Origin of the sequence: Polynucleobacter sp. (genome assembly GCF_040400325.1) — a bacterium.
Taxonomy (GTDB): domain Bacteria; phylum Pseudomonadota; class Gammaproteobacteria; order Burkholderiales; family Burkholderiaceae; genus Polynucleobacter.
In genome coordinates, this window is record NZ_JBBAQK010000015.1 from 1 (window position 1) to 41,429 (window position 41,429).

Sequence of the window (41,429 nt, forward strand, 5' to 3'; positions counted from 1 at the left end):
TGCGCTCTGCATCGAAAGCTCTTCCGCGTTTTCCCTAGGCATAAATTTTTTCTTTTTTAATTGATGTGCTGACAAATCATGACATGATCTTCCAATGTAATTGATCGCTTAAATATACAGATAATTTTGCCCTTATTATTATTCAGCCTAAGGCTCAAACCCTAATGATATTGCTAAAGGAGCAATGAACTACTGATAAATTACTGGGATTAACGTTTTGCGCAGGATTCAATGATATTAAGGGCTTGATCAAGCCTACTTCTTTGCGTTCCAAAGTTCAGTCTGACAAATTGCTCTCGATTGAATTGGCTGCCAGGAGAGGTGGCAAGACCATGATCTAAGAATAGTTGATAGGGATTTTGATGATGAAGGTTTGTGCAATCAATCCATGCTAGATAGCTACCCTCCATTTTGCATACGCTTAAGCCCTTAATACTGTTAATTTTTTCCTGAATTAAATCTCGATTACCCCTTAAGTATTGAATTAACTCTTGCCTCCACGGTTCCCCATCTTTGATTGCTGCCATTGTTGTGGTGTATGCAAGTAAAGATGGGGGCGCAATGGTTTGGTGAAGTCCAACCTGAATGGCTTTCCTTAGGATAGGGTTTTCTGCTACAGCCCACGCAAGGCCAATTCCAGGAAAGTTAAAAGTCTTATTTAAAGACATTAATGTGATGGTCTTCTCAGAAATATCTTTACTGATGCTGGCCAATGGAATATGTTTTTTATTTTCGTCGAGCACAAGTCCTGCATGGATTTCATCAGAGCAAATCCATAAATGATTCTCAAGGCAAAAATTTCCAAACTCTTTGAGCTCTTCTCGAGTGAAAACAGTAGAGCCAGGATTTTGAGGGTTACAGAACAGAGCTAATCTTGTTTTATTAGTGATCAGGTTTGTTAATTGATTAACTGGCAGTACCCAACGACCATCTTGGAGTTCAAGAGGCATCTCCTGAATTTGTCTATTGGCGCTAGAGCAAGCAAGACGTAAGTGATGGTAGATTGGATTAGGAACCAGAACACTTTCATCTTTATTAGTGAGCTGCTGGACGGCTGAATACAGTCCAGAGACAACGCTGGGCAGAATGACAATCCAATCTGGATCTACTTGCCATTGGTATTGCTCTTGCAGGTAGTCCGCGATCATCGCGTTCATTTGATGGGGGCTATGGGTATAGCCATAAATTCCCTGCTGTACTCTATTACTCACGGCCTCAATAACACATGGCGGAGATTGAAAGTCCATATCAGCTAGCCATAAAGGCAGCACCTCTTTACTATTAAAGCTATCCCAGCGAATAGAATCCGTTGCTAGTCTATTTGTGGGGGTATCAAAATCAAATGCCATCTTTAGCAAGCCTTCAATGAGATTGATTAAAAAAGTTCGTCAATTTTATGACGAGGGTTTAAGTCTGATTAGGGCTTATTGATGCTAATTGGCGGTTCTCAATTTATCCATGGTAGTTTGATCTACCAAGAGGCGAACCCCAAGCGAGCCAGTACCTTGGGAAACTGGCGACTTTCTCAGGCTAATTTCAAGGGATTCAATTTCGGGATATTTTGCACAAGCCTGAACTATTCGTGTCATTAATCGTTCTTGGGTTTCATAATGACCATCGCCAGCTAGCCTTTCAATCTCAATCACTAGAGGATCGTAGTCAAATACATTCTCCATGAGATCTTCTGAAATGAAGACCAGTTTTGGGTCAATCCAAAGGGTTAAATCTAAAAGATGTTGCTTAGGTATGACAGCCCCGGGCCCATAGGTTCCTATTTGCGTCTGAAGCTGAAGATCTTTTAAGTCAATACAAGCATTGGTTTTCATCATATTCATAGGAATACAGTTTACTGGTAGTCATTTTTAATTTGGAGAGCTAATTTATAGCCACTTAACCACGCGCCCTCTACTCTACCGCCATGAAGCCAATCCCCACAAAGTCCCAGTTTTAAGTGTTGATAGGTTCTAAATCCAGGATTGGCATCTATGGATCCACTGGCATAGCGCCAGCGATGTACAGAGATTTGAGCATTCTGACAATCTAAACCTAGTCTTTTTGCGCACTCTAAGATACGCTTTTCAGCCTCTTCTTTTTCCAGCTCAATCCATTGTTGGCTCCACTGTGGATTAGCATGTATTGTCCAAGTTTCTAGACCTTGCCGAGCCGGTTTCGAATTATTTCTAGAAATCCACCCAATGATTTCACCATTAATGAAGGCAGCATCAAAAGGGATATTTAATTTTTCTGCAAAGGAAGCTATCACCGTCCAGCAGCCCATCATCTCAATTTGAGCATCCGCCTCTTTAATAGACTTATCTACTAAATTGGAGAGGGTAAAAGTTTGTGCTGCAGGTAGCGCTAATACTAGCCAATCAAACTGTTGCTTAATATTGCCGGATTCCACGCTATGAATAAGCCATTTACCATTTTGAAGATCAATCTGATCAATGGTTTGATTAAAGTGCATCGATAAGTTCTTGGCCAAATACTTTCCGGGAGAATTCATGGCGGGGATACCTACATAACGCTTCTCAGTTGAAGCGCTCTCATGCCATTGGCCATTCTCAAAGACTTTAATATGTGGATGCCATGCTGCTGATATGCCAGCATTGATCCAGTGATTGAGCTCTTCAATAAATAGAGGATCTCTTGCGGTAAAGTATTGAGCACCATGATCAGCTGTCCAGTCCTTGCCATTGCGAGTACTCATTCGACCACTAGGTCCACGACTCTTTTCAAACACTTGAACTTTAAAGCCCTGTGCTTGTAATTTGGTGGCACAACTAAGACCTGCTAAGCCCGCACCAATAATGGCTATAGTCTTTTGAGGGCCGGAATGACTCATTTTTTTAAAGTGATTTTTCTAAAAGTCAAGTTAATACGAGGATTGCTTACTGTTTTTGTTTTCAGTAGAGTATGTTGCCAAAACTGTTGAGTAGGACTATGCATTATTAAGACGCTACCACTTTCTAAATAAAGAGGAATAGTAGTTTTATCTACTTTATGGCGAAAGGCAAACTTACGCTGCGCACCAAGACTAAGTGATGCAATTGGGGAGTTGGCATCGAGCTCTTTTTCATCATCGCTATGCCAACCCATGCCATCACTCCCATCATGATAGAAGTTCAGTAGACAGGAATTAAATTCAGATTGAGTGAGTTCCTCTAGTTGGGTCTTTATTGACAGAAGTTCTGGTGTCCATGCTTGTGGACTCTTTTTGACTCCAGAATAGGTATAGGCGCATTCTGGATCTCCAGCCCAAGCTACTTTGCGACGAGTTGTCACTAACTTTCCAAACATCATGACTTGGTCTGCTTCCCATCGAAGTGACTTCTGAAGCTGGTCGAATAAGCTAACACTCTCTTCTGCATTCATAAATGCTGGAAGGTATTGAGCTAATCCATCCACAGGCAATAGGTTTAACTTGTATTGACTTAGATTGATTCCAAATAAGGAGCTTTGATTCATCGGGGGGTAGGGTGTCAGCGCTAAATAAATGAAAACTCTAGAATAGCTTGAATCGATATTTATTTTGTAGCAGGATTATGCTTTGGACTTCAAAATGCTACGGGAGGTTCATTTCCCCCTACCGTTTCCCGAATCGTATTGCGAATGAGCTCATCAAGCATGGTTTTAATGCATCATAGGATTTCTTAAATCATCATCTTCAATAATTTCCGTAATCAAATCAAGCCTGATTCTGGGATTGGTTTGTGCTAGCAAATGATTCTTTTGGGCTAATGAGATTGGTAAAAGCTCTGCAAGGCGGTTAGAGACCCAACCACAATCATCGACCTTGTATGGTTTTTTAAACGGAGCATCACCTAAAAGATTTTCACTTTGTATCACCGAGATAATTTCATCTAGTAATTTGGCTACCTTGTGATGCTCTTGAGAAATTGAGGTGAGAGGGTCATTATCTAAAAGCGTCACTTCACCAATCCAAAGTCCACTGGCTTCTTGTTTGCAATTCAATAGCTTGAAGCGCTGCGTGCCAAATGACTTAGTCATGTAAAGAGCGGGCTGGATAGGGTCAAAGTCCTCAATTTGGGCCAGAGTACCAATTTTAGAAAAGGATAGGGATACATCCTCTTCACTGACATCTTGGTTTTTGATGATGCTCACAACGCCGAATTCTGTCATTTCTCGTAGACATTGCTTAATCATATCGAGATAGCGAGCCTCAAAAATCTTGAGAGCAATCACCCCATCTGGAAAGAGTACGGTGCCCAGAGGAAATAAAGGTATTTTGCGGAAGGTGGAGGTGGAATCAGTCATCTGATTAATGTAATGGATTTATCCCATCTTTGCTGATGCCCAATAAGAGCTAAATGCCCCCACTGTTTTTTGAACTCAGCACCAAAGCACGTTTACGTTTACATTGGATGATCAATACTAGGAGATACAAATGATTCAAAAACTACGCATTAAGCTCGCCCGCTGGATTCTGGGTAAGCATTGCCCATGCTATCAAATGGGTTATCTCAATATGGTCGATTTCCAACAAAGAAGTGCTGACCAGTTGGTAAAAGCCCAAGAGCGCAATAAGACTCAATAACTCCTCAGTTTTTCTGGGCGTTCAACATAGGTATGAGCCATTGGAAAGAGGGGGAAGATCGCGCTTTCATACCAAAGTAATAATGGCACTAGCTATCAAGCGGACGAGTAAGCGCAGCAAGCGAAAGATCTAAAGATATTGAGCTCTGAGGGCTTCAACCATGGGGTAAAAAGGGTTAATTAATGCGCTGCAGCACAAATTTTAAATCAGTTTCATACTAGTTCTAATTTAACTTTTATATCAAAAACACCATGGAAGTAACTAAAGCAGTCAAGGTAGGACTGGACACTCTGGTTGATATTGCAAGTCATTCAACGAATGGTCAGTTTGTACCCGTTCCAGAAATAGCCCAAAGGCTAGATATGTCGATTAGTCGCATTGAACTCTTATTGCGGCCTTTGCGGGAATCAGGACTAGTCATCGGGATTAAAGGGCGAAATGGCGGCTATCAACTATCAAAAGATCCTCGCATCATTACGATTAAAGACATTGTTTTGGCGATGAATAGAATTAAAAAGAGAAAAGTAGAAGTATCAGATATTGCAAAAGATCTCTATCAGTCACTAGAGGCTTATATGATGAATTGCATTTCGAATGTTACTTTGGCTTCTGCTATCAAAGATTACATTCCGCGCTTTAGTGAAGTACAAATTGCGCCTGAAAGAAAGCCATATTTTGTAACAGAGCCTAAAGTTAAAACTGCGCAAGAAAAAAAACCTAAAGTAGAAAGCCAAAAAGTGGCCAATACCCCATTTAAAAAGGTTGAAGAATTCCCTCGCGGTCCAAACTCTATTTTTAGCTTTGCTGAATATCTCAATAAAAACTCACCAGCAAGCTAATTTTTAAAGACACTTGGCGTGGATATCAAGCAGGCCGCTTACCCTGATCTAGCCTTTGTTGATATTGAGACTACTGGGTCACATTTTGATCGCGACCGGATTACTGAGATTGGTATTAAGACGTTTGCTAATGGTGAAGTGAGTTTATGGGAGAGGTTAATCAACCCACAAACCTTTATTCCTCAAAACATCCAAAGACTGACTGGCATATCGCCAGAGATGGTTGAGAATCAGCCAAGCTTTGATGAAGTGGCGAGAGAACTAAAACAAGTGCTCGATGGAAAAATATTCATTGCCCACAATGCTAGATTTGACTATGGCTTTATCAAGGCTTCTTTTAGAAGAATCGGCATTGACTTTAAGCCAAAAGTTTTATGTACGGTAAAGCTTTCAAGATTACTCTTTCCCAATCAGCCCCGCCATAATCTAGACACCATTATTAACGCCCATCATCTGAAGGTTAGCGCCCGTCATCGCGCACTAGGCGATGCAGATTTATTGCTGCAGTTTTGGCAAGTGTGTGAATTGAAGTTCGGGAAAGAAAAGCTCAATGAGGTGATCAATCAACTCGTTGGCAATCCTAGTCTACCGCCAAATATAGACAAGAAGTTAATAGACTCAATTCCTGATGGCCCTGGCTGCTATATCTTTTATGGAGAGAACAAGGCTCCACTGTATATCGGTAAAAGCATTTCTTTACGCAGTAGGGTCATGGGACACTTTCAAGGCGCCTTAACAAAGCGCAAAGAAATGAAGCTTTCTTTGCAAATTCGCGATATTGATTGGATCGAAACTAGCGGAGAGCTTGGCGCCCTAATACTGGAGTCTAAATTAATTAAAGAGCGTATGCCTAGTATGAATATTAAGCTGCGTCGATCGAAAGATCTTTGCGGCTGGAGTTTGGTTGAAAATGATGTTGGAGTGCTTACTCCGGTGCTAGTAACACACCGCCAATTGGCACCTGGCTTACAAGATAACTTATATGGTTTGTTTTATAGTAAACGAGAGGCACACTCTTACTTAAAAGCGATAGCTAAAAAACATCATCTTTGTGAGGCACTACTTGGTTTAGAAAAGAGGGTTGAAGGTAAATCTTGCTTTGGATATCAAGTAAAGCAATGTGGTGGCGCATGTCTGAATCTCACCCCGATTGCCTTGCATAACTTACAACTGAAAACAGTATTAGACCTTTTTAAGGTTAAGGTATGGCCTTATAGTGGGCCTATCGCAATAAAAGAGGGTGGCGAGATGATCGTGATTGATAGATGGTGCTATCTTGGCACCGCCATCAATGAGGACGAACTATACGAATTGGCGGAAGCTGGAGAGGCTGAATTTGATCTCGATATTTATAAAATACTGAAAAAGTCACTATCAGGACCTTATAAAAAACAGGTGATCGAGCTCCCGGTTTGCTCACTCTAAACTTACAGAATTCTTAGAAAAATTAGCATCAAGTACGAGTTTAGTAAATAAGTCATAAACTGACATAGTGCCAAGATTCTCATTAAATACACTTTCCGAATCGGATATATCCCGCCTGATTGAAATGGCCTGGGAAGATCGCACTCCATTTGACGCAATTGAAAAATCATTTGGTCTAACTGAGGCTGAAGTAATCAAGTTAATGCGCCACGAGCTCAAGCGAGGCTCATTTGAGTTATGGCGAAAGCGGGTTACTGGGAGGGCAACTAAGCATGTTGCTCTTCGAAGCAAGTTAGTTGATCGTGCCTATTGTCCAACCCAGTATAAAAATAAATGAATACTCCTAAAAGCTTGGTGCTGATTCTTGGGGATCAGTTGGATTTAAATGGGGCCGCCCTCAGAGCTTTTAATGTAAAGACTGATGAGATAGTGATGATTGAGTCAATTCCAGAGGCTCAATATGTTTGGTCTCATAAAGCAAAGATTGCCCTATTTTTATCGGCAATGCGGCACTTTGCGATTAAGCTAAAGGAACTCAGTTACCCACTGACTTACATTCAAAATTCACCGCTATCAATAGTGGAGACCTTAAAAGAAAAAATAATCCAAGAGCAGATTACTAATCTAATCTGTGTTGAGCCAGGCGAATGGCGTTTAAAGCAGCAGATAGAAGAATTAGCAAGAGAATTATCGATCACATTAGAGATGCGTGAAGACGATCATTTCTATTGCTCACATCAAGAGTTTATTGCTTGGAGCGCTGGTAAAAAAGAGTTGAGACTGGAATACTTTTATCGCCTAATGCGTAAGACCCATAACATCTTAGTTGATAGAGAGGGAAACCCAGAAGGAGGTCAATGGAACTTTGATAAAGATAATCGAAAGCCGTATTCTAAAAAGGGTCCTGGCATCATTGAGGCCCCCATCTTATTTGAACCAGATAAGCTTACCAAAGAGGTTCTTAAATTTGTTAGTAAGACTTATTCAAGTCATCCAGGAGCGCTAGAAGATTTTCGTTGGCCAGTCACTCGTGAACAAGCTCTAGAAGCTCTAGATTACTTTGTAGAATTTCGTTTAAGAAATTTTGGGATATATGAGGATGCGATGTGGACTGATACTCCGTTTGGCTGGCATTCGATTTTATCAAGCTCACTGAATCTGAAATTACTCAATCCACGAGAAGTCATTGCCGCTGTGTTACAGGCCTGGAAAAAATACTCTTTAGATCTTTCTACAGTTGAAGGATTTATTCGGCAAATTTTAGGTTGGCGAGAATTTGTACGAGGCATGTATTACTTGGATATGCCCAAGATGGCTCAAGATAATTATTATGGTCATCAAAGCCCTCTACCCAAATGGTATTGGACGGGTCAAACTAATATGGCCTGTATGAAAGATGCAATCGGACAGACACTTCAGTATGGCTATGCCCACCATATTCAACGCCTCATGGTCACCGGCAACTTTGCCCTGCTAGCGGAAATCTTACCCTCAGAGGTATGTGACTGGTATTTGGCAATCTATGTTGATGCAATTGAGTGGGTAGAGCTTCCAAATACTGCGGGCATGGCTTTATTTGCAAATGGCGGGCGCTTTACTAGTAAGCCCTATATTGCAAGTGGTGCCTATATCAAGCGTATGAGTAATTATTGTGGCTCTTGTCAGTACAAGCCAGAAGTTCGCTTTGGAGAGAATGCTTGTCCCGTCACTACCTTATATTGGCATTTCTTAATTAAACATCGGAATCAATTTGAATCCAGTCCGCGAACAAGATTGATGACGGCAAACCTGAAGAGAATTAGCGATGAAGATCAGATGTCGATCCAAAAGCATGCGGGCTATCTATTAAATCATTTGGATGATCTCTAGAGCTTGATATGGTTACCTCTTTTAAAGGTAATAAAAGTTATCTGCCTAGCAAAACCTGTGTCGTCTGCAAAAAAGAAATGACTTGGAGAAAGTCATGGGCAAAAAATTGGGAAACTGTTAAATATTGCTCAGACGCTTGTAGGAAAAAGACACCTAAGGCATAGATCTAAATCGTTTTTTAGCTCTTACCAGGGCAATTTTTCTCCTGAGTAAGAAATAAAACTTCCTGAATCCTCTTTCTTTAGATTTGCAATGGCTCGTAACATATCTACTGCTGCATCGTTCGCAGGTCTTCCAATTTGCTCGCCACGAAATGGTTTTGAGAGTTTTGAGTTGACGGTACCTGGATGCATTGCGATTAAGACAGTGTTCGGTTTTGTACGAGCCCATTCTATGGATGCTGTTTTGATCAGCATATTGAGTGCAGCCTTAGAGGCACGATAGCTGTACCAGCCACCAAGGCGGTTATCTTCAATGCTACCGACCTTGGCAGAGAGGCTAACCATGACGCTACTTTGTGGATCCAGTAATTTAGAGAAGTGGCGTAGGGTGAGGGCTGGACCAATAGCGTTGATCTTGATGAGCTCTGTCAGTTGTTCAGCATTAATATCATCAAGTTTCTTTTCAGGCATCCAGTCGTTTGTGTGTAAAACCCCGATCGTATTAATGATGAGTTGAAAAGGCGCAGTTAGTGCAAGTGCATCAGCACAGGACTCAATAGAATCTAGATGATGGTAGTCAATTGGAAATTCTGAATGTCGATGAATTCCTACAACATCTGAACATAAGGGATTCTTTTGAAGGAGCTCCATAAACGCAGTACCAATAGTTCCAGAGGAACCAATGACTAGTGCGCGAAAGGGATTTGAAAGTAATTGCATGTAAGTTTTTCTGAAGACTGTGAATACTGATTGCTATATTAATGAAGTTTAAGCTCTGATCATTCTTTGCTCCTAGGCTCAAGTCTGAGTGGATACGCCAATGAAATGAGAGACTTAGGGAGAAACTACGCAGTTATTTCCCTTTTCCCCTCTGGATCTGTGATTAGCCTCTATAGGCCTTTAATTGCGCAAAGCGATGATTGGGGGGCTAGTTAGGGTCATAAGCCGTCTCTAGCGAATATTTGAAAATAAGCCTCATTAATGGTGCAAGGGGTAACCCTAGGTTGTGATCAAAACAACTTACAAAGTATTTGACCTCAGCCTAATTCATTGGCATTCTGTTCGCAACAAGACTCTTTTTAGCCTGATTGCCATTTTGCGTCTTGCCTGAGAATTAGACTGCATAAAAAAAGATATGCTTCCTTAAATAACTAACAGGTTAGGACTATGAAAATATCAAAAGTTATAATTATTGTAGTTGTCTTGGCAATTGCTTCCTATTTTTTAGTGAACGGCATGAAAAGTGGTTCATCACCAGATAAGGCCAAACCAGGTTGGCTTTCCAAACTAGACGGTAATCGAGATGGAAAACTGTCTGCAGAAGAGCTGAAAGCAATCGATACCGACGGTGATGGAAAAATATCTCGCGATGAGGCAAAAGCCTACGGTATTCCTGAGGGCGACTTCAAAACAATTGATAAAAATGGAGACGGTTTCATTACTCAAGAAGAAATGAAAACATATGGTGGTTAAGTCTTCTTAACTGCCCTGCTACTCTGGTAGTAGCAAAGTCTCCTCATTACCCTTAATAAACCCTTAGCATTCTAACTTTAGCTGCTAAGGGTTTTTTGTCTAAGGGTATGTTCATGCAGATTATTAACATTCAAATCTGATTTAAAAGACTTATTCTGGTAGCTCAATTCCGCAGTAGGCGTAAACACCATCTACTCGCAGAATCATTACTACTAAACGGACTATTTGCAGGCCCAACTAAGGAGTAGGATAGTTAACTCCTAGAGCCACCTACTGCACTGACCCTTAAAAATTGGTCAGTTTTGCTTATTAAGCATTAATTTCATTCCATTGTTATTCTTATACATAATAACAAATCAATATAAAGATTTATTCAATGGATATTCATTCTGACTACAGCAAGCGCGTGGTTCTTGATCATCATGATCTACCGTGGATTTTAAGTCCTTCATTAGGAGTTGAGAGGCGCATGCTTGACCGTAAGGGCGATGAACTTGCTAAGGCCACTTCGATTGTTCGTTATCAAGCAGGAGCACGATTTCCATTTCATGTTCATGAATTTGGCGAAGAGATTTTAGTTTTAGACGGAGTATTGAGTGATGAGACGGGGAGCTATCCTGCTGGTTCATACATCATGAATCCTCCTGGGTCATCCCATGCACCCTTTAGTGAAGAAGGTTGTACTCTTTTTGTAAAGTTAAGGCATCTTGGATCCGAGCAAATTGAGCGAGAGATTGTAGATACTCACTCCGCTCCATGGTTTCAAGGAATGGTCCCTGGATTAACAGTCATGCCTTTGATGCGACAAGGTATGGGCTCTACTTTAGTGAGGTGGGCACCCCAGACTTACTTTAATCCGCATAAGCATTATGGCGGCGAAGAAATTTTTGTAGTGGATGGCGTATTTGAAGATGAACATGGTCGTTATCCGACTGGCTCATGGATTAGGAGTCCTCATCTCAGTATGCATAAACCTTTTAGCAAAGAGGGCTGTACGATTTTTGTGAAGACCGGACATCTGTTAGATAGTTAAGTTGTTGACTGGATAGCGACTCTCAAGAATAAAAACAAACAAGCTTTAGGTTGCCAAGTTGGTATTTTTAACTGCTGAGAGGAAATACTTTATTTTGGCTGAAAATCATCTGGTGCACCTGGTGGAATAGGCGGATGTTCTTTTAGCGAGTTCTGAAAATTGATTACCATTTTACGAATTGGACCCCTAACCCAGCCTTGGGTTGAATTCACATCCGATTCTTCTTTTGGATCTTGCACAATATTAAATAAATAAGGTGTTTCAAGATGATTGGCCCCGGCATTTGGTTCTACCTCCCAAACAAAGTGCATTTTCCAATCACGCCATTTTGCAGCTCTTAATTCTGTTTTGATGAAATAAACAAAACCTTCTCTATTTGATTTCTCTTGCTTCCCTACAAGAAATTGACTTTGATCCAGTCCATCAATCATTCGATCTTTGGGCATCTCTAAGTTAGCAAGTTGAGCAAGAGTTGGAAATAAATCAACCACATGAATCATCTCATTTGTAACTTTCCCAGCCAGTATTTTGTTAGGCCAGCGAATAATCAGTGGCACTCTTAAAGCACCTTCCATAGCGGTATGGTAGGTGCCTGTCCACATTCCAGCGCTTCCCCTCCAAGGCCTTCGATATTCTGGACCATTGTCACTAGCAAATATGAATATAGTATTTTCAGTTAGATTATTTTGATCAACAGCATCTATTATTTGTCCTACTCTTGCATCCATCTCGATTAGAGAGTCTGCAAAGTCTCCATGTTTAGAAACTCCCTCAAATTCACGATGTGGAAGTGTTGGAAAATGTAATTGCGTTAACGGAACATATAGAAAAAATGGTTTTTTATTGCCATTACGTTTGATAAATTCACAGCTACGTTCTGTTAGTACAGCATCAATCTTGCGACGCATCTCCAAATCGTATAACTCTTTTTTTTCTGCCGGCTTTCCTTTGGTGCCTTCCATGACGTATGGGGGCTCAACAATAGACTCGTCATACCCGATTGAATCAAAAAACATGCTTTCATTAGTGGTCCTTGGAATGCCATACCATTCATCAAACCCTTTATCTTTTGGATATCTACCTTCTTTATCACCAAGATGCCATTTTCCATACATAGCAGTTGCATATTCTGCATCTGAAAATAATTCTGCAATGGTTTTTTCCCAAGGAATAATTCCTTGGGGTAATCCAGCGGGGACAGACTGAATAGCGCCAGTTCTAATTGGGTGTCTTCCAGTCATCAGTGCGGATCGAGTAGGTACGCAATCACTTTCTACATTAAAGTTTAGAAAACGCGTACCTTCCAGAGCAAGAGCATCAATTCTAGGCGTTGGCGCTCCACGAAGTGCGCCACCACCGTAGCAGCCTAATTCGCCCCAGCCAAGGTTATCTGCCAGAATTAAAACAACATTGGGCTGGGTATTCATTGGTGTATTCATAATGTCATTTAGTCTATAAATAAATCAGTTTTAATCTATTGGAATTTGAAGGGCCTTATTCAACTCTGACCAACGTTGTATTGAGGCTTTTAGAAATATTTCAAATTCACTTGCAGACATAGACTTTGCAGTCAAGCCGATGTCTAGTAATTTAGCTTTAATTTCTGGCTTTTCTAAAATCAACCCTATTTCTTTGGACATCTTATTCAAAATGGGTGGAGGTAAATTTTTTGGTGAAACTATGCCAACCCATTGATTAATGACAATGTCTTTAAAGCCAAGCTCGCTAAGTGTTGGCACAGTTGGTGCAGAGACGTTTCTTTGCGCGCTGGTAATCGCCAAAATTCTGATACCACCCTTTTTTTGTTGAGAAAGTAGGGGGGCAAAGCCAAGGACTGCGGCCGGGGTTGTCCCACCAGTTAAGTCAATAATTGCCTGACCACCACCTTTATAGGGCACGTGAAGCCATTTGAAGTTACCAGACTTGGCCAGCCATTCGCCAATGTAATGCTGATTTGTTCCCTGTCCTGAAGTTCCATAAGAAAGTGAATCTGGCTTATTTTTTGCAGCATTGATGAGGTCTTGCAAGGTTTGGTAAGGTGTTTGACTGGATACTGCTATACCAATTGGTTGATCACCTAGCAAAGAAACGCCAATCAAATCTCTACCTAATCTCCAGGGTAAGGATTCTTTGGTTGCGCTCATGATGGCAATGCTGTCAGAAGCCACTGCAAAGGTATATCCATCGGGAGTCGATGATGCGGCAACTTGCATTCCAATGGCACCAGATGCGCCAGGCCTATTTTCAACAATAATGGATTGGCCTAATGATTTGCTAAGCTCTAAGGCAATTAATCTAGTGACGATATCATTTGTGCCGCCTGCAGCCTGAGGAACAATGATTTTAATGGGGCGTTCTTTGGGCCATTCTTGAGCCCAAGAGTAATTAGAAGATATAAGGCAGATTAGCGAGATACACCATATAGCTAAGTATTTTTTCATCTGGTACCTGATCGTTAGTTTTTTAACTCTTTTGAATGAGTTGCTCAAAAGCTTCTACAAATGACTCAGAAGGCTGAGCTCCCTGCAAAAGGTATTGATCATTAATAATGATAGTAGGAACTGAACTAATACCCGCTTTTGTATAAGCAGCTTTTTCTTCTAGCACCTCATTGGTAAATTCACTACCACTCAGAATTTCCTGTGCCCTTTGTTGGTCTAGTCCAGCACGGGTGACTGCCTCTAATATATTTTGATGGTCATCAAAATTGACTGCCAGGCAAAAGTAAGTATTCAGAAATTCCTTTTTCAGGGCGGCTTGTTTCTGTAGGTCATATTCTTTTGCGGCCCAATATAAAAGACGATGAGCATCAAAGGTGTTGTAAACCCGTTTACGACCCTCGGGATGAAACTCAAATCCTGCCTCTAGTGCCTTTGATCGTATATTGGCTTGATTGGCCTTAACCCGCTCTGCAGTTAAGCCATACTTTTCGGTGAGATGTTCGATAGCATCTTGACCACCCTTTGGCATATTGGGGTTGAGTTCGAAAGGTCGGAAATGCACCTCAAAGTGAGCTTGATCACTTAACTGGGTTATCGCCTGATTAAGATTGCCTAATCCTACTGCACACCAAGGGCAAGCTACATCAGATACATAGTCAATTTTGATAGTTGGTTTCATAGATCTCATTCTATAGGAGCTTATATTTAAGTTGATCTTCTATTTCTTTATTCTCTACTTGGAGCTGCAGAATAGCGGTTTTCAATGGGTGTATCTGCGAAATAATAGTAATTATTCAATCAATTCTTAATGTCATAATGAGCATCACATTTTTAATTACAAATAAGAAAGTACTTTATTAATTTGAATTTCTTTCGTAAACCTCCTTTTTTGCAAGGAGTCAAGGTGATGGTTGAGTCATCGCCAGGAATTGTGGCTTGGTCACTTGTGACTAGCATCAGTTTGCTGAGCGCTGGATTAAGTCCGGTAGATACATTCTGGTTCAATATTATGGTCTACGCTGGTTCATCGCAATTGGCCGTCATGCCATTAATTAATGGCGATTATCCTTTTTGGACGATATGGCTGACCGGTCTGATTGTGATGTCTCGTTTTATTATTTTTAGTGCAACTATTCAACCGCACTTCAAACAGTATTCTTTCTTGCAAAGATTGGGTATCGGAACCATCAATACCGATATGAGTTTTGCGAAATTTATAGAAAAGTTTCCATCGCCAAATAACTCTGATGGCTCTCATACTCAAATTCTTTATTTTTTAGGAATGATCTTAGCCCATTGGATTTTTTGGCAAATAGGCGCATTAATTGCTATTTTTTTTGGGTCAGACATACCCAGTTCTTGGGGTTTGGGATTTGCAGGGCCCTTAGCATTACTCGCTTTGATTATTCCTGCTATCAAGCATAAAACTGCAGTAGTCTCAGCTTTGGTTGCAGCAATTACTTGCGAGCTAACTGTTAACTTGCCATATCGATTGACGATTGTCTGCTCCGTGATTGCTGCTGTGTTTGCTGCAATATTGATGGATAAAAAATTTCCGCAGAGGCAGGCATGAGTACGATTGATTTATGGATAGCATTCTTTGGCTTGATGTTAGTGAGTATCTTCACCAGAACTTCCTTGTTATTACTAGGCTCTAAATTCCCCATTCCAGAAACAGTTCATGAGTTTTTACGCTATGCGCCAACTGCTGCATTAATTGCAATCGTTCTTCCTGAAGTATTGTTTATGAAGGATCCTGTAACTCAGTTATTTGAATTAAATCTCTACTCCCCTCAAATTTTTGGGGCGATCGGCGGAGTCGTTGGCTTTTTATTCACTAGAAGTATTTTGGCGACGATCTTTGTCGGGATGCTCTTTTTTACTCTAGCAAGACTGGTGATGTAGTTTGAAAGTTCTTTAGTTACCAGAAAGATCATGATCTTCTCATTCTGGCTTAAGTCCTGCCTCACTATCTTTATATAAAATCTCAAAAATAGTGCGTTAGTATTTGGCATCTAGGGATTCAGTCAACTTTATAGCGGCTCCTAAAAAAGTTGAATTTATTAATTTCTTTATAGATGGTACGATATCTTTTAGAGGATTTAAACCTAAAATTTTTAGAGAAAAATTTCATGCCAGTACCGAATATTATTTTTATCGTTGCTGATGATCTGGGTTATGCGGATCTTGGTTGCTATGGCTCAAAAGCAAACTCTACCCCTGCCTTGGATGCATTAGCTAAAAACGGTATTCGTTTTACTCAGGGTTACTCTAATGCGCCGGTATGCTCTCCAACGAGATTTGCTTTAATGACAGGGCGATATCAATATCGATTAAGAGGTGCCTTAGAAGAGCCTTTGAATTTCAAAAGTCGAGGTAATTTGCTTTTAGGCTTACCTCCAGAAATTCCGACCCTGCCATCAATGTTAAAAGATGTGGGATATGACACCGCATTATTTGGTAAGTGGCATCTTGGTTTTCCACCAAAATTCAGCCCACTTTTCTCAGGCTACGACGAATTTTTTGGCCCACTCGCGGGAGGGGTTGATTATTTTTCACACTGTGACTCTAGTGGCATTCATGATTTATGGATAAATCAAGAGGAGTGTCATGAGATTGGATATTTGACAGACCTTATTTCAAAAAAAGCTCTCGCCTATATCGATGGAAAAACTTGTAATCCCAACGATAAAGAAAACCCTTTTTTCATCAGTTTGCACTATACGGCGCCTCATTGGCCCTGGGAGACGAGAGAAGATTCTCATCTTGCAGCTGAAGTAAAAGAAAACTTATTTCATCTGCATGGTGGCAATATTCACACTTATCAAAAGATGATTAATCATATGGATGAGGGGATTGGGAGCATTGTTTCTCTACTAAAAAAGAATCACGCTCTTGATAACACTTTGATTATTTTTACAAGTGATAATGGGGGCGAGCGGTTTTCAGATAACTGGCCACTTGTTGGAGGCAAGATGGATCTAACAGAAGGGGGTATTAGGGTTCCTTGGATAGCCCACTGGCCAGAATATATTAAGCCTAATCAAACGAGTAGCCAACAATGTATTACGATGGATTGGACAGCAACCATTTTAGAAATTGCAAATGCTATTCCCAGCAAAAATTATCAACTTGACGGTATATCAATGCTTCAAGTATTGAATAACTCTGTAATTGAATTTGAGCGCCCTTTATATTGGCGTATGCATTATCGTAGTCAGAGAGCTGCCCGTATTGGAGAGTGGAAATATTTAAAAGTAGATGACTACGAATACTTATTTAATCTTTCTCAAGATGAACGTGAAAGGGCTAATTTAGGTGAACGAATGCCTGAGCTCTTAAGAAAAATGCGACATCAGTGGGAATCCTGGGATACAGAAATGCTCAATATTCCATCTGATGCAAATGTGACAGTTGGTTATTCATTAAAAAATATGCCTCTTAGATAGGAATTCTGATGAAATTTTCATTAAAGCGAATCATTTTTATTGCCATCTGCTTAGTATCTACATTTACTCATGCACAAACCTATCCAAATAAGCCTGTAAAGCTTATTGTGCCGTTAACCCCAGGTTCCGGAGTAGATATCGTTGCCCGCATTCTTGCAAAGAATCTGAGTGAAACCTGGAAACAGCCCGTAATTGTTGAGAATCGTCCAGGAGCTGGGGGATTAATTGGTACTGGTGCGGTAGTCAATTCTGATCCTGATGGGTATACCTTGTTAGTTCAATCTGCCTCATATGCCGCTAATCCAGCTATTTACAAGAAGCTACCATATGATCCAACAAAATCTTTGATAGATGTGAGTTTACTCGGGATCACCCCTTATTTAATGTCAACATCACCAGCTGGTCCGTATGCAACCCTTAAGGATTTGGTGATTGCTGCTAAAGAAAAACCTGGAGAAATTCCTTTCGCCTCGGCGGGGATTGGAAGTTCTACGCATTTAGTTGCCGAATACTTCAATCAAGTTGCCGGAATTAAGATGATCCATGTGCCATATAAAGGCGGCCCTGATGCAATGCAAGATTTGATTGGTAATCGCGTCGCTTATTTTATGATCGCATTTGATACCGCAATTAATCAAGTTAATGCTGGAAAGTTAAGGGGATTAGGTGTTACAACTTCAGCTCGGTCTGATGCGGCCAATAATATTCCCAGTATTGCAGAACAGGGCTATCCTGGCTTTGATATGAGCTTATGGTTTGGACTTTGGGCCCCTAGTGGAACCCCAACTGCAATTATTCGCAAAATAAACAATGATGTGAACCTTGCACTACAGGATCGCGAAGTCATGACTGCTTATGCTAAGGCTGGTATTCAATCTAAGCAGATGAGTCCTGAAGAGTTTCGTAAGTTTGTTCTTGCTGAAATCACGCAATATCAAAAAATTGTTGTTAGTGCAAAAATTGAGCAACAATAGAGTATGCAATGAAGTAAATGCTCCAATAAGAATAATATCAACTAATTTTTAATACATTGAGGTAAGACTATGGAGAGAAGAAGTTTTCTTAAATCTGCAGGCGCTGCTGCCTTTATTGTTAATGCACCTAGTGATTTAGTTGCTGCTGCCAGTGCTAAACCTCAAGCAAATGGTGAATGGGACCAGGGTTTAGTGAGGCATCTATTGCCTACAGTTAGCGATACAGAGATGTTAATCAAAGTATCCTTGATCGAGCCACAATTATATCCACCAGTATTAAGAGTTGACAGCACTGTAGTCGCTGGAAAAATGACTGATACACAGGGAGAGTTTTGGCAATTCTTTGTTAAAAATCTCAAGCCTGGGCGTACTTATAAGCTTAATTTAAAAAACTATAAGGGAGCTTTGCTCTGTCAACCATGGGAGTTCTCAACTTTTCCTGATCGAAACTCAAGCCCTAGTCAATTTAGGGCGCTATTTATATCTTGCGTTGGCGGACATGAGGCAATGGGCTTCTTGCCCCCCGCTGTGCGTAATCGCCTATTAAAAAGAGCGCTGAGCTTTAAACCCCAGGCTACGATCGTCAATGGTGACCATGTGTATTGGGATTTACTTTCTCCTGTTACCTCTAAGCGTGACTACGGTGGCTCTACGGAAAAAGCAATAAAAATTGCTGGTCAGTTTGATCGCGCAGGAATAGTCCTTGGTGGTGACAATGAGGCTGTTCTAAAAAAAGCAGTAGGCCCACAACTGACGCCAATTTATGGCGCAGATTTTCGATCAACTCCAGTATTTTTTCTGCAAGATGATCATGACTATTTTGATAATGATGATGCGACCGATGAAATAGTAACGTTCCCACCCTCATATTTTATGATGCAGCTTGCGCGAACTACGCAATCGATGTATTACCCTGAGTTTTTAGCTGAGGCTTCAAGACCAAAGGGTCTTCCCTTTTCTTATGCTAGTGATCGGCCAGTTGGTGTTTCAGAAAGCTTTGGCACAATTCGCTATGGAAATTTAGCTGAAATCATGCTTTACGATGTTAGAAGAACGGCCACTCTTGCTGGACCATCGGCAGTATATGTTGATGCTAATGTTGAAAAATGGTTAGTAGATCGCACTCAAAGTCGTGAGGTTCACAACCTTATTCATTGCCCATCTAATCCTCCTGGTTGGTCTCTTGGCAAGTGGGGAGAGTGGTATCCGGATGTTTTACTAGCAGAAGAAAAAAGATTAACCACGGCAGTTCAGAAACCATATTGGCAGTCTGGATGGTTAAAGCAACATGATCGTCTCATGGGTGAATTGTCCAAAAATAAATCAAGGACTCCTTTAGTCATTAGCGGTGATATGCATTCAATTGCCCTGGGTTCAATGACGCGAAGTGGGACCCATGACTTTTCAAATAATCCAGTAAATGTAGCTTTATCTGGTACGGGTGGAACTTATCAAGGTGGTTGGCCATCTAGTGGCAGACGTAAAACTCCAGCTATGACATCTCAGGTTTTAGACTTTAAAGAGGAAATCAAACCAATTGAGCAGCATGGTTTTACTATTGTAGACTTCACTAAAGATAAGATGGTACTCAGTTTTTTTAAATGGGATGTCAATACTCAGTCGATTGAAGATATAGATACACTAGTGCCTTTTTATATAAAAGAATTACCAAGGGCCTAGTAAAAGTTTCTAATATTTTGATTTATATTAACTTCTACTTTTTTGTTAAGAAAAATATCTAATGTCAAGTGCATCTAAGGGCACTCTGAAGCTCATCAATAAGGATACCCTTTGGGATAAAGCCTATCTCTCTTTGAGGAGCGCCTTATTGGCAGGTAAATTCGTTCCGGGTGAGCGAATTATTTTGCGTAAAGTTGCGCAGGATCTTGGCATTAGTCTGACACCCGTTCGTGATGCGATTAATCGCTTGGCCGCAGAAAATGTTCTTGAGAGAGGTGGCGTTGGGCAGGGTGGAGGGGCCTCAGTACCTTTACTGACGTCCAATGAGTTCGGTCAATTGATGGCAATACGCAGTAGCTTAGAGCCATTAGCAGCAGAGGCGGCGGCTAAAAATGCTACTAAAGCAGAAATCAATGAAATTTCTAAGCTTTTGAATCATATGAGAAATTTAGCTGAAACCGGAAACCTTGCATCCTATTTAGATGCTCACTATCAGTTCCATTTTGGAATATATAAGTTGGCTAACCAGTCTATTCTGCTTCAGGCAATTGAAGGGGCTTGGCTACGCTGTGGTCCTACATTAAATCTGGCTTTACCAGAGTACAAGCCAGGGCAAAAAAGGCATAAACATCATTTGGCTGCCCTAAATGCCTTAAAAAAGGGGGATGGTATTGGTGTTGCCCGAGCTATTCGTGCTGATATTGATAGCGCCCGCCTAGACATCTGTAACTTATTGGATTAAACCTATGAAGGAAGTGAGGGTTAATAAGCTATTTCCTAAATGAATGTTGTTTGTTATAACATTAAAATGTTTCTTAGCTAAAGGGGGTAAATATGAACACTTTTAAAAAAGCCGTTACCGTAATGGCGACTTCTGTATTGGGGGCCTTTGTGGCTTTTAGTTCTGCTATGGCTGCTGATTTCCCAACTAGGGAGATAAAGCTGGTGGTGCCTTGGAATGTAGGTGGATCAAATGATATTTCAGCTCGATTGATCTCTAAAATTCTGGCTGATGAGGGGATTACAGTCGTTGTCGATAACGTTGCTGGAGCAACAGGAACGATTGGCATGACAAAGGTAGCGAATGCAGAGCCCGATGGCTACACCATTGGAATGGGCACTAGCTCCACTATGGCGATGATTGCTCAGGGTTTAACACCCCTTAAAAATGAGCAGTTTGCTCCAATAGCGAGAGTGACAACGGATCAATTATTGCTTCTTGTCCCGAAAGATGGACCCGCAAAAGATTTGGATGGTTTTGAGGCAATGATCAAAAAGAGCCCAGGCAAAGTTTCTATTGGAACTCCTGGCAGTAATAATTTGAATCATATTTTTGCTGTGATGACGGGTAATGTTGTGAATTCATCCATCATTACCGTTCCATATACCGGCGGCTCCAAGGTGATTGTCGACCTTGCAGGTAAACAAATTGATGGTGCGGTATTAAAGCCATCTGAAAGTAAGGCGCAGATTGACTCCAATATGGTGATACCACTAGGGGTATTTGCGAATGAGCGAATTAAAACAATGCCCAATGTTCCCACATTTAAGGAAAAAGGGTACAACGTTTTTCCATATGGACCACTTGTGCAGATGGCATATCTAGCTGCTCCCGCAAAAACTCCTCCTGAAATTCAAGAAAGATTAATCACTATCTTTAATAAAGCGATTCAGGATCCACGTTTTAGATCTGCCTCTGAAGAAGGTGGCTCAAGAGTCGATAGTCTGACTGGTAAAGCTTTAGCGGCTGAAGTTGTCGCTGTAACGAATACTTTGGCGGTAGTTGGTAAAAAAGTATTTACTGAGCCAAAAAAATAAATATTAGAAATTGAAAGAGTATTGATGAGTCAAATCAAAAAAGTTACCTGTCACGTTGTTTCTGCACCTGTAGAAAAGCCGTTTACCTCCTCAAGAGGTTGGATTTATAAAACCAGAGGCTCTTGCATTGTTGAGATAGAGACAAACGATGGCATCGTAGGCTGGGGAGAGTGCTATGGACCATCAGCAGTATCAAAGGCATTTATTGATACCCAATTTGGTCCTCGTATTATTGGTAGAGATCCATTTGATGTGGAAGTTATTTGGGAAGATCTGTATAACCGCATCAAGGACTACGGCACTACCGGTATGGCAATTTCTGCTATTAGTGGAATTGATATTGCCCTGTGGGATATTATTGGTAAGTCTTGCGGTCAGCCAATCCATAAATTAATTGGCGGCTCCTATCGAGATGAGGTCACTCCTTACGCAACAGGTCTATATTTTATTGATATGAATCGCTTGATTGAAGAGGCGGTGGAAGAGGCCATTGAATTTAAGGAGAATGGTTTTACTGCTATCAAGATGAAAATTGGTTTAGGCGATTTAAAGCTAGACATCAGACGAGTAGAAGCAGTCCGAAAGGCAGTGGGAGATGATATGCGATTGATGGTTGACGCTAATCACTGCTTTACTGTGCCCCAAGCTATCAAGATTGGTCGTGAGCTTGAAAAGTTAAATATTGAATGGTTTGAAGAGCCTATATCTCCAGAGGATTTAGATGGCTATGTTGAGGTGACTCGTGCTCTTGATATGGCTGTAGCGGGTGGCGAGAATGAATTTACCCGTTGGGGCTTTAGAGACATTGTGGTCCGCAAGGCTATGGATATTGTGCAGCCTGACGTTTGTGCTGCGGGCGGTATCAGCGAATGCCGTAAGATTGCGACCCTTGCTAGTGCGCACGGGGTAGAGTGCGTACCGCATGCCTGGGGATCTGTGATTGGTGTCGCTGCAACCTTGCATTTCTTAGCAGCACTTCCAGATCAGCCACCAAGCTTTAAGGGCAATCCCCCGCTATTTGAGTTTGAACAATGTGAAAATCCATTCCGCGATTTACTGTCTGTTGAACCCATTGTTCAGCGTAACGGTAAGGTGAGCGTACCTAAGGGTCCAGGTCTTGGCATTGAGATAAATCGACATATTCTTGATCAATATCGAGTCGCATAGATTGTCGTTATGCGCTATTTGACATTTATAAAGGGCGAGCAAACGCCTGCAGTAGGAGTATTACTGAGCGATTCTTTGCACGTATTAGATCTCTCGCATGTCAGTTGTAGTGACATGATTGGTGGCACGGGCTCAAATTTGCTTGAGATGGTGATGGCAGGTTTACCTTCTATTACCAAGAAAATCACCAGCAAAATTGAGAGCGGTTATTATGATCAGGCTGCTGTAGTAAGTCTCGATAGCATTTCAATATGCTCACCAATTCTCAATCCAGGAAAGATTGTTGGGGCAGCTTATAACTTTACAGATGCATTGGATGAGCGCTCAATGGCATATCCAAAAGAGCCTGTTATTTTCGTTAGGTCAGCTTGTACTGTGATTGGCCCATACGATCCCATATTGATACCACCCGATGTTGGCAATGTAGGATATGAGGCTGAGCTAGCAGTTGTGATGGGTAAACGGGCATTACATGTTGAGCCTGAAGCGGCTATGAGTTTAATTGCGGGCTACACGGTTCATAATGACATTAGTGGTAGTGGCATGATTAAAGTGGATGGGGGAAACTTTGTACGAGGTAAGAATATGCTCGCATCTGCTCCATTTGGCCCCTTTTTGATTACACCCGATGAAGTGCCTGATCCGTATGTAATTGGTATTCAGCTGAGTGTTGATGGTAGAGCTTTGCAAGACGGATCTACATCCACAATGCTATTTAAGATTGCCGAGCTGATCTCCTATATTTCTAAGCAAATGCCATTGGAACCAGGAGATATTATTGCAACAGGAACCCCAGCTGGTTTGGCGATGGTCCATACACCAACTGCATGGCTTGAGCCAGGACAAACTGTTCGGGTAGAGCTTGAGGGTTTAGGAATTTTAAATAACCCGGTTAAACAGGGAGTGCCATTTTTTGAGTAAAAGATTTAAGGTATTGTTAACTAATCCTATTCATCCCTTGTATCACGAGGAGTTATTGAAAGAATGCGATGTAGTTGTGGCTCCCGACACAAAGCCTGAGACACTCAAAGCCCTGATTTCAGATTGTGATGGTTTGATGGTTCGCTGTCAGCTTCCTCAAGATATTTTTGAAGATGCCCCTCTCATGAAGGCCGTTGTGCGGCATGGTGTGGGCTTGGATTTTATTCCGGTAGATGCCGCTACCAAGAGAGGCATTCCAGTGGCCAACTTGCCGGGCTCAAATACTAATGCTGTGGTTGAGTATTGCATGGCTGTTATTTTTTATTTTCGCAGGCGCCTTGATTCAATAGACTCAACACTTCGGAGTCAAGGCTGGTCCAAGGCGCGTCCAATGGCAGACACATCTACAGAAATATCTATAACTACATTGGGTATTGTTGGTATGGGGGCCATTGGTAGCAACTTAGCAAAAGCGGCTGCCGGCATGCAAATGAATGTGATCGCACTTACAAGACGACCTGAGACCTTACCATCCAGCGTTAAAGCTGCCACTAAAGAGGAATTATTTTCTCAATCTGATGTCATCGCACTTTGCTGTCCATTAAATGACCAGACGCGCGGTTTAGTCGATCGCGCTTCAATTGCTATGATGAAATTGAATGCCATACTAATTAATATTTCTAGGGGTCCAGTGGTCGACACCAAAGCCATTCTTGATGCTTTAGTAGAAGGAAGAATAGCTGGAGCTGCTATGGATGTTCATGATCAACACCCTCTTGCTGGAGATGAGGCAGTTTTTGATTGCCCTAATTTATTACTCACACCCCATATAGCATCCATTACCGCTAGCAGTATGCGCGGCATGAGTAAAGGATCGGTAGAAACGATTCTCGCCATACTCAATGGTAAAAATGTAAAAAATATTGTTAACCCAGAAGTTTTTTCAAATAAAGCTGAATAACTATGAATAATCCAATGCGTATAGTGAAGTTAGAGGCAGTTCCTATTTCCTTTCCTGTTCCTGAAAATAAGTCTGTTCGACTGGGTATTGGTAAATGTGTAAAACGTGATTCAGTGCTTGTGCGTATCGAAACTGAAGATGGTCATATTGGCTGGGGTGAGGCACATCATGGACGAGCTCCGGGTGCGATTGCAAAATTAATCGATACAACCATGCGTGAGCTGGTATTAAATCAAGATGCAATGGACATTAATGGTATTTGGGCTCGTGTTTATAAGATGCAGATTTCGAGTCATGGTACGGGCGCAGCAGCTGTTTTAGCATTGAGCGGTATTGATATTGCTTTGTGGGATATTCGCTCTCAAATCATGCAACAACCCCTATATCGGATGTTAGGCGGCGCCTCTAAAAAGATTAAAGCCTACGCAGGTGGTATTGCTTTAGGATGGCAAGAGCCGGCATCCTTGGCAAAGGAGGCGCAAGAGCATGTAGCCACTGGCTATAGAGCTCTAAAGTTACGCGTAGGAGATACCGCAGAGAAGGATATCACCAGAGTACATGCAGTGCGTAAAGCAGTGGGTGAGCATATTGATATTTTGGTTGACGCTAATACCAATTACACATTGGCAGATGTCCGTAAGGTAATGCCTGCTTTTGATGATGCTGGGGTGAGTTGGCTAGAGGAGCCATTTCCGCCACAGGATCGAAAGGCATATCGCATGGCACGTAGCTTGGGAAGAGTGCCATTTGCGGCTGGCGAAAATCACTACACACGTTATGACTTCTCAACTCTATTAGATGATGGGGATGTTCAATTTATTCAGCCTGACCTGTCAAAGACTGGCGGCGTGACTGAGTCTATGAAAATTGCTGCTATGGCAAGTGCTAATAAGCTAACCATCAATCCACATACTTCGGCTACAGCAATCAATATGGGAACAACTATTCACTTTCTCTCTGCCATTGATAATCCTGGTTATTTTGAAGGGGACGTTACATCACTGAACCCCTTTAGGGATGAGATGATGGATAAAGCTGCTTATGAGCTTGATTCAGAAGGTTGTGTGAAGCCCTATGAAGGCGTGGGCATTGGCATGAAAATTAACCTAGATTTTATTAAGGATCACCCCTTAATAGATGGTCCTTGCTACGTTTAATGCCCAGCCTTAGCTTGGTGTTAGAGTCTAAATAACTCAGTAAAGATGAAAAACCAACTTGAGGGTTGGTTTTTTTGATACTCGACATTATTCTAGGCACGGTATCTGAGGTCTAAATCGCCTTCAAATGTAGTGGTAAAAACAATTGATTCTGGAGAAATGATGTGTACAAGCTTCTTATTAAAAGCCAGCGACAATGGATGCGTTTATGGACGTACTATGGAATTTGGTATACCCCTTAAATCAATGTTGATGGTTAGCCCTAGAAATTATTCATATCAGGGCATTGGTATTGATGGCAAACCAGGTACAGGCTTAAATTGGACTGGTAAGTATGCTGCGGTAGGAATGAATGCTCTAGGCGTATCGATCTACGCAGACGGAATGAATGAAAAAGGATTGATGGGTGGGATGCTCAATGCCCCCTTTACTGCTCAATATCAAGATGTTTCTACTGCAGACTCTGCAAAAAGTATTTCATCGATTCAGGTTCTGCAATATGCTTTAACCAATTTTGCAACAGTAGATGAAGTAAAAGCGGGTTTTGCGAAGATTTTTGTTAATTGCTCAACCGTACCTGAATACAATAATTGCACTTTTCCATTGCGCTATTGCTTACACGATGCTCATGGTAAAAGCATCGTCATTGAGTACCTTAAAGGTGAATTAGTGATCACCGACAATCCAATTGGTGTGATGACAAATGATCCTGCATTTAGTGAGCAGCTTAATAATATTGGGCAGTTTGCAAACTTGACTAATGTTGAGCAGCCATCCCCAGTGATTGATGGCGTTACTTATCGGTCCCCTAGTTCAGGTAACGGCTTACATGGTATGCCAGGCGACTTCTTAAGCCCTAGTCGCTTTATTCGGGCGCTATTTCTTTCTAAATCAGTCCCTACTAGTTATACCGCCATTGAGCAGACTAATGCTGCATGGCACATCCTAGGAAGTTTTGATATTCCTTCAGGGGCGATCACCTTGCCAGCATCTAATCCTTATGGTGGAGGTGCCGGTGGCATTGAGATTACCGAATGGAGTGTTGTAGCAGATAATAAAAATATGATTTACAACGTCAAGATGTTTGAGACGACTAATATCTATACTTTTGATCTGAAAAAAATAGATGTAAATGCTAAAGATTTTCAATATTACAAGTTAGATAAACCGCAGACGCCCATTTATGTAAATTGAGTATTGGCTAAATAACTTCATCTTTTAGCCAATACCACCGATACAGAATAGCTTGACCTAGGCGGCGGAAGGGCGCGAGTAGCTCCGATTTAATCTTGCCAAAAAAGTTTGGGTACTCCAGTTCTGAGGAATAAATCGGTAGCTTAAAAACGGGATTCGATTGATCTTTGCCCGCAATTCTTTCTGCCAATCTTTTGCCTGCCCAAGTTGAGAATGAGACTCCATTACCACCATAACCTACGGAATACCAGACATTTTTATCTGCCTTTGGTTTGAAAATGCGGGGCATCATATCGTGGCTGACATCAACCCATCCCCACCATGAATAGTCAACCTGAATGCCAGACAAAGGTGGGAACTTGCGAGTTAAACCATTGAAAAGTAATTCGTAATGCTTTGGATTGTTAGCGTCATCCCCTTTGATGGCACTACGACTTCCGATCTGAAGGCGATTATCTTTTAATAGGCGGTAGTAAAAGCGTAACTTACGCGTATCCGTAAGAAATACATGAGAGCGAAATTGCGTTGCCGAGAGTTCAGATTCCGTTAAAGGTCTTGTCACTAGTGAATTTGAAAGCACAGGAAGAATTTTATTTTTGAGCGAGGCATTTACATTTTGGCCTGTGTATCCTCCAGTACAAAATGCAACACGCTTGGCTTTTACTACACCATGAGGTGTATATAAGTGTTCAATTCCATCGATTGTCTTGGACTCCAGTACAGGACTACCAGTATAAATTTTGACACCTAAGGCCTGAGCCTTTCTGAGCATTCCAAAGTTAAATTTCAGGGGATGAATTCCGATACCTTCTTCTTCAAGCAGGGCGCCATGCGCATCATGATCATCACAATATCGCTCTTGAATTTCTGCCTTGGAGAGTAATTGAGGTTTATATCCAAAAATACGCTGTTTAACATCAGCCTCAGTGCGCAGATAATCCAATTTATCAGGTCTATGAGCAACATATAAATGTCCTCCAGGAGTTGCTTCACATTCAAACTCAGTTGTTAATTGAGAAAAATTCTCAAAGCCCATCCGAATTTCTGCGTCTAGCTTTTTTGCAGTATCTAAACCCCAGCGCTCAATCCATTGAGAGCGACTCAGACGGCCGCTTGCATTTTGTCCTTGACCACCGTTTCTGCTGGAACACCCCCAGGCAGTCTGGTTGGCCTCAAGGATAACTGCCTGTATTCCATGTTCTTGGGCTAAATAAAGAGCAGTTGCAATACCGGTTGCTCCAGACCCAACAATCACTACATCAGCCTCGATATCACCAGGAACGGGACCATCATTAGGCGGTGCTAAGCCGGCACTAGCCACCCAATAGGTTGGCGCGTATTCTTGATTTGTGCCTGGTATAGAATCTACCAAAGGGTCGTGCAAAGGGTTATATGTCTGCATGCCATCAATATAAAGTAAGTTTCTTTAGATAGAAAGTGAAAGATGAAAAGATCCCTGCAAGTGCTGATTTTTGGAATGAGCATGATTGGAAGTGTTGCTACCACTTCTGTGGCAATAGCCCAACCCTATCCAAATAAGCCGATTCGAATTGTGATTCCAAATGCTCCGGGTGGTGGAACGGATGTTGTGGCACGGATGATTTCTGAAAGTCTACAGGCAGATTTGGGTCAATCCATTCTGATTGAGAATAAACCTGGGGCGGGAGGTGCAGTGGCTGCAGCTGATGTTGCAAAGTCACCTGCAGACGGGTATACCTTGTTAATGGCAGCAGCTGGATTTGTGATCGCACCTGCAGTCCTCCCTAAAGCTGGCTACGATCCAGTAAAAGATTTTGTAGGCGTTCGGCAGCTCGCAATTGTTCCACTCATCATCGTTACACGCAGTGATAGTAAGTTAGAAAACATCAATGATTTATTAGAGCTCGCAAGAAAAGATGGGGATAAAGTTACTTTTGCCTCATTTGGTAACGCAACCCCGGCCCATCTTGCTGGGGAGGCAATTAATCGTCTAGGTAAGGTCAAGATGACCCATATTCCCTATACAGGCGGTATGAAGGCACTACCGGATATTCTCGCGGGCAATGTAACCATCGGTATTCTGGATGCTGTTTCAACATTACCCTTGGTTCAGCAAGGAAAGTTGAGGGCTTTGGCGGTAACGGGCCCAAAGCGTTTGCCAGTATTGCCTAATATGCCTACCTTGGTTGAGTCAGGAATTGCCTTTGATGCTGTTGGCTGGCATGCGGTGTTTGTTCCAGCGGGAACGCCAACACCAATCGTTAACCGACTGAACGCTGCTTTTACTAAGGCAATGGATCAACCCAAAGTCATAGAGCGCATTATTAATGGCGGATCGATTCCGATTGAAAAAGGTGGCACTCCAAGTCAATGGACTGCACAGTATGAAAAGGAAACTAAGCAATGGGCAGAAATTGCAAAGGCAGTAAATGCAAAGCTGGAATAAACAAAATCCAGAAGACGCCATTGGTTCTTTAGAAGATTTATATGGAGGGAAATTAGATCTTGAGCAGCGGATCGAAACGATTCGTCATCTAGATCGCTTCTTCCCTTGTAGCGAAATCACTCCAGCGCCTCAGACAAGTTCAATTACAGAGCGCCTCATTGATTTATCTGACTTAAGATTTAAGTCTCACGATCAAAATTTATCGTTTCAGAACTATCTAGATATCAATTGCGTAACGGGGCTATACATTCTGAAAGATGGCATTAAAGTCTATGAAAATTACTTCCATGGAAACCAAAGCAATACACCTTGGTGTGCTTTTTCAGTAACAAAATCAGTGACTTCAACCTTGGTAGGCGCTGCCATTGCCGATGGGTCTATATATAGTGTGAATGATTTAGTGAGTGATTACCTGCCTCAGCTTAGCGTAGGTGCTTACTCAGGGGTTAGGCTTGAAGATGTCCTTCGTATGAGTTCAGGAGTCTTATGGGATGAGACTTATGGAGATCCACAATCTGAGCGTCGAAAAATGCTTGAAGTGAAACATCAACAACAAGCGGGCGCAATATTAGATTTTTTGAAAAACTTAGATCGTGCCAGTGAGCCCGGGTATCAGTGGAAGTACAACACTGGCTATACCTTTGTTGTTGGGGCTTTATTGAAAGCTGCCGTTCAAAGATCGTTAGCAATATATTTACAGGAAAAGATTTGGCATCCCCTCGGTATGGAATTTTCTGCTAGATGGTGGTTAGATTCGCCTATGGGGCAAGAGTTTGGCGGCGGCGGTATCCAACTTCGGTTAAGGGATTTGGCACGTTTTGGCGAATTTTTATTGAAGGGCGGTCTTATCGAAGGTCGACAGATATTACCATCTGATTGGATTAAAAATGCCTCTTCCAGTTTTAAGGTGCAGGGTAGTTCAATTGATTATGGATATTTATTCTGGTTGGTGCCACCCGATAAAGGACCTTTACATCAAGGCGCATTTAAAGCGCGTGGAATTTATGGGCAGTACCTCTATATGAATCCTAATGAAAATCTAGTAGTAGCTGCTTTTGGTGCCAGACCAAAAGCTAGGGCTGCTGATAGTCCCATTGATGATGACGACTTTTTAACTAGTTTGGTTCAGTACCTCAGCTAGGTAATTTTGGATCACGCTGTTTTCTATAGACATCTTTCAAGCAGATTTTTCCATCCTTGAAGAAAAATAAATCAACTCCGTCTACTTCAAAAAATGCACCATCTGATTTACGCGTAGCGATAAATGTCCATTCGGAAAAGCCGCGCTCCCCAAACACTTCATTATGATTTCTGGGAACCCATTTAGCATCTGGAAACATCGCAAAGGTACTGATAAAAGCCTCTTTAATAGCTTGTTTTCCTTTAATAGACGCGCCAAAGCTGTTATCTCCCATGGCGGGCCTGAACTCACAATCATCCGTAATCATCGATACAATGGCTTCAGGGTCATGTTGATTAAAGGCTTCGCAAAAGGCGCCTAATAGCGCTACTAATTTTTGATTTTCATTTGAGTCTGACATACCAATTTCCTATTCAATAAGCGATGTGAATTCATTATGATCCAAAACACTATTAACTATATAGACAAGCAATTTCAGGTACAAATTACTTCTAATGAGGTTTATACGACTGCAGGTATTCATTTTTCAACGCAGCCTGCTGAACGTAATTTACTGATTGACATATACCAACCTATTGGCCTTCCTCCGGGCACTAGATTACCTGCCTTAATTATGGCATTTGGTGGGGCGTTTCATCGTGGAACTAAAGATGATGATGCCTTTGAGGTAGAGGGCTCAAGCAATACTGCGATTGCCGAATATTGTCTTGAATTTGCTAAGCGCGGCTACGTCTGCTTTTCAATAGACTACCGTTTGATTCAAGAGGATCCCGACCCGGGAAAAACCATTGCTATTTCTAGTCAAGATCTAGTGCCTCGTTCACGCGTCGATGAAGTTCGAAAAATGATGAATTTGCCGCCCGCTGATAACCTAACTCTATGGAGGGGTATAGAAGGGGCAATAGATGATGGTGTTTCAGCAATTCAGTGGGTTAAAAAGAATAGCGATCGATTTCAGATTGATTCCCAAAGGATCGCTATTGGTGGATGGTCTGCGGGTGGCCGCATTGCCTTACACGCTGCTTTTGCTGAAAAGGAGGAGGTCGCCGCTGTATTTTCTATATCGGGATATATGCATCCAGTTGATATGAAGAGATACATGCATGGTGATGCTGGCGTTCCACCAGTATTTATTTCCTGGGGAACGAAAGATCTCGATTATGTTTTAAGCCAGGGCCCCATCTTTCAGGATCACTTTACCCAGATGGGTATGGAACACATTGCATGCGAAATTCAGAATGCATCACACTTTTATCCTAGGTCAGTTTTAGTAAACGACTCTAGTGGATTTAGTGGTTCTTTCGAAGAATCCTTGGCTAGATTTTTGCAGACAGCACTGAAGATCAATTAAGGTTTATTACGCTTATTAATCTTGTCTATTTCATATTGGTGAAGGGCATCAATAATCTCTATCAATCTTTTGCGGTCTACTTCATCTACAGGAAGCTTAGGGTTCTCTGATTGTATAAGCAGATTCTTTTCTTCAAGCTCTCGAACAAGGTCCCCTATTTGAATATCCCGCTGCCCAGTCAGTTGGAATATTTTGAAATAGAGGACTGCAATATTCACATTCTCATATTCTGAGCTTACAGGCCCTAAACTTTTAGTAATAGGGGTTAAAGCAAATTGTGCTTGGCCAACAGTTTTAGCCCTGAGTAATAAAAACTTCATACCATTGAGTCGATTGGCAATTTCAAATTCACAGGTGATGATTGCTTTATCTCGAATGAGTTTGGCATCGTAGTGATGCTGGGTAATTTGGTATAGAGCAGCACCCCCAGTGATAAATACTGAGGATAAGAACCATAGGCCAAAATTGCTGTTGAATACTTCGATTACTTTATCCCAAAAACTTTTCCCTAGTTTTTGTGCATCCTCTTCTACTGCCCCTAGATCGGCACGAAGCTTCTTTGCAATCTCGTGGCGATAGTGCTCTTCAGCCTCAATAATCGATTTTCTGTCTTCATTCAGCATCTAGATACCTTATGGGTTAATGAGCGACCTTAGTGGGGGGATAAAACATTTAGGCATTTATAAGCTATTTTCAATATTACTTCATCCGTATAACTTTCTGGGTGGCTCGTGGTTTCGATTTCACCTGTTTAGGCCCTAATTCCATAGATAGCCTATTATTTTTAGAAGAGGTTGATTCCATCTGTTTTTTTTATATATTATGTATTGAAATATTCAAATTCCTGAAAATACTAAACACCTATGCAAACTACATCTCAACCTCTTCGTGTTGCCATCGCCGGATTGGGTGCCATTGGAAAATCTTTGGCAACTCGCATAACTAACGGTGATATTCCCGGAGTAGTATTGACTGCCGTTTCGGCTAAAAATCAAGATAAAGCAAATGATTTTGTAAAAACCTTGGCATATCCTGTGAAACTTCTTCCAATTGCTGTATTAGAGCCCGAGGCCGATGTCGTTGTTGAATGCGCCCCTGCTGAGTTATTGGGCGACATCATTGCACCATTCTTACGTGCCAAGAAAAAAGCGATTGTTTTATCAGTGGGCGCTATTTTATTTAAGCCCGAATTAATTGAACTTGCAAAAACTACCGGTGGAACCATTATGGTTCCGACAGGGGCACTGATAGGTCTAGACGCAATGGTTGCTGCAGCAGAAGGTGAAATATTTTCAGTCAAGATGGTGACCAATAAACCACCATTGGGATTGAAAGGCGCGCCTCATTTAATAGAGAACAATATTTCAGTAGAGGGCTTGACTGAACCGCTAAAAGTCTTTTCAGGCAATGCAAGAGAAGCAGCAAAAGGTTTTCCTGCAAACCTTAATGTAGTTGTAGCGCTTGCATTAGCAGGTGTTGGTCCTGAAAAAACCCATTTGGAAATTTGGGCTGATCCAACCGTTGTGAGAAATACACATACGATTACCGTAGAGTCTGACTCCGCTATCTTCTCCATGAAGATGGAAAATATTCCTTCAGAAAATCCAAAAACAGGTCGCATTGTTGCGCAAAGTGTCGTTGCCATGTTACGCAAGATGATGGCTACATTTCAAGTTGGAACCTAAAAGAGAGTATAGGTAAATCAATGACTTTTACGGCAGCTAAAAAAGAAGAAATTCGCCTTCGTTATTTAGAGGTGGATAGCTCTAATGTGGCAGATGTTTTAGATAATATGAATCTTCTGCAGCAGGGTCTTTCATCCGAATTTGCACCTTATCCCGAGACTACTAAGAGAATGGCTGGCTGGGCATATACGATTCGTGGGCAAATGACGCCTTATCCACAGGGTGGTGATGCCGATAAGATGGCTGCTTGCCAGGGCATCTCTTCTGGAGAGATCAGTGTCTGGAGTGGTGATGGCAATGGCATTTGCTACTTCGGTGAATTAATAGCCCTGGGCATGAAGGAGCGCGGCTCTGTTGGGGCATTACTCGATGGTGGAATACGAGATGTAAGGTGGATTGGGGAGCATCAGTTTCCTGTATTTGCTTGTTATCGCACCCCAGTGCAATCAATTGGTCGCTGGAAAGTAACAGCTTCTCAGGTGCCAGTGTATATGCGAGGCCATGACGGGGGTAATGTAATTGTTAGACCAGGTGATTTTATTTTGTGCGATGACGATGGTGCCATCGTCATTCCAGTAGAACATGTCGAGACTGTATTAATTGAATCCGAGCGCTTAACGGTAATTGAAAAGAATATTCGCATTGATATTGCGAATGGCTTAAGTCTTGCCGATGCTTTAAAAAAGTATGGTCATGTTTAAAGATGTAGAGAGTATTTTTGACTGATTATTTCGACTGAGTTTTATTTTCGCAACGTTATTTAATGGGGCTTCTTATGTCAACGATTGGGCGAGCTATTGTTACTCATACTGCTGCAGTGTTATTTTCAGCAATTTCTTTTAATGTCCTGGCACAAGCCAATTGGCCCAATGGTCAAACGGTTCGCGTAATTGTGCCCTTTCCAGGGGGTGCAAGTACTTTAGATTCAGTAGTGCGAACACTGACGCCAGATATAGCTAAGTCATTGGGTTCGCCAGTCATCGTTGATAACAAGCCAGGTGCAGGCACAGTGATTGGAGTCGATGCTACTGCAAAGGCAACAGATAATTTGACGGTGGGCGGTGTAGCAAATAGTTTTACAGTGAATCAATCCCTGATTAAAAATTTGCCCTATAACACCACTAAAGATCTTCAACCAGTTGTTTTAATGGCCAGAACAGCGAATGTATTAGCAGTGAAAGCAACATTACCGGTTAATAACCTAAAAGAGCTGATTGAATACGCCAAGAAGAATCCAGGAAAACTTTCTTATGCCTCTTTTGGAAATGGAACGACCGCGCATTTTGCAGGTGAAATGCTTAAATCAATGGCTGGTATTTTTGCTGTTCATATTCCTTATCGTGGCCAAGGACCGGCTTTAACAGACCTCCTCGCTGGAAATGTCGATTTTATGTTTGGTAATCTGCCTGATTTCTTACCTTATATTAAGTCTGGGAAAATTAAGGCAATTGGCACTACCTATTTAACTCGTGCCCCCTTAGCCCCTGAAATTCCTACTATTGCTGAGCAAGGATTTCCTACTTTTGAGACCGACTCTTGGTATGGCATTGTTGCCCCAAGCAGCATGACTAAAGATGCTGTAGATAAAATGAACCAGGTAATTAATAAAGCATTGCAGGATCCTGCAGTGAAAAAGAATCTGGGTGATAGGGGTATTGAGATTATTGGTGGCACTCCTGCCAAGTTCCAAGAACACATTCAATCTGAAATACTGAAGTACGAGCGTATTGTGAAGTCTGCCAACATGCAAGCTGATTGACCGGCGCTATTTATGTATCCTACTGCTGTATTTAAAGAAGGCGGCTATCGCTATATTCCCAGTGTGTTTCAATATTCTGGCGGCGTAGCTGCGGAGCCGGGATTCCAATTAGAGCAGGTGAGATTTAAATCTTTGCTTCCAATTGAAGATGCTTTCTCTTGCATTGAAGAGCACTTGAATAAAATTGGCCGCCCACTAACAGCTTTTGCGCATTGTGAACTCCGCTCCCCAATGCAATTTGATGACCAAGGGTTTATTGCTTTTAATAAAAAGTATGTCAGTACTCTTGAGCGATGGGGAATTTATCAGGCCGAATCTCAAGGTGGCTCATTCATTAATCCCGTTGCACGAACTAATGTTTGTCCCGAGTATTTTGGGCTGACAGAGGTTGGAATGTATTCCTTTACCTATACCATTCCAGCAAACATAGGCTCTTTGCCCAGCTTTGTCATCTCTGGTGGAGGAGATGCAAGATCTGGACCAGAACCATATCGAGAGAGAATTATTGCCTATGGTGATACCTCCGATACAGGGCTGAAATTAAAAATGGCATTTGTAGCTAATGAAATGCAACAGCGCTTAGTAAGTCTTGGTTTTCATTGGGATGATGTGACTAGTGCACAAGCATATTCAGTTCATAATATAGGCGGTTTAGTAGAAGAGGTCTTTGCTAAACAAAAGCGGATGCACTGTGGTGTCAATTGGTATTTTGCTAGGCCACCTGTCGCAGGACTCGATTTTGAGATGGATCTTCGAGGTTCAGTAAGGCAAATTTTTATATGAGCCTGGATTGACGCTGATACATTGGTGCCATTAAAAAATAATTAGAAAGAATAAAAGACACAATGAAATCATTTCGTCAATATCTCATCTTCATTTCATTATTGATTGGAGCCACTCTCGGCCTGGGAGGCCTAGGCATCTCTGGGGGGTTGATGGCTGCAGATGTTCAACAGATTCAAGCAAGTCAGATTATTGCCTTAGCGGATCAAGAGACCCCGGAGTTATTAAAAACTCTAGAGGAGTTGGTTGCGATTGAGTCTGGTAGTAGAGATTTAGAGGGTTTAGCAAAAATTCAAGTCGCTATTGGTAAGAAATTGGACAAACTTGGTATCCCTTATCAAGTTGTTCAGGGTAGCGGGAATACAAAAACTGGTGCGATGATTCTGGCGAGGATCAAGGGAAATGGTACAGCAAAAATTGCCATGATCGCTCATATGGATACGGTGTATCAAAAAGGCGATAGTCAGAAGCAGCCGTTCAAAGTAGCAGATGGTAAGGCTTATGGATTGGGTATTCAGGACAATCGCGCTGGGATAGCAGTCATTTTGCATACGCTGAAGATGATCAAAGCGGCAGGAATCAATTCATTTGGTGAGTTCACCATTTTGATCAATGCAGATGAGGAGATTGGTTCGCCTGGCTCCAAAGAGGCGATCATGGCATTGGGTGAAGCAAATGATTTAGTCATCTCTTGTGAAACTAGTGGAACTAAAACGGATTATGTACGCTTAGCTACGTCCAGTATCGCTAGGGCAGAATTAACAGTGCGGGGTAAGGCTGCGCATTCTGGGGCTAATCCTGATTTTGGCCGTAATGCTCTATATGAGATGGCGCATCAGGTGCTACAAACACGTGACTTAACGAATATTGCACCTGGGGTTAAATTTAATTGGACCCTCGCACAAGCAGGTACAGTCCGTAATATGATTCCATCAGAGGCTAAAGCAACTGCTGATATTCGGGCAAACAAAATGAGTGACTTTGATTTAGTAGAAGAAAAGTTAAGGGAAAGAATTCGGAATCATCTCATTCCAGACACTACTGTGACAGTGGATTTCATTCGGGGGAGACCCCCTTTGGTGCCAACAGATAAATCTCTAGCAGTTGCTAAGATGGCTCAATTGATTGCTAAAGAAATTCAGCGGCCCTTAGGCATACTCGAGACCCCAACCGGTGGTGGAACGGATGCTGCCTATGCGCTAGTACGAAGTCGTGGAGCAGTGATTGAAAGCTTTGGTTTACAAGGCTTTGGTGGCCATACAGATAATGCAGAATATATTTTGATTGATTCGATTAAGCCCAGGCTCTTCATTACGAGTATGTTAATCGACCAATTTTCAAGGCAATACGCAGCAGATAAAAAGTAATGCCCTAGGTTTATTGATTGAAAAGCTTATTCTTTAAAAGTCACCACATGGTCAGCTGCTAGGCAGATTCCAATCTTCTCTCCAATAGCATGATCATGATGGCTTGGCACTAATGCTAATACCTCATCGCCAGAGTCGAGTTTAAGGGTGTAGAGGAAATCAGCACCTCTAAATGTTTTGCTGAGTACTTTAGCTTGGATAGGACTATCATCATCATGTTGAATATCATCTTCGCGAAGTAGAACATTCACTTCTTCTCCAGCTTTACCGTCATGATGTTCTTCTAGCTCAAGATTGCCAAGTTCAATTTGAACCTCGTTGCCGGTTTGAATGAGGCCTTTTACGAATACACCATGCCCAATAAAGTCAGCGATATAGCGATTCACAGGTTTGTGGTAGAGCTCGTATGGCGCATCCCATTGGATCACTTTGCCATCAGCCATAACTCCAACTTTGTCAGCGATCGCAAAGGCCTCTAGCTGATCATGGGTTACTAGTAAAGCAGTAATATTGTGAGCCTTCAAAATCTCACGCATTTCAATTGCAAGGCGCTCTCGTAAATCAATATCTAAACCTGAAAAAGGCTCATCGAGCAAAATTAAATCAGGCTCAGGAGCCATTGCTCTTGCAAGAGCAACACGTTGTTGTTGGCCACCACTGAGTTCGTGCGGATAAGCGCCAGCCTTGTCTGCGAGTGAAACTCTTTTTAGCCATTCCTTTGCCAGGACTACTCTCTCTTGATTGGATAAATGTTGTAAACCAAAGGCAATATTTTCCAAAACATTCAGATGTGGGAAGAGTGCAAAGTCTTGAAAAACCATGCCTACGCGTCTTTGATTAGGTGGAGTATGGCTTGATGGTGAGCTTACTACCTTGTTGCGTAAGTGAATCTCACCAGACTTTGCTGGCTCAAATCCACAAATTGCTCTCAGAACTGTAGACTTCCCACAGCCAGATGAGCCCAGCAGGCAGCCAATCTCACCTTGTTGTAAATCTAAATTAAGCCCTTTAACAGCATTGGTATAGCCATGACCATCTAGGCTTGGATAGAGAATTTCAAGCTGTTTGATAGAAAGCAGAGTTTGAGCGGGGTTCATCTCTATAATTTTCTCATGAGTACTGATGGTTTAATACATAGTGAGAGTCTAAACGGATTGCCGAGTCGATGAATCGTATTGTGGTTCTAATTGCCCTATTGATATTATTGCCAATATTTGGCTTGGCCGCGCCATTCTTTATTTCCAGCAACGGCGGAAGCCCCGATCTTGAAGCTATAGGCACTTTGAGTCATTTATGGAATTATGTGCTGGGAGCCTACATCAGCTCCACCTTATTGCTAGTATTGGGTGTTGGTCTAGGAATTTTTATTTTAGGAGTTGGCAATGCTTGGATTATTGCTAGCTATGATTTTCCTGGCAAAAAAGTATTTGAGTGGGCTTTAATCCTACCGCTAGCAGTGCCCACCTACGTGATGGCCTACCTCTTTGTAGATCAATTACAATTTTCTGGACCGATTCAGACGGCGCTCCGTAGTTGGCTAGAAATGAGCTCTCTCTGGTTTTTTCCTGATCCAAGATCTTTATTTGGCGCAATCTGGTCCTTTTCATTCTGCCTTTTTCCTTATGTCTATCTGATTACTCGTACAGCTTTTATGGAGCGTAGTAGTCGATTAATGGAGGTTTCTGAAACCTTAGGCTATAGCCCTTTACAAGGTTTCTGGAAATTAGTTCTGCCAATGGCAAGGCCAGCCATCTTTGCTGGAATGGCTTTGGCTCTGATGGAGGTACTCGCCGATTTTGGTGCAGTCTCTTATTTTGGTGTTCAGACCTTTACCACCGGAATTTTTAAAGCTTGGCTTTCTTTTGGTGACCGCTTAGCCGCAGTGCAATTGGCGCTCAGTCTACTAGGTATAGTTTTACTGATTTTCTTTATTGAGCAAAGTAGTCGTTCCAAATTACGCTATGCATCAGCATCACAAACAAAATCATTCCCTAAATATTTACGCGGTAAAGGGGCCTTTTTGGCCTTTGCATTTTGTGGCATAACTTTACTCTGCGGCTTTTTGTTACCTGCCTCTGCACTCATACAGTTATTACTGAAGCAGGGCCTTAGTATGGATATTCGTTATCTCAGTTGGCTGGGTAATTCGGTTTCTGTTGCTCTAGTTACTGCCTCAATCTCTGTTTTCTTGGCCTTATTTTTTGCTTATGCAGTGCGCTTACAACCCAGTTTGTCGTGGGTGAATCGTTTGCTGGGATTTGGTTACGCATTGCCTGGCGCAGTATTAGCAATTGGTATTCTGTCGATTCTAGAGATCATGCAATTGGCCTGGTGGATATCCGCTAGCATGATGGTTTTGGTATACGCATACTTGGTACGTTTTTTATCCTCAAGCTTACAAAGTGTGGAAGAGGGCTTAAATAGAATCACCCCATCAATGGATCAATCTGCTGCATTACTAGGATTTACTCAATGGCAAATACTCAAAAAAGTTCATATTCCATTAATTAGGCGAAGCTTGATGACTGCAGGTTTGTTTGTCTTTGTAGATGTCATGAAGGAATTGCCTGCGACATTATTATTACGGCCATTTAATTTTGACACCTTAGCAGTTGCTACCTATCAGCTTGCAGCAGATGAGCGTCTCTCTGAGCTTGGGCTACCTGCATTAACAATTGTCTTAGCAGGGCTTATTCCTGTTCTAGTGCTATCAAGAATGATTTCTCGAAATCAATAGATTTTTCTCGTTTAATCCAACTTTGTTGAGTGAATTTAGTCTTTATGGCCTTTTATTTCAATTTTTATTGATAATGATTCTTATTATGATGTAAACTAATTGAATACAAGTAATTACAAGCTACGAGATTAATTAAGGGATTTGGAAATGGGTATCAAAACAGTATTCGTCAGTACGATGATTTTCCTGGGGGGAATGGTTGGAGCTGGGTATGCAGCAGAGCCTATCAAAGAACTCAATCTATATTCAGCCCGTCATTATCAAACTGATGAAGCTTTATATAGCGACTTCACCAAGAAGACTGGGATTAAGATTAATCGAATTGAAGCAGATGACAACGGGATTCTCGAAAGAATTAAAAGTGAGGGTGAGAAAAGTCAAGCTGACGTTATTTTGTTAGTCGACGCTGCACGTCTCTGGCGTGCTCAGACTCTCAATCTTTTCGCAGGAGTTAAATCTAAATATTTAGAGCAGCGTATTCCTAAAAATCTAAGAGCTGCTGATGAGGCTGATGGCATTCCTTGGTTTGGATATTCCACTCGCGCTAGGGTCATTGTTTATAACAAATCTACAGTCAAAAAATCAGATGTTGACACTTATGAAAAATTAGCAAATCCAGAAAATAAAGGAAAGGTTTGTACTCGATCAGGTTCGCATCCTTATATGCTCTCGTTGGTTGGCGCACTAATTGAAAGAGATGGCTTGCTTGCAACCGAGAGTTGGGCAAAAGCCATGGTTGCCAATATGGCTCGTAGCCCTAGGGGCGGTGATACAGACCAAATTAAGGCAGTAGCATCAGGTGAGTGCGGCGTCGCCCTGACGAATACATATTATTTTGCACGCATGATGCAATCAAATAAGCCAGATGACATTAATACCATCTCAAAGATTGGATTTGTCTGGCCTAACCAGGGGTCAGGTGGAGTACATATTAATATCTCAGGTGGCGGTATGGCCCGAAATGCGCCACACCCTAAAGAGGCATTGCTGTTTTTGGAATACTTAGCCAGTGATTCAGCGCAAGAATATTTAGCGAATGGCAATAATGAGTGGCCAGTTGT

Annotated in this window: 43 protein-coding genes; 30 read left to right on the forward strand and 13 right to left on the reverse strand. The window is 41.8% G+C overall.

Annotation, left to right across the window (positions count from 1 at the left end):
• Nucleotides 1-209 precede the first annotated feature (209 nt).
• The 5 genes from ABWP14_RS10070 to ABWP14_RS10090 all read right to left on the reverse strand — a co-directional run bounded on the left by ABWP14_RS10070 (nucleotide 210) and on the right by ABWP14_RS10090 (nucleotide 4,278).
• The gene (locus tag ABWP14_RS10070; protein ID WP_353202844.1) at nucleotides 210-1,349 is read right to left on the reverse strand and encodes a MalY/PatB family protein; all 1,140 of its coding nucleotides are present in this window, start codon (nucleotides 1,347-1,349) and stop codon (nucleotides 210-212) included.
• Between the two features lie 84 nt (nucleotides 1,350-1,433).
• Nucleotides 1,434-1,829 carry a dihydroneopterin aldolase gene (locus ABWP14_RS10075; RefSeq protein ID WP_353202845.1) on the reverse strand — a complete coding sequence of 132 codons (396 nt, stop codon included), beginning with the start codon at nucleotides 1,827-1,829 and terminating at the stop codon, nucleotides 1,434-1,436.
• 17 nt (nucleotides 1,830-1,846) lie between these two features.
• Nucleotides 1,847-2,845, reverse strand: a complete 999-nt coding sequence (locus tag ABWP14_RS10080; protein WP_353202846.1) for an NAD(P)/FAD-dependent oxidoreductase — start codon at nucleotides 2,843-2,845, stop codon at nucleotides 1,847-1,849.
• Complete coding sequence (locus tag ABWP14_RS10085; protein ID WP_353202847.1) at nucleotides 2,842-3,468, reverse strand: alpha-ketoglutarate-dependent dioxygenase AlkB family protein; 627 nt, start codon at nucleotides 3,466-3,468, stop codon at nucleotides 2,842-2,844. The genes ABWP14_RS10080 and ABWP14_RS10085 overlap by 4 nt, the downstream gene beginning before the upstream one ends.
• A 165-nt stretch (nucleotides 3,469-3,633) precedes the next feature.
• Nucleotides 3,634-4,278, reverse strand: coding sequence for an LON peptidase substrate-binding domain-containing protein (locus ABWP14_RS10090; RefSeq protein WP_353202848.1), 645 nt, complete (start codon nucleotides 4,276-4,278; stop codon nucleotides 3,634-3,636).
• Nucleotides 4,279-4,408: 130 nt separating this feature from the next.
• Here ABWP14_RS10090 and ABWP14_RS10095 point away from each other — a divergent pair, with 130 nt between their 5' ends.
• From ABWP14_RS10095 to ABWP14_RS10120, 6 genes are all read left to right on the forward strand, one after another.
• Nucleotides 4,409-4,558, forward strand: coding sequence for a hypothetical protein (locus ABWP14_RS10095; RefSeq protein ID WP_353202849.1), 150 nt, complete (start codon nucleotides 4,409-4,411; stop codon nucleotides 4,556-4,558).
• Between the two features lie 251 nt (nucleotides 4,559-4,809).
• The gene (locus ABWP14_RS10100) at nucleotides 4,810-5,397 is read left to right on the forward strand and encodes an RrF2 family transcriptional regulator (RefSeq protein WP_353202850.1); all 588 of its coding nucleotides are present in this window, start codon (nucleotides 4,810-4,812) and stop codon (nucleotides 5,395-5,397) included.
• A gap of 18 nt (nucleotides 5,398-5,415) precedes the next feature.
• Complete coding sequence (locus ABWP14_RS10105; protein ID WP_353202851.1) at nucleotides 5,416-6,822, forward strand: exonuclease domain-containing protein; 1,407 nt, start codon at nucleotides 5,416-5,418, stop codon at nucleotides 6,820-6,822.
• Nucleotides 6,823-6,889: 67 nt separating this feature from the next.
• A complete protein-coding gene (locus ABWP14_RS10110; protein ID WP_353202852.1) occupies nucleotides 6,890-7,159 on the forward strand; it encodes a TIGR03643 family protein in 270 nt (89 codons plus the stop codon).
• The gene (locus ABWP14_RS10115; protein WP_353202853.1) at nucleotides 7,156-8,691 is read left to right on the forward strand and encodes a cryptochrome/photolyase family protein; all 1,536 of its coding nucleotides are present in this window, start codon (nucleotides 7,156-7,158) and stop codon (nucleotides 8,689-8,691) included. The genes ABWP14_RS10110 and ABWP14_RS10115 overlap by 4 nt, the downstream gene beginning before the upstream one ends.
• Nucleotides 8,692-8,699: 8 nt before the next feature.
• Nucleotides 8,700-8,855 (forward strand): DUF2256 domain-containing protein, encoded by a 156-nt coding sequence (locus ABWP14_RS10120; RefSeq protein ID WP_353202854.1) that lies wholly within the window; start codon nucleotides 8,700-8,702, stop codon nucleotides 8,853-8,855.
• A 21-nt stretch (nucleotides 8,856-8,876) separates the two neighbouring features.
• Here the strand turns inward: ABWP14_RS10120 and ABWP14_RS10125 are convergent, their stop codons facing one another.
• A complete protein-coding gene (locus tag ABWP14_RS10125; RefSeq protein ID WP_353202855.1) occupies nucleotides 8,877-9,572 on the reverse strand; it encodes an SDR family NAD(P)-dependent oxidoreductase in 696 nt (231 codons plus the stop codon).
• Between the two features lie 483 nt (nucleotides 9,573-10,055).
• On the opposite strand from ABWP14_RS10125, the gene ABWP14_RS10130 reads away from it, so the two are divergent.
• Together ABWP14_RS10130 and ABWP14_RS10135 are read left to right on the forward strand one after the other, a co-directional pair.
• Nucleotides 10,056-10,325: an EF-hand domain-containing protein gene (locus ABWP14_RS10130; protein WP_353202856.1), complete on the forward strand. Its 270-nt coding sequence runs from the start codon at nucleotides 10,056-10,058 to the stop codon at nucleotides 10,323-10,325.
• Nucleotides 10,326-10,701: 376 nt separating this feature from the next.
• Nucleotides 10,702-11,358: a cupin domain-containing protein gene (locus tag ABWP14_RS10135; RefSeq protein ID WP_353202857.1), complete on the forward strand. Its 657-nt coding sequence runs from the start codon at nucleotides 10,702-10,704 to the stop codon at nucleotides 11,356-11,358.
• Between the two features lie 89 nt (nucleotides 11,359-11,447).
• On the opposite strand, the gene ABWP14_RS10140 is transcribed toward ABWP14_RS10135, so the two are convergent.
• The 3 genes from ABWP14_RS10140 to ABWP14_RS10150 are packed head-to-tail and all read right to left on the reverse strand — an operon-like array spanning nucleotide 11,448 to nucleotide 14,478.
• On the reverse strand, nucleotides 11,448-12,785 hold the full coding sequence (locus tag ABWP14_RS10140) for an arylsulfatase (protein ID WP_353202884.1): 1,338 nt from the start codon (nucleotides 12,783-12,785) through the stop codon (nucleotides 11,448-11,450).
• Nucleotides 12,786-12,827: 42 nt separating this feature from the next.
• Complete coding sequence (locus tag ABWP14_RS10145) at nucleotides 12,828-13,799, reverse strand: Bug family tripartite tricarboxylate transporter substrate binding protein (RefSeq protein WP_353202858.1); 972 nt, start codon at nucleotides 13,797-13,799, stop codon at nucleotides 12,828-12,830.
• Between the two features lie 22 nt (nucleotides 13,800-13,821).
• Nucleotides 13,822-14,478, reverse strand: coding sequence for a DsbA family oxidoreductase (locus ABWP14_RS10150; RefSeq protein WP_353202859.1), 657 nt, complete (start codon nucleotides 14,476-14,478; stop codon nucleotides 13,822-13,824).
• 228 nt (nucleotides 14,479-14,706) lie between these two features.
• Here ABWP14_RS10150 and ABWP14_RS10155 point away from each other — a divergent pair, with 228 nt between their 5' ends.
• The 12 genes from ABWP14_RS10155 to ABWP14_RS10210 all read left to right on the forward strand — a co-directional run bounded on the left by ABWP14_RS10155 (nucleotide 14,707) and on the right by ABWP14_RS10210 (nucleotide 27,120).
• A complete protein-coding gene (locus ABWP14_RS10155) occupies nucleotides 14,707-15,372 on the forward strand; it encodes an AzlC family ABC transporter permease (protein ID WP_353202885.1) in 666 nt (221 codons plus the stop codon).
• On the forward strand, nucleotides 15,369-15,704 hold the full coding sequence (locus ABWP14_RS10160; RefSeq protein ID WP_353202860.1) for an AzlD domain-containing protein: 336 nt from the start codon (nucleotides 15,369-15,371) through the stop codon (nucleotides 15,702-15,704). The genes ABWP14_RS10155 and ABWP14_RS10160 overlap by 4 nt, the downstream gene beginning before the upstream one ends.
• A 227-nt stretch (nucleotides 15,705-15,931) precedes the next feature.
• Entirely contained in the window at nucleotides 15,932-17,248 is a 1,317-nt protein-coding gene (locus tag ABWP14_RS10165; protein WP_353202861.1) for a sulfatase family protein, read from the forward strand.
• Nucleotides 17,249-17,256: 8 nt separating this feature from the next.
• Entirely contained in the window at nucleotides 17,257-18,222 is a 966-nt protein-coding gene (locus ABWP14_RS10170; protein WP_353202862.1) for a Bug family tripartite tricarboxylate transporter substrate binding protein, read from the forward strand.
• A gap of 69 nt (nucleotides 18,223-18,291) precedes the next feature.
• The gene (locus ABWP14_RS10175; protein WP_353202863.1) at nucleotides 18,292-19,902 is read left to right on the forward strand and encodes an alkaline phosphatase D family protein; all 1,611 of its coding nucleotides are present in this window, start codon (nucleotides 18,292-18,294) and stop codon (nucleotides 19,900-19,902) included.
• A gap of 61 nt (nucleotides 19,903-19,963) precedes the next feature.
• Nucleotides 19,964-20,644 carry a GntR family transcriptional regulator gene (locus tag ABWP14_RS10180; protein ID WP_353202864.1) on the forward strand — a complete coding sequence of 227 codons (681 nt, stop codon included), beginning with the start codon at nucleotides 19,964-19,966 and terminating at the stop codon, nucleotides 20,642-20,644.
• Nucleotides 20,645-20,736: 92 nt separating this feature from the next.
• Nucleotides 20,737-21,720, forward strand: a complete 984-nt coding sequence (locus tag ABWP14_RS10185) for a Bug family tripartite tricarboxylate transporter substrate binding protein (RefSeq protein WP_353202865.1) — start codon at nucleotides 20,737-20,739, stop codon at nucleotides 21,718-21,720.
• Nucleotides 21,721-21,744: 24 nt separating this feature from the next.
• Nucleotides 21,745-22,887, forward strand: coding sequence for a mandelate racemase/muconate lactonizing enzyme family protein (locus ABWP14_RS10190; RefSeq protein WP_353202866.1), 1,143 nt, complete (start codon nucleotides 21,745-21,747; stop codon nucleotides 22,885-22,887).
• A gap of 9 nt (nucleotides 22,888-22,896) precedes the next feature.
• Complete coding sequence (locus ABWP14_RS10195; RefSeq protein ID WP_353202867.1) at nucleotides 22,897-23,808, forward strand: fumarylacetoacetate hydrolase family protein; 912 nt, start codon at nucleotides 22,897-22,899, stop codon at nucleotides 23,806-23,808.
• A complete protein-coding gene (locus tag ABWP14_RS10200) occupies nucleotides 23,801-24,769 on the forward strand; it encodes an NAD(P)-dependent oxidoreductase (protein ID WP_353202868.1) in 969 nt (322 codons plus the stop codon). Before ABWP14_RS10195 ends, ABWP14_RS10200 begins: the two co-directional genes overlap by 8 nt.
• Nucleotides 24,770-24,771: 2 nt before the next feature.
• On the forward strand, nucleotides 24,772-25,926 hold the full coding sequence (locus ABWP14_RS10205) for a mandelate racemase/muconate lactonizing enzyme family protein (protein ID WP_353202869.1): 1,155 nt from the start codon (nucleotides 24,772-24,774) through the stop codon (nucleotides 25,924-25,926).
• 162 nt (nucleotides 25,927-26,088) lie between these two features.
• Nucleotides 26,089-27,120: a linear amide C-N hydrolase gene (locus tag ABWP14_RS10210; RefSeq protein WP_353202870.1), complete on the forward strand. Its 1,032-nt coding sequence runs from the start codon at nucleotides 26,089-26,091 to the stop codon at nucleotides 27,118-27,120.
• Nucleotides 27,121-27,127: 7 nt separating this feature from the next.
• Here ABWP14_RS10210 and ABWP14_RS10215 read toward each other — a convergent pair whose 3' ends face one another.
• The gene (locus ABWP14_RS10215; protein WP_353202871.1) at nucleotides 27,128-28,522 is read right to left on the reverse strand and encodes an NAD(P)/FAD-dependent oxidoreductase; all 1,395 of its coding nucleotides are present in this window, start codon (nucleotides 28,520-28,522) and stop codon (nucleotides 27,128-27,130) included.
• A gap of 42 nt (nucleotides 28,523-28,564) precedes the next feature.
• On the opposite strand from ABWP14_RS10215, the gene ABWP14_RS10220 reads away from it, so the two are divergent.
• Nucleotides 28,565-29,545, forward strand: a complete 981-nt coding sequence (locus tag ABWP14_RS10220) for a tripartite tricarboxylate transporter substrate-binding protein (protein ID WP_353202872.1) — start codon at nucleotides 28,565-28,567, stop codon at nucleotides 29,543-29,545.
• Nucleotides 29,529-30,686: a serine hydrolase domain-containing protein gene (locus ABWP14_RS10225; protein ID WP_353202873.1), complete on the forward strand. Its 1,158-nt coding sequence runs from the start codon at nucleotides 29,529-29,531 to the stop codon at nucleotides 30,684-30,686. Before ABWP14_RS10220 ends, ABWP14_RS10225 begins: the two co-directional genes overlap by 17 nt.
• Here ABWP14_RS10225 and ABWP14_RS10230 read toward each other — a convergent pair.
• On the reverse strand, nucleotides 30,679-31,086 hold the full coding sequence (locus tag ABWP14_RS10230) for a nuclear transport factor 2 family protein (protein WP_353202874.1): 408 nt from the start codon (nucleotides 31,084-31,086) through the stop codon (nucleotides 30,679-30,681). The two genes, ABWP14_RS10225 and ABWP14_RS10230, sit on opposite strands and share 8 nt — an antisense overlap.
• A 36-nt stretch (nucleotides 31,087-31,122) precedes the next feature.
• Here ABWP14_RS10230 and ABWP14_RS10235 point away from each other — a divergent pair, with 36 nt between their 5' ends.
• Nucleotides 31,123-32,037, forward strand: a complete 915-nt coding sequence (locus tag ABWP14_RS10235) for an alpha/beta hydrolase (protein ID WP_353202875.1) — start codon at nucleotides 31,123-31,125, stop codon at nucleotides 32,035-32,037.
• On the opposite strand, the gene ABWP14_RS10240 is transcribed toward ABWP14_RS10235, so the two are convergent.
• On the reverse strand, nucleotides 32,034-32,660 hold the full coding sequence (locus ABWP14_RS10240) for a hypothetical protein (RefSeq protein ID WP_353202876.1): 627 nt from the start codon (nucleotides 32,658-32,660) through the stop codon (nucleotides 32,034-32,036). The genes ABWP14_RS10235 and ABWP14_RS10240 overlap by 4 nt on opposite strands.
• A 240-nt stretch (nucleotides 32,661-32,900) precedes the next feature.
• Here ABWP14_RS10240 and ABWP14_RS10245 point away from each other — a divergent pair, with 240 nt between their 5' ends.
• The 5 genes from ABWP14_RS10245 to ABWP14_RS10265 all read left to right on the forward strand — a co-directional run bounded on the left by ABWP14_RS10245 (nucleotide 32,901) and on the right by ABWP14_RS10265 (nucleotide 37,631).
• Entirely contained in the window at nucleotides 32,901-33,722 is an 822-nt protein-coding gene (locus ABWP14_RS10245; RefSeq protein WP_353202877.1) for an aspartate dehydrogenase, read from the forward strand.
• A gap of 20 nt (nucleotides 33,723-33,742) precedes the next feature.
• A complete protein-coding gene (locus ABWP14_RS10250; RefSeq protein WP_353202878.1) occupies nucleotides 33,743-34,423 on the forward strand; it encodes an RraA family protein in 681 nt (226 codons plus the stop codon).
• Between the two features lie 74 nt (nucleotides 34,424-34,497).
• Nucleotides 34,498-35,481, forward strand: a complete 984-nt coding sequence (locus ABWP14_RS10255; RefSeq protein ID WP_353202879.1) for a Bug family tripartite tricarboxylate transporter substrate binding protein — start codon at nucleotides 34,498-34,500, stop codon at nucleotides 35,479-35,481.
• Between the two features lie 12 nt (nucleotides 35,482-35,493).
• Complete coding sequence (gene cnbZ, locus ABWP14_RS10260; RefSeq protein WP_353202880.1) at nucleotides 35,494-36,264, forward strand: 2-amino-5-chloromuconate deaminase CnbZ; 771 nt, start codon at nucleotides 35,494-35,496, stop codon at nucleotides 36,262-36,264.
• A 62-nt stretch (nucleotides 36,265-36,326) separates the two neighbouring features.
• Nucleotides 36,327-37,631, forward strand: a complete 1,305-nt coding sequence (locus ABWP14_RS10265) for a glutamate carboxypeptidase (protein ID WP_353202881.1) — start codon at nucleotides 36,327-36,329, stop codon at nucleotides 37,629-37,631.
• 26 nt (nucleotides 37,632-37,657) lie between these two features.
• Here the strand turns inward: ABWP14_RS10265 and ABWP14_RS10270 are convergent, their stop codons facing one another.
• Entirely contained in the window at nucleotides 37,658-38,728 is a 1,071-nt protein-coding gene (locus ABWP14_RS10270; RefSeq protein WP_353202882.1) for an ABC transporter ATP-binding protein, read from the reverse strand.
• Nucleotides 38,729-38,796: 68 nt separating this feature from the next.
• On the opposite strand from ABWP14_RS10270, the gene ABWP14_RS10275 reads away from it, so the two are divergent.
• Nucleotides 38,797-40,368, forward strand: a complete 1,572-nt coding sequence (locus ABWP14_RS10275; protein ID WP_353202883.1) for an ABC transporter permease — start codon at nucleotides 38,797-38,799, stop codon at nucleotides 40,366-40,368.
• A 177-nt stretch (nucleotides 40,369-40,545) separates the two neighbouring features.
• The coding region (locus ABWP14_RS10280; RefSeq protein WP_353202886.1) for an extracellular solute-binding protein at nucleotides 40,546-41,429 on the forward strand (884 nt) is incomplete at its 3' end.

What these genes read in the sequence shown, in the direction of transcription:
- ABWP14_RS10070 (WP_353202844.1), bottom strand. Translation starts at nt 1,349, where the DNA reads ATGGCATTTGATTTTGATACCCCCACAAATAGACTAGCAACGGATTCT.
- ABWP14_RS10075 (WP_353202845.1), bottom strand. Translation starts at nt 1,829, where the DNA reads ATGATGAAAACCAATGCTTGTATTGACTTAAAAGATCTTCAGCTTCAG.
- ABWP14_RS10080 (WP_353202846.1), bottom strand. Translation starts at nt 2,845, where the DNA reads ATGAGTCATTCCGGCCCTCAAAAGACTATAGCCATTATTGGTGCGGGC.
- ABWP14_RS10085 (WP_353202847.1), bottom strand. Translation starts at nt 3,468, where the DNA reads ATGAATCAAAGCTCCTTATTTGGAATCAATCTAAGTCAATACAAGTTA.
- ABWP14_RS10090 (WP_353202848.1), bottom strand. Translation starts at nt 4,278, where the DNA reads ATGACTGATTCCACCTCCACCTTCCGCAAAATACCTTTATTTCCTCTG.
- ABWP14_RS10095 (WP_353202849.1), top strand. Translation starts at nt 4,409, where the DNA reads ATGATTCAAAAACTACGCATTAAGCTCGCCCGCTGGATTCTGGGTAAG.
- ABWP14_RS10100 (WP_353202850.1), top strand. Translation starts at nt 4,810, where the DNA reads ATGGAAGTAACTAAAGCAGTCAAGGTAGGACTGGACACTCTGGTTGAT.
- ABWP14_RS10115 (WP_353202853.1), top strand. Translation starts at nt 7,156, where the DNA reads ATGAATACTCCTAAAAGCTTGGTGCTGATTCTTGGGGATCAGTTGGAT.
- ABWP14_RS10120 (WP_353202854.1), top strand. Translation starts at nt 8,700, where the DNA reads ATGGTTACCTCTTTTAAAGGTAATAAAAGTTATCTGCCTAGCAAAACC.
- ABWP14_RS10125 (WP_353202855.1), bottom strand. Translation starts at nt 9,572, where the DNA reads ATGCAATTACTTTCAAATCCCTTTCGCGCACTAGTCATTGGTTCCTCT.
- ABWP14_RS10135 (WP_353202857.1), top strand. Translation starts at nt 10,702, where the DNA reads ATGGATATTCATTCTGACTACAGCAAGCGCGTGGTTCTTGATCATCAT.
- ABWP14_RS10140 (WP_353202884.1), bottom strand. Translation starts at nt 12,785, where the DNA reads ATGAATACCCAGCCCAATGTTGTTTTAATTCTGGCAGATAACCTTGGC.
- ABWP14_RS10145 (WP_353202858.1), bottom strand. Translation starts at nt 13,799, where the DNA reads ATGAAAAAATACTTAGCTATATGGTGTATCTCGCTAATCTGCCTTATA.
- ABWP14_RS10150 (WP_353202859.1), bottom strand. Translation starts at nt 14,478, where the DNA reads ATGAAACCAACTATCAAAATTGACTATGTATCTGATGTAGCTTGCCCT.
- ABWP14_RS10155 (WP_353202885.1), top strand. Translation starts at nt 14,707, where the DNA reads ATGGTTGAGTCATCGCCAGGAATTGTGGCTTGGTCACTTGTGACTAGC.
- ABWP14_RS10160 (WP_353202860.1), top strand. Translation starts at nt 15,369, where the DNA reads ATGAGTACGATTGATTTATGGATAGCATTCTTTGGCTTGATGTTAGTG.
- ABWP14_RS10165 (WP_353202861.1), top strand. Translation starts at nt 15,932, where the DNA reads ATGCCAGTACCGAATATTATTTTTATCGTTGCTGATGATCTGGGTTAT.
- ABWP14_RS10170 (WP_353202862.1), top strand. Translation starts at nt 17,257, where the DNA reads ATGAAATTTTCATTAAAGCGAATCATTTTTATTGCCATCTGCTTAGTA.
- ABWP14_RS10175 (WP_353202863.1), top strand. Translation starts at nt 18,292, where the DNA reads ATGGAGAGAAGAAGTTTTCTTAAATCTGCAGGCGCTGCTGCCTTTATT.
- ABWP14_RS10180 (WP_353202864.1), top strand. Translation starts at nt 19,964, where the DNA reads ATGTCAAGTGCATCTAAGGGCACTCTGAAGCTCATCAATAAGGATACC.
- ABWP14_RS10185 (WP_353202865.1), top strand. Translation starts at nt 20,737, where the DNA reads ATGAACACTTTTAAAAAAGCCGTTACCGTAATGGCGACTTCTGTATTG.
- ABWP14_RS10190 (WP_353202866.1), top strand. Translation starts at nt 21,745, where the DNA reads ATGAGTCAAATCAAAAAAGTTACCTGTCACGTTGTTTCTGCACCTGTA.
- ABWP14_RS10195 (WP_353202867.1), top strand. Translation starts at nt 22,897, where the DNA reads ATGCGCTATTTGACATTTATAAAGGGCGAGCAAACGCCTGCAGTAGGA.
- ABWP14_RS10205 (WP_353202869.1), top strand. Translation starts at nt 24,772, where the DNA reads ATGAATAATCCAATGCGTATAGTGAAGTTAGAGGCAGTTCCTATTTCC.
- ABWP14_RS10210 (WP_353202870.1), top strand. Translation starts at nt 26,089, where the DNA reads ATGTGTACAAGCTTCTTATTAAAAGCCAGCGACAATGGATGCGTTTAT.
- ABWP14_RS10215 (WP_353202871.1), bottom strand. Translation starts at nt 28,522, where the DNA reads ATGCAGACATATAACCCTTTGCACGACCCTTTGGTAGATTCTATACCA.
- ABWP14_RS10220 (WP_353202872.1), top strand. Translation starts at nt 28,565, where the DNA reads ATGAAAAGATCCCTGCAAGTGCTGATTTTTGGAATGAGCATGATTGGA.
- ABWP14_RS10225 (WP_353202873.1), top strand. Translation starts at nt 29,529, where the DNA reads ATGCAAAGCTGGAATAAACAAAATCCAGAAGACGCCATTGGTTCTTTA.
- ABWP14_RS10230 (WP_353202874.1), bottom strand. Translation starts at nt 31,086, where the DNA reads ATGTCAGACTCAAATGAAAATCAAAAATTAGTAGCGCTATTAGGCGCC.
- ABWP14_RS10235 (WP_353202875.1), top strand. Translation starts at nt 31,123, where the DNA reads ATGATCCAAAACACTATTAACTATATAGACAAGCAATTTCAGGTACAA.
- ABWP14_RS10240 (WP_353202876.1), bottom strand. Translation starts at nt 32,660, where the DNA reads ATGCTGAATGAAGACAGAAAATCGATTATTGAGGCTGAAGAGCACTAT.
- ABWP14_RS10245 (WP_353202877.1), top strand. Translation starts at nt 32,901, where the DNA reads ATGCAAACTACATCTCAACCTCTTCGTGTTGCCATCGCCGGATTGGGT.
- ABWP14_RS10250 (WP_353202878.1), top strand. Translation starts at nt 33,743, where the DNA reads ATGACTTTTACGGCAGCTAAAAAAGAAGAAATTCGCCTTCGTTATTTA.
- ABWP14_RS10255 (WP_353202879.1), top strand. Translation starts at nt 34,498, where the DNA reads ATGTCAACGATTGGGCGAGCTATTGTTACTCATACTGCTGCAGTGTTA.
- cnbZ (WP_353202880.1), top strand. Translation starts at nt 35,494, where the DNA reads ATGTATCCTACTGCTGTATTTAAAGAAGGCGGCTATCGCTATATTCCC.
- ABWP14_RS10265 (WP_353202881.1), top strand. Translation starts at nt 36,327, where the DNA reads ATGAAATCATTTCGTCAATATCTCATCTTCATTTCATTATTGATTGGA.
- ABWP14_RS10270 (WP_353202882.1), bottom strand. Translation starts at nt 38,728, where the DNA reads ATGAACCCCGCTCAAACTCTGCTTTCTATCAAACAGCTTGAAATTCTC.
- ABWP14_RS10275 (WP_353202883.1), top strand. Translation starts at nt 38,797, where the DNA reads ATGAATCGTATTGTGGTTCTAATTGCCCTATTGATATTATTGCCAATA.